This is a genomic window from Bifidobacterium hominis, assembly GCF_040095915.1.
In the GTDB taxonomy this organism is placed as follows: Bacteria; Actinomycetota; Actinomycetes; order Actinomycetales; family Bifidobacteriaceae; genus Bifidobacterium; species Bifidobacterium hominis.
Genome location: NZ_JBBMFR010000006.1, coordinates 57,672 through 115,342, shown reverse-complemented (window position 1 = coordinate 115,342; position 57,671 = coordinate 57,672). Strand labels below are relative to the sequence as shown.

General features: G+C 55.9%; 44 protein-coding genes, 1 tRNA gene, 2 pseudogenes, 1 CRISPR repeat array and 1 riboswitch (2 of these 49 cut by a window edge). Of the genes and pseudogenes, 24 read left to right on the top strand and 23 right to left on the bottom strand.

All coding sequences use genetic code 11. The features are described 5' to 3' along the window. Nucleotides 1-95, bottom strand: the 5' end (the start) of a protein-coding gene (locus tag WMO36_RS05820) for a type IV pilus modification PilV family protein (protein ID WP_259302265.1). It extends 691 nt beyond the left edge of the window; the window shows 95 of its 786 coding nt (coding positions 1-95); it begins with the start codon at nucleotides 93-95; its stop codon lies beyond the left edge, outside the window. A gap of 336 nt (nucleotides 96-431) precedes the next feature. Here WMO36_RS05820 and WMO36_RS05815 point away from each other — a divergent pair, with 336 nt between their 5' ends. The 12 genes and pseudogenes from WMO36_RS05815 to WMO36_RS05760 all read left to right on the top strand — a co-directional run bounded on the left by WMO36_RS05815 (nucleotide 432) and on the right by WMO36_RS05760 (nucleotide 16,932). After that, on the top strand, nucleotides 432-2,189 hold the full coding sequence (locus tag WMO36_RS05815) for a GspE/PulE family protein (protein ID WP_226559990.1): 1,758 nt from the start codon (nucleotides 432-434) through the stop codon (nucleotides 2,187-2,189). Nucleotides 2,190-2,235: 46 nt separating this feature from the next. After that, on the top strand, nucleotides 2,236-5,184 hold the full coding sequence (locus tag WMO36_RS05810) for a type IV pilus twitching motility protein PilT (protein ID WP_349077130.1): 2,949 nt from the start codon (nucleotides 2,236-2,238) through the stop codon (nucleotides 5,182-5,184). A 90-nt stretch (nucleotides 5,185-5,274) separates the two neighbouring features. Next, nucleotides 5,275-5,383: riboswitch (TPP riboswitch) on the top strand. Next, complete coding sequence (gene thiM, locus WMO36_RS05805; RefSeq protein WP_004220724.1) at nucleotides 5,374-6,243, top strand: hydroxyethylthiazole kinase; 870 nt, start codon at nucleotides 5,374-5,376, stop codon at nucleotides 6,241-6,243. Its footprint overlaps the riboswitch before it by 10 nt. 129 nt (nucleotides 6,244-6,372) lie before the next feature. After that, nucleotides 6,373-7,119: pseudogene (locus tag WMO36_RS05800) on the top strand (thiamine phosphate synthase); the annotation flags it as partial. Nucleotides 7,120-7,193: 74 nt separating this feature from the next. After that, entirely contained in the window at nucleotides 7,194-8,036 is an 843-nt protein-coding gene (gene thiD, locus WMO36_RS05795; protein WP_004220729.1) for a bifunctional hydroxymethylpyrimidine kinase/phosphomethylpyrimidine kinase, read from the top strand. A 67-nt stretch (nucleotides 8,037-8,103) separates the two neighbouring features. Continuing rightward, nucleotides 8,104-8,469 carry a thiamine-binding protein gene (locus WMO36_RS05790; protein ID WP_004220731.1) on the top strand — a complete coding sequence of 122 codons (366 nt, stop codon included), beginning with the start codon at nucleotides 8,104-8,106 and terminating at the stop codon, nucleotides 8,467-8,469. A gap of 100 nt (nucleotides 8,470-8,569) precedes the next feature. Continuing rightward, nucleotides 8,570-9,613, top strand: coding sequence for a LacI family DNA-binding transcriptional regulator (locus tag WMO36_RS05785; protein ID WP_349077128.1), 1,044 nt, complete (start codon nucleotides 8,570-8,572; stop codon nucleotides 9,611-9,613). 287 nt (nucleotides 9,614-9,900) lie between these two features. Next, nucleotides 9,901-11,226, top strand: a complete 1,326-nt coding sequence (locus WMO36_RS05780; protein WP_022244713.1) for an MFS transporter — start codon at nucleotides 9,901-9,903, stop codon at nucleotides 11,224-11,226. 146 nt (nucleotides 11,227-11,372) lie between these two features. Continuing rightward, on the top strand, nucleotides 11,373-12,929 hold the full coding sequence (locus WMO36_RS05775) for a glycoside hydrolase family 32 protein (protein ID WP_065440046.1): 1,557 nt from the start codon (nucleotides 11,373-11,375) through the stop codon (nucleotides 12,927-12,929). Between the two features lie 309 nt (nucleotides 12,930-13,238). Then, the gene (locus tag WMO36_RS05770; protein WP_226555711.1) at nucleotides 13,239-14,078 is read left to right on the top strand and encodes an ABC transporter permease; all 840 of its coding nucleotides are present in this window, start codon (nucleotides 13,239-13,241) and stop codon (nucleotides 14,076-14,078) included. 286 nt (nucleotides 14,079-14,364) lie between these two features. Further along, complete coding sequence (locus WMO36_RS05765) at nucleotides 14,365-15,465, top strand: ABC transporter substrate-binding protein (RefSeq protein WP_051662182.1); 1,101 nt, start codon at nucleotides 14,365-14,367, stop codon at nucleotides 15,463-15,465. Nucleotides 15,466-15,654: 189 nt separating this feature from the next. Beyond that, nucleotides 15,655-16,932, top strand: a complete 1,278-nt coding sequence (locus WMO36_RS05760) for a nucleoside hydrolase (protein ID WP_065447168.1) — start codon at nucleotides 15,655-15,657, stop codon at nucleotides 16,930-16,932. Between the two features lie 61 nt (nucleotides 16,933-16,993). On the opposite strand, the gene WMO36_RS05755 is transcribed toward WMO36_RS05760, so the two are convergent. From WMO36_RS05755 to WMO36_RS05730, 6 genes are all read right to left on the bottom strand, one after another. Further along, complete coding sequence (locus WMO36_RS05755; RefSeq protein ID WP_004220750.1) at nucleotides 16,994-17,785, bottom strand: isoprenyl transferase; 792 nt, start codon at nucleotides 17,783-17,785, stop codon at nucleotides 16,994-16,996. A gap of 5 nt (nucleotides 17,786-17,790) precedes the next feature. After that, the gene (gene recO, locus WMO36_RS05750; RefSeq protein WP_349077124.1) at nucleotides 17,791-18,519 is read right to left on the bottom strand and encodes a DNA repair protein RecO; all 729 of its coding nucleotides are present in this window, start codon (nucleotides 18,517-18,519) and stop codon (nucleotides 17,791-17,793) included. Nucleotides 18,520-18,609: 90 nt separating this feature from the next. After that, nucleotides 18,610-20,322: an alpha/beta hydrolase family protein gene (locus tag WMO36_RS05745; protein ID WP_055063538.1), complete on the bottom strand. Its 1,713-nt coding sequence runs from the start codon at nucleotides 20,320-20,322 to the stop codon at nucleotides 18,610-18,612. 93 nt (nucleotides 20,323-20,415) lie between these two features. Next, complete coding sequence (gene ispG, locus WMO36_RS05740; protein WP_055063539.1) at nucleotides 20,416-21,612, bottom strand: flavodoxin-dependent (E)-4-hydroxy-3-methylbut-2-enyl-diphosphate synthase; 1,197 nt, start codon at nucleotides 21,610-21,612, stop codon at nucleotides 20,416-20,418. An 87-nt stretch (nucleotides 21,613-21,699) separates the two neighbouring features. Continuing rightward, nucleotides 21,700-22,878: a 1-deoxy-D-xylulose-5-phosphate reductoisomerase gene (dxr, locus tag WMO36_RS05735; RefSeq protein ID WP_004220760.1), complete on the bottom strand. Its 1,179-nt coding sequence runs from the start codon at nucleotides 22,876-22,878 to the stop codon at nucleotides 21,700-21,702. Nucleotides 22,879-22,969: 91 nt separating this feature from the next. Further along, complete coding sequence (locus tag WMO36_RS05730; protein ID WP_349077122.1) at nucleotides 22,970-24,535, bottom strand: DivIVA domain-containing protein; 1,566 nt, start codon at nucleotides 24,533-24,535, stop codon at nucleotides 22,970-22,972. A gap of 206 nt (nucleotides 24,536-24,741) precedes the next feature. Here WMO36_RS05730 and WMO36_RS05725 point away from each other — a divergent pair. Continuing rightward, a tRNA-Val gene (locus tag WMO36_RS05725) sits at nucleotides 24,742-24,815 on the top strand. Between the two features lie 381 nt (nucleotides 24,816-25,196). Here WMO36_RS05725 and WMO36_RS05720 read toward each other — a convergent pair. Next, nucleotides 25,197-25,622, bottom strand: a complete 426-nt coding sequence (locus WMO36_RS05720) for a DUF3052 domain-containing protein (protein WP_004220767.1) — start codon at nucleotides 25,620-25,622, stop codon at nucleotides 25,197-25,199. A 97-nt stretch (nucleotides 25,623-25,719) separates the two neighbouring features. After that, nucleotides 25,720-26,613 carry a YlbL family protein gene (locus WMO36_RS05715; RefSeq protein ID WP_144166049.1) on the bottom strand — a complete coding sequence of 298 codons (894 nt, stop codon included), beginning with the start codon at nucleotides 26,611-26,613 and terminating at the stop codon, nucleotides 25,720-25,722. A gap of 66 nt (nucleotides 26,614-26,679) precedes the next feature. On the opposite strand from WMO36_RS05715, the gene WMO36_RS05710 reads away from it, so the two are divergent. Further along, nucleotides 26,680-28,257, top strand: coding sequence for a zinc-dependent metalloprotease (locus WMO36_RS05710; RefSeq protein ID WP_302695036.1), 1,578 nt, complete (start codon nucleotides 26,680-26,682; stop codon nucleotides 28,255-28,257). Between the two features lie 22 nt (nucleotides 28,258-28,279). Here WMO36_RS05710 and WMO36_RS05705 read toward each other — a convergent pair whose 3' ends face one another. Beyond that, on the bottom strand, nucleotides 28,280-29,779 hold the full coding sequence (locus WMO36_RS05705) for an ATP-dependent helicase (RefSeq protein ID WP_435374687.1): 1,500 nt from the start codon (nucleotides 29,777-29,779) through the stop codon (nucleotides 28,280-28,282). A 217-nt stretch (nucleotides 29,780-29,996) separates the two neighbouring features. Between WMO36_RS05705 and WMO36_RS05700 the strand changes: the two genes are divergently transcribed. Both WMO36_RS05700 and WMO36_RS05695 read left to right on the top strand, forming a co-directional pair. Beyond that, complete coding sequence (locus WMO36_RS05700) at nucleotides 29,997-31,517, top strand: phosphotransferase (protein WP_349077152.1); 1,521 nt, start codon at nucleotides 29,997-29,999, stop codon at nucleotides 31,515-31,517. Nucleotides 31,518-31,577: 60 nt separating this feature from the next. After that, nucleotides 31,578-31,802, top strand: coding sequence for a DUF3107 domain-containing protein (locus WMO36_RS05695; RefSeq protein WP_099571373.1), 225 nt, complete (start codon nucleotides 31,578-31,580; stop codon nucleotides 31,800-31,802). A 176-nt stretch (nucleotides 31,803-31,978) separates the two neighbouring features. Here WMO36_RS05695 and WMO36_RS05690 read toward each other — a convergent pair whose 3' ends face one another. Beyond that, nucleotides 31,979-32,857 carry a PHP domain-containing protein gene (locus WMO36_RS05690; RefSeq protein WP_349077116.1) on the bottom strand — a complete coding sequence of 293 codons (879 nt, stop codon included), beginning with the start codon at nucleotides 32,855-32,857 and terminating at the stop codon, nucleotides 31,979-31,981. Between the two features lie 90 nt (nucleotides 32,858-32,947). Here WMO36_RS05690 and WMO36_RS05685 point away from each other — a divergent pair, with 90 nt between their 5' ends. Beyond that, nucleotides 32,948-33,616: a vitamin K epoxide reductase family protein gene (locus WMO36_RS05685; RefSeq protein WP_180753704.1), complete on the top strand. Its 669-nt coding sequence runs from the start codon at nucleotides 32,948-32,950 to the stop codon at nucleotides 33,614-33,616. Between the two features lie 142 nt (nucleotides 33,617-33,758). On the opposite strand, the gene dapF is transcribed toward WMO36_RS05685, so the two are convergent. Beyond that, nucleotides 33,759-34,658, bottom strand: coding sequence for a diaminopimelate epimerase (dapF, locus tag WMO36_RS05680; protein WP_349077114.1), 900 nt, complete (start codon nucleotides 34,656-34,658; stop codon nucleotides 33,759-33,761). Between the two features lie 66 nt (nucleotides 34,659-34,724). Between dapF and murI the strand changes: the two genes are divergently transcribed. The 3 genes and pseudogenes from murI (at nucleotide 34,725) to WMO36_RS05665 (ending at nucleotide 37,556) form a co-directional block, all read left to right on the top strand. Then, nucleotides 34,725-35,501: a glutamate racemase gene (gene murI / locus WMO36_RS05675; protein WP_039199036.1), complete on the top strand. Its 777-nt coding sequence runs from the start codon at nucleotides 34,725-34,727 to the stop codon at nucleotides 35,499-35,501. An 11-nt stretch (nucleotides 35,502-35,512) separates the two neighbouring features. After that, nucleotides 35,513-35,737 (top strand): annotated as a pseudogene (locus tag WMO36_RS05670) (DUF6363 domain-containing protein); the annotation flags it as partial. Nucleotides 35,738-35,906: 169 nt separating this feature from the next. Next, nucleotides 35,907-37,556, top strand: coding sequence for a peptide ABC transporter substrate-binding protein (locus WMO36_RS05665; protein WP_435374683.1), 1,650 nt, complete (start codon nucleotides 35,907-35,909; stop codon nucleotides 37,554-37,556). Nucleotides 37,557-37,686: 130 nt separating this feature from the next. Here WMO36_RS05665 and WMO36_RS05660 read toward each other — a convergent pair whose 3' ends face one another. Continuing rightward, nucleotides 37,687-38,625, bottom strand: a complete 939-nt coding sequence (locus WMO36_RS05660) for an isoaspartyl peptidase/L-asparaginase family protein (RefSeq protein WP_022245330.1) — start codon at nucleotides 38,623-38,625, stop codon at nucleotides 37,687-37,689. A 155-nt stretch (nucleotides 38,626-38,780) separates the two neighbouring features. Between WMO36_RS05660 and WMO36_RS05655 the strand changes: the two genes are divergently transcribed. The 4 genes from WMO36_RS05655 (at nucleotide 38,781) to WMO36_RS05640 (ending at nucleotide 42,891) form a co-directional block, all read left to right on the top strand. After that, on the top strand, nucleotides 38,781-39,629 hold the full coding sequence (locus WMO36_RS05655) for a patatin-like phospholipase family protein (RefSeq protein WP_055063547.1): 849 nt from the start codon (nucleotides 38,781-38,783) through the stop codon (nucleotides 39,627-39,629). Between the two features lie 13 nt (nucleotides 39,630-39,642). Beyond that, complete coding sequence (locus tag WMO36_RS05650) at nucleotides 39,643-40,659, top strand: LysR family transcriptional regulator (RefSeq protein ID WP_081019095.1); 1,017 nt, start codon at nucleotides 39,643-39,645, stop codon at nucleotides 40,657-40,659. Between the two features lie 200 nt (nucleotides 40,660-40,859). Further along, nucleotides 40,860-42,086, top strand: a complete 1,227-nt coding sequence (locus WMO36_RS05645) for a MalY/PatB family protein (RefSeq protein WP_349077107.1) — start codon at nucleotides 40,860-40,862, stop codon at nucleotides 42,084-42,086. Nucleotides 42,087-42,222: 136 nt separating this feature from the next. Then, entirely contained in the window at nucleotides 42,223-42,891 is a 669-nt protein-coding gene (locus WMO36_RS05640; RefSeq protein ID WP_349077106.1) for an alpha/beta hydrolase, read from the top strand. A gap of 990 nt (nucleotides 42,892-43,881) precedes the next feature. Next, nucleotides 43,882-44,277: a CRISPR direct-repeat array (repeat unit 29 nt; unit sequence GGGATCATCCCCGCGTATGCGGGGAACAC). Nucleotides 44,278-44,332: 55 nt separating this feature from the next. Here the strand turns inward: WMO36_RS05640 and cas2e are convergent. The 10 genes from cas2e to WMO36_RS05590 form a co-directional block, all read right to left on the bottom strand. Further along, nucleotides 44,333-44,692 carry a type I-E CRISPR-associated endoribonuclease Cas2e gene (gene cas2e, locus WMO36_RS05635; RefSeq protein ID WP_117784041.1) on the bottom strand — a complete coding sequence of 120 codons (360 nt, stop codon included), beginning with the start codon at nucleotides 44,690-44,692 and terminating at the stop codon, nucleotides 44,333-44,335. Then, nucleotides 44,686-45,726 carry a type I-E CRISPR-associated endonuclease Cas1e gene (gene cas1e / locus WMO36_RS05630; RefSeq protein ID WP_302164757.1) on the bottom strand — a complete coding sequence of 347 codons (1,041 nt, stop codon included), beginning with the start codon at nucleotides 45,724-45,726 and terminating at the stop codon, nucleotides 44,686-44,688. Before cas1e ends, cas2e begins: the two co-directional genes overlap by 7 nt. Nucleotides 45,727-45,732: 6 nt before the next feature. Continuing rightward, entirely contained in the window at nucleotides 45,733-46,425 is a 693-nt protein-coding gene (gene cas6e, locus WMO36_RS05625; protein ID WP_349077103.1) for a type I-E CRISPR-associated protein Cas6/Cse3/CasE, read from the bottom strand. A 13-nt stretch (nucleotides 46,426-46,438) separates the two neighbouring features. Then, nucleotides 46,439-47,188, bottom strand: a complete 750-nt coding sequence (cas5e, locus tag WMO36_RS05620; protein WP_117659263.1) for a type I-E CRISPR-associated protein Cas5/CasD — start codon at nucleotides 47,186-47,188, stop codon at nucleotides 46,439-46,441. 18 nt (nucleotides 47,189-47,206) lie between these two features. Continuing rightward, nucleotides 47,207-48,322, bottom strand: a complete 1,116-nt coding sequence (gene cas7e / locus WMO36_RS05615) for a type I-E CRISPR-associated protein Cas7/Cse4/CasC (RefSeq protein WP_117659265.1) — start codon at nucleotides 48,320-48,322, stop codon at nucleotides 47,207-47,209. A 53-nt stretch (nucleotides 48,323-48,375) separates the two neighbouring features. Beyond that, nucleotides 48,376-49,023 (bottom strand): type I-E CRISPR-associated protein Cse2/CasB, encoded by a 648-nt coding sequence (casB, locus tag WMO36_RS05610; RefSeq protein WP_226560003.1) that lies wholly within the window; start codon nucleotides 49,021-49,023, stop codon nucleotides 48,376-48,378. Nucleotides 49,024-49,769: 746 nt separating this feature from the next. Then, on the bottom strand, nucleotides 49,770-53,081 hold the full coding sequence (gene ileS / locus WMO36_RS05605; protein WP_349077101.1) for a mupirocin-resistant isoleucine--tRNA ligase: 3,312 nt from the start codon (nucleotides 53,079-53,081) through the stop codon (nucleotides 49,770-49,772). A 353-nt stretch (nucleotides 53,082-53,434) separates the two neighbouring features. Continuing rightward, complete coding sequence (locus tag WMO36_RS05600; protein WP_349077100.1) at nucleotides 53,435-54,445, bottom strand: LacI family DNA-binding transcriptional regulator; 1,011 nt, start codon at nucleotides 54,443-54,445, stop codon at nucleotides 53,435-53,437. 353 nt (nucleotides 54,446-54,798) lie between these two features. After that, on the bottom strand, nucleotides 54,799-56,847 hold the full coding sequence (locus tag WMO36_RS05595) for an ABC transporter ATP-binding protein (protein ID WP_337516026.1): 2,049 nt from the start codon (nucleotides 56,845-56,847) through the stop codon (nucleotides 54,799-54,801). Between the two features lie 13 nt (nucleotides 56,848-56,860). After that, nucleotides 56,861-57,671, bottom strand: the final stretch of a protein-coding gene (locus WMO36_RS05590; protein ID WP_195327618.1) for an ABC transporter ATP-binding protein. The gene runs 1,001 nt beyond the window's last position; 811 of the gene's 1,812 nt are visible here — the last part of the coding sequence; its start codon lies beyond the right edge, outside the window — the gene reads right to left on this strand; the stop codon is at nucleotides 56,861-56,863.

Below are 57,671 nucleotides of genomic sequence, written 5' to 3'. Positions count from 1 at the left end.
AAGCCGGACTCGCCACGTTTTGGCAATCGATTGACGCGACTCGCCGCAACCCCTGAATCGGGGGCGTCTCCCGCTGTGCGCAAGCTGTACTCCATGAGCAGCTCCTTCACAAGATGCCACCCCATCATTGGAAGCGGCAGGAATTCGGCACGCAACCAAACGCGGTGCCATAAACATGAGTTACTGTATCACGATATTCTGCCAACGTTTTCACAGCAACATATTTCTCAAAAAACTTTGCCCCGATTAGCTTTTACCTGTTTTTGCGGCTACAATGCTGATTTAGCAGTACACAATACTGCAATCGTTGTAGCTCACATGACTTCGAACAACTGAACATCAGCCGCCCCACAAATGCTGCCGTTTGCTTGGGGTTTCATGTTATGCCGTATGACAGGCGCATAAGCGCGCATGCGGTGCAGGAGGTCATTATGAGCGACGCCGGTTCGGGAGGCCGTTTCCCCTTCCTCAGGCGAAACAAAAACAGCGACACGCCGAACGCTTTCCCGCAAAGTATGGATCCGATCGCGCCGACAACCGGCGAGATCCATCAGGTGTTCGCGCCGAGCACACCACGCCATGCGGCAACGACAAGCGACGTCACCGGAGATTTTCCCGCCATGCCAACGTCCACCGAGGGCATGGACGAACAGACCGAACGCCAATATGCCATGGCGTTGGCGCAAGGCATGAGCCTGCCGTTCGTGGACCTCAACGAATACCAGATCGACAAAGAAGTCATCAGCATGGTTCCCGACGATCTGTGCCGACGCAACCAGCTTCTGCCGCTTTCCATCGTCAACGGGCGCATCGCCGTAGCCATGGCGAATCCGAAAAACTTCGCCGCGGTAGACGATGTTTCCGCAACAACCGGCATGCCCGTCATCGCCATGGTCGCCATGCCATCGCAGGTACGCGACTGCATCAACCGGTTCCTGCGCGCCAATGCGGAGTTGACCGAACTATCGCACGAGATCGCCGCGACCGCGAAAAAAGAAGTCGACCTTGAACAAGACGACAGCGAAGACGCCTCCCCCGTGGCACGCTTCGTAAGTCTGCTCATCAACCAGGCCATCGACGACCACTGCTCCGATATCCATATCGAACCGCAGGAAGACGGTCTGCTCGTACGCTACCGCATCGACGGCGTGCTGCATATCTTCCAAAAAGCGCCACGCGCCATGACCCAAGGTGTGATCAGCCGCATTAAGGTCATGGCCGAAATGGATATCGGCGAGCGCCGCAAGCCGCAGGATGGCCGTATTACCGTACGTCACAACGGTCAGAAGGTTGATCTTCGCGTGGCGGCATTGCCTACGGTGTGGGGCGAGAAAATCGTCATGCGTATTTTGAGCACGCCTTCGGGCAATCTCAAAGTGGAGGATCTGAATTTCAGCGAACGCAATTTCGATGTGTTTTCCAAAGCGTACAACCGCCCGTACGGCATGGTGTTGGTGACTGGTCCGACCGGTTCGGGTAAGTCGACCACGTTGTATGCGACGTTGGGCGATGTGGCCCGCCCGGAAATCAACATCATCACGGTTGAAGACCCTGTGGAATTCCGCATGGAGGGCATCAATCAGGTGCAGGTGAACAATAAGGCGGGTATGACCTTTGCCGCCGCGTTGCGTTCGATTCTTCGTGCCGATCCTGATGTGGTGCTGATCGGTGAGATTCGAGACGAGGAGACGGCGACCATTGCGATCGAGGCTTCGCTGACGGGCCATTTGGTGCTGTCCACGTTGCACACCAATGATGCTCCGAGTGCGGTGACGCGTTTGACGGAAATGGGCGTGGAACCGTTTTTGGTGAGCTCGTCGCTGGCTGCGGTGATGGCGCAGCGTCTGGCGAGGCGCCTGTGCAAGAAATGCCGGAAGGCCGATACGGCCACTCCCGTGGAGTTGAAGATGATGGGTGTGCCATATACGCCCGGCTCTCCGTTGCCGACCGTGTACCGTGCGATGGGTTGCCGTGAATGTTCCAACACCGGATATCACGGGCGTGTGGCCATTCAGCAGGTAATGGGCGTGGACACGCAGATGGAGGATTTGATCGCGCGTGGCGCCACGTCGCTGGAAATCGAGCAGGCGGCCAAGTCGAAAGGCATGACGTCGCTTCGTGAGGATGGCTGGCAGAAGGTTCTGCAAGGCATTACTTCCGTGGATGAAGTGCTTCGCGTGACCGTGTAGTTGTGTAATCGTGTGACCGCGTTTTCAACATATGTAAAGGACAATGATGACCGATATTGAACAGCAACCCGAGCTGAAAACCGAAATGAACACCGCGACGGATCCCGATGCGCAGCCGACTTGGGATGCGAACACCGATTTGTCTGGTTTGAAAGGTGTGACCATTCCCAGTACCGCTCCTTCATTCAACGAGGATCCGCGTAGGGGACGCCATTGGTCGCCCGACAATGCGATTCAGGCTGACGATGACAGTTTGCGCAATATTTTCGCGTCGCTTGACGCCATGCCCGCGTTGCGGCATGGTTCCGGTACCGTTCCCGACCCCATGCCTAAGGCCGCGGTCGAGCAACAGCAGGCGGCCGAGCCTCAACAGAGCGCACAGCGGCAGTCTATGCAACAGTCAGCTGCCCCGCAAGCCGTTGCATCACAATCTGTAGCGGAACCGCAGCCCGCTCCGACACGGCCTGCGGAAACACCGCTCATTGCAGAACAACAGGAACTCTCCTACGACACCGCTTTTCCGGAAACCCCGGAAAACGAAGCCGTGGATCAGCAGAATCTGCAATTCGACGATGACGTGACGGAAGTCACCCCTGCATTCGAGTATCATGGACCGATCCAGCAAATCGACGGCGATCCGCCATCATTCATTCCAGGCGGCACGCCGTTCGCGCAACAGCCGGACGACTATGCGGCGTACGAGGAGCACACGCAGACCATGCAGCCTTCCGCCATCAACCATATTGCGCAGTCTGCGCCCGCTGCCAGACCGCAACCCAATATGAGCAACAGGCTAATCGTGGATTTCATAGTGCCCGAAACCAATGATTCCGACGAGGACGCTGTTCCCGGACAACGCAGAATCAAAGCGCAACAGGTCAAAGAAACATTGCATGCCGAACATCCCGATGCGGATCCGGAATTCGTGGCTGCCATATGCCAGCTGGTGGAATTGAACGCGTCCGATCTTCATCTGGTGGTCAACGATCCGCCAATGCTGCGCGTGGATGGCAAGCTGCGCCCCGCCAAAGGGCTGAGCGTGTGGAACAAGGACCGCACGTATGAAGCCATCAAAGTGATGACCAACGAGCTGGAGATGGAACGGTTCAAAGACGATTTGGAACTTGATATTTCATTCTCCATCGGCGATCTGCTGCGATTCCGCGCCAACGTATACCGCGACCGTTTGGGCGTGTGCGCGGCATTACGAACCATTCCCACGGAAATCAAAACCGCGCAGGAGCTTGGTCTCGACCCGCATATCGCCGATCTGGCGTTACTGCCGCGTGGACTCGTGCTCGTATGCGGTCCGACCGGCTCCGGCAAATCCACCACGCTCGCCGCGATTGTCGACAGAGCGAATGCCGAACGCGCCGACCATATCATCACCATTGAAGACCCGATCGAATTCGTGCATCAACACAAGCGTTGCGTGATGAGCCAGCGTGAAGTGGGCACCGACACCAAAAGTTTCGCGGAAGCGCTTAAACGCGCGCTTCGTGAAGATCCCGACATTATCGAAGTGGGCGAGCTTCGAGACCTCGAAACCATTTCCACCGCGTTGACCGCCGTGGAAACCGGCCACTTGGTGTTCGCCACCCTGCACACGCAGGACGCCGGTTCGACCGTGGACCGTCTGATCGACGTGTACCCGGAAAATCAGCAGCAGCAGATTCGCGTGCAGGTGGCCTCCACTCTGCGCGCGGTGGTCGTGCAAACCCTGATTCCACGTGCCAGCGGGCATGGCCGCGCTCCTGCCACCGAAGTGATGATCAACACTCCGGCCGTGGCCGCGTTGATTCGCGGAGGCAAGGCGCATCAGATTCGTACCGTGCTGCAATCCAGCGAAAAGGAAGGCATGCATACGCTTGACCAAGATCTGGCGAGACTCGTCAACAAGGGCGTCATCACCTTCGAAGACGCTCTTGCCAAGGTGCAGGTCCTCGAGGAATTCGAAAAACTCTGCGGCGCCTTCAACACCTGGCTGGTAATGCCTTCCGAGACGTTGTTCACTTCAACCCTGTCGGATGGCAATATGCAGTTCATCGCTCTCACGCCAAGCGAGCTGTTTATGCCGTGCGTAATGTCATGCCTGATGTGGTGTTTTCTTATTCAGATTTGCCTACGCCGGAAAACCGCATCATTGCTGCTCACCACATACTTGGGTATAAGCGTTGCGTTCACCGCGCATCTTTCCATGCATCATGCGGGAATCATCTTGGGATTCTTCATCGCCATTCTCGCCATCGATTGCGATATCGAAAAAAACAATTCCAACGATTGGCCTCAGTGGATCCGTAATCTCAACAACCGTGTTATGACTCTTCTTGGACCGAAGAAAACGGAACGGTATCTCCGTTTCTTCAAAATCCTCGGTCTTATCTTCATGCTTGTCAGCGTGTATTGGACGGCAAGCGCCAGTATTTGCGATATTCGGTACGACTATTCGTCTTCCCGGGCGGTAGCGTCTTTTATCAAAACCAACCATTTGGAGCAATACCGTTGGATGGCAGGCTGGACACGCGTCAGCAAGAACGACACCGCTTCCAATCCAGAAATCAACAAAATCATCGACAAAGGCGGATATTGCGGCGGCACCGACTGCATCGACTACACTTCTTGGTACGGCAGCACCCTTATCGATTCAGCCCCTTACTTCGACCATACGCTTCTTGCCAATGCATACAAGGGACGAAGCTATTCGTCGTGGGAATGGTGCGTTGACCCCTATGCGGGAAAGAAAGACATCGAAACATGGAAATCGTGGGGCGAACCCGAATTCTACGACACTCTGTATCAGCCATTTTTCTTCTCCGACCTTGGTTACGACAGAAACCATTACACGAAAATCAAAATCGCCGAAACCAAGACACCTTGGAAAAGCACATGGTCGGAAGGCGCCTGCGAAATTTACGTGCGCAACGACATTTACGAGAACGTATTGCATTCGCCCGATCCTGGAATCGACTGGCCCGACGGCGCAACGCGCAGATAACAAGTGGACCGGCATCCAACTGGAACGTGTCGATTGTTCGTTTATGCAAAACGTGCCACTGTCAGCACCTTTGTATAGGTTAGATATGTTATGTACATGCAGGGGGGCTTCCGGCGAAAGCGGAAGCTGAGATAGGCAAATGCCTGACCCTTTGAACCTGTTGGTTAGGACCAACGTAGGGAGCAGACAATGGGCGATGACTCATATGCAGCTGCATTGCGTGAACAGATTGCGCAGGCAGTAAACGACGTACGCGAAACCACACCTTTGGCACAGTCGTTCACCAATTTCGTAACGATGAATCTTGTGGCCAACGCGCAGCTGGCCGCCGGCGGCACCGCAGCCATGAGCTTCCTGCCTGACGACGTGATCGACACCGCGGAAATCGCCGGATCGAACTACATCAATGTGGGCACACTCCTGCCGTTCTTCAAGGACGCGCTACCGGAAATCGCCTACAAACTGCACAAGAACGGCAAGACGTGGGTACTTGATCCGGTCGCCGCGGGCATCGGCAAAACCCGTACCGCCATTCTCGAATCGTTCCGCACATACCCGCCGACCATTGTGCGCGGCAATGCGAGCGAAATCATCGCGCTCGATGCGATGTGGGGTCTGGCACAGCATGATTCCACCGTTCCCGGCACTCGCCCGGCAGGCGTGGAAGCCGTCGACGAAGTTGATTCCGCCGTTGACGCGGCCAAACGAGTGGCTCGTCATCTTGCGAAATACTCCCCTGTTGGAGCCGGCGCGGTGGCCGTTTCCGGAGCAGTCGATCTGGTGACTGACGGCGAGCGCGTGTTCCGTTTGCCCGGCGGCAGCGCGATGATGACGAAGATCACCGGCGCCGGCTGTTCGCTCGGCGGCGTTACCGCAACGTATCTGGCCGTGGCCGAACCGCTTGTCGCCGCGATTTCGGCATCATTGCTGTATAACAGGGCTTCCGAAATCGCCGAAGCGAAATCGTCCGGTCCCGGATCTTTCCAAGTGGCGCTGCTTGACGCGCTTTGGAACGTCACCGCCGAGGAAGTCGCCGCTTCCGAAATCATCATCGACTAGGCCTTGCCGAACCCTGCATGGTATTCGGCATATCATGCAGGGTTCGGCAATTGCGTATGTGGAAAATATGGACGATTGCCGGTTCACATTGTAGGTTTTCTGAATCACTTACCGAGAAGGGTTGATTATATGAACAATTATTCATATGCATCGATGCGCGATACATTCGATATGAGCGCCTACTTTGTGGTCGGCCCGCAGGATTGCAAGAGCCGTACTATTACCGGTGTGATTGAGGATGCGTTGCGCGGGGGTGCAACGTTCATCCAGCTGCGAGCCAAGAACACCGACGCGAAAGACATCACCAGCATGGCACGCGATATCGCGCAGGTTATCGAGAACAACGGCAAATCCGATTCCGTGGCGTTTGTGATCGACGATCGCGTGGATGTAGTTTGGCAGGCACGTCACAAGGGCATCAAAGTTGACGGCGTGCATATTGGGCAAACCGACTTGGAACCGCAGGAAGCCCGCGCGTTGCTTGGGGAAGATGCCATTGTGGGCTTGTCTGCCGAAACGGAAAGCCTGGTGAAGCTGATCAACGGGCTGCCTGCCGGCTGCATCGACTACATCGGGGCCGGCCCGTTGCACGTGTCCACCACCAAGCCGGAAGCTTCCGTTGGTGGCAACGATGGTTCCGGGCATACGCTCGACGAGGCGCAGATCAATGCGATCTGCGATGCGAGTGATTTTCCGGTTGTGGTCGGCGGTGGAGTGACCGCCGACGATATGGAGATGCTCGCACATTCGAAGGCGGCCGGCTGGTTTGTGGTGTCGGCCATTGCCGGCGCAAGCGATCCGGAAGAGGCGACCCGCAATATGGTTTCGCGATGGAAGGCAGTGCGCGGTGATGCAAAGCATGGGCACGTACTGCGCAAATAGCAATCACGGATCACGAATATTTCAGAACTTCGCATCATAAGCAAGCAAAAGCAAGTAAGGAGTCATTCATGACCAGCACTTTGGCACCGGTATTGAGCATCGCGGGATCGGATTCCTCCGGTGGTGCCGGCATTCAGGCGGATTTGAAAACCATGCTTGCCAATGGCGTGTTCGGTATGACCGCCATCGCGGCGCTGACCGCGCAGAACACCACAGGCGTGACCATGGTCACGAACACTCCTCCGGAAATGCTCGCCGCGCAAATCGACGCAGTATTTGAAGATATTCCGCCGGTCGCGGTGAAGATCGGCATGGTGTCGAGCGTGGAGCTCATCAACGTGATCGCCGACCGTCTGATTGCGCATGATGCCACGAATATTGTGCTTGATCCGGTGATGGTGGCAACATCCGGTGCGAAGCTTATCGAAGGCGACGCGATTGCGGCACTGACTTCCAAGCTGTTCCCGCTGGCCACCGTCATCACGCCGAATATGCCGGAGACCCAGGCGCTGTGCGAGCTGGCCGTCGAACAGGGTGCCGACGCGATCGACTACGAGAATGGCGAAAGCATCTCCAGTGAGAACGACATGGTGACGGCAGGCCATATGCTCGCCGGCCATTTCGGCTGCGCGGTGCTCGTCAAAGGCGGTCATGGCACGCAGGATGCCAGCGATGTGCTCGTTGAACCGAGCGGCAAAGTCACTTGGTTCCGCGCGCGTCGTATCAATAATCCGAACACGCATGGCACCGGATGCACGCTGTCTTCGGCGATCGCATCGCATCTGGCGCTTGGCGAGACATTGCCGGAAGCCGTCGATAGTGCAAAACTGTATCTGACGGGCGCCTTGGAGGCGCAGCTTGACCTCGGTCACGGATCCGGACCGATGGATCACGCTTGGAAATGGCGCTGACAGCCAAATCCGCACCAGCCAATCCAAGTCGTATCAGGCCGATAGGAACGCAACGAAAGGAACGAACATGACCCTTGATCGCAATGCGGAAAAGCAGGAAGTGCCGATCAACCCGGAAACCGGCAAACCGTATATCAACACGCTTGCCGCAGTCGCCATCTCCCCCGCCGGCGCAAGCCCTGAAAAGTCCACGTACGTGGCGCAGGCGGTCGACGTGATCCGTCAATCCGGATTGCCGAGTGAAACCAACGCCATGTTCACCAACATCGAAGGCGACATCGACGACGTGCTCAAGGTGATTCGCGACGCCACCATGAAGCTGGCTGGCCAGGGCTATCGCACCGACGTGGTGATCCGTCTCGACATTCGCCCGGGTTTCGAAGGTCAGATCCACGCCAAGCAGGCACTTGTGGACGAAATCCTGTCGGAATAAATCAGGCAATAAACTGTTAGATCGTCAGAAAAATCGAAAAGCGCGCTATTTATAAGGAATGGCGCGCTTTTCTTATTGATTTGGGTATAGTGTAGCGAATATGACTACGATGAAGGAAATTGCCGAAGCGGCAGGGGTGTCCATTTCCACTGTTTCCCTGGTGCTTAACGGCAGGGATGAAGGACGTGTGAAAGCCCCTTTGGCCGCGCTCGTACGCGAGAAGGCAGACGAACTCGGCTACACGGTCAATCCTCTGGCGCGCAGCCTACGCACTTGCCGCACGCGAATTCTCGGCTTCATCAGCGAGGAAGTTGCCACCACGCCGTACGCAGGCGGCATCATTCTGGGCGCGCAAGACGCGGCAAGCACCTACGGGTACATGATCATCACGGTCAGCACCGATGGCAGGGCGAGCGAAGAGAACGAAATCGCCACGCTGAAACGGTATGGCGTGGACGGTTTCTTCTATTCGAAGATGTCGAATCGCATTGCGAGCGTGCCAGCCTCGCTCGGCGATTATCCGGTGGTGATGGTGGATGCCACCGATGCCAACAACCAGATTCCCAGCATCGAGCCGGACGAATTCCAAATCGCCTATGATGCCACGAAACGGCTGATTCAGGCCGATTGCAAGCGTATCGCCTACATCGGATGCTCGGAAAACATGATTGCGCAGGATGGCCGTTTTTCCGGGTATCAGGCGGCATTGCAGGATTCCGGTTTCGCCTATGATCCTTCGCTGGTATGCAATGTGCTCAATAATGGTCCTGCGTTGCGTGCCGTCGACAAACTGTTTGACGAACGCAATCCCGACGGTTTCTTTTGTTTCAATGATGCGCGCGCATGGTATGTGTACGAATGTGCGGCACGCCGCGGACTGACCGTCGGCAAGGACGTTTCCATCGTCGGCGTCGACAACCACCGCGTGCTCGCCGAAACGCTGGAACCGCAGCTGACCACGGTGGAACTGCCCCACTATGAGATGGGTTATTGGGCCGCATGCAAGCTTATTTCGATGATCGAACGCAAGCCCGTCGACAGTTCGTCTTGGCCGAATACCACCGCTCCCATGCCGCCGTTGGATTCGCCGATTCCTGCGAAGATCCATTGCGCGCTGATAGAAAAGGGATCGGTTCGCAGCTAAGTTTCGCGATCTAAGACCACATGAAAGGCCTGTTGACGTGTCCGCTACGACACGCCGAGAGGCCTTCTTTTTTTATCCCCCATTTCGGCTTAATTCCAACACTTCCGAAAAGCGTTGGAATTACTTACGTCAATCGATTGACGTCAATCATTTGACGCGCTATTATTTAACCATGTTCATCCACTTGGCACGGCAGCTGGGTGAATGACGGCATAACACAACATCGGCACACAACCGAGGTGCCGCGCGGCAGCGGCACAAACAAAGAGAAACAGAGAAACAACAACATGGCAAGTACAACTCGATCTGCATGGAAGAATCCTTCCTACCTGCAGAGCTCCTTCGGCATCTTCATGTTCTTCTGCTCGTGGGGCATCTGGTGGTCCTTCTTCTCCCGCTGGCTTACCGACCCGGCCCACGGTCTGGGCATGACCTCCGCCGAGCAGGGCCAGATCTACTCCATCAACTCCCTGGCAACCCTGGTCATCATGTTCGCCTACGGCGCCATCCAGGACCAACTGGGCATCAAGCGTAAGCTCGTGATCTTCGTCTCCGCCATCGCAGCGCTCGTCGGCCCGTTCGTGCAGTTCGTGTATGCCCCGATGCTGACAGCCGGCGGCACCACCCGTTTCATCGGCGTGCTCATCGGCTCCATCGTGCTGTCCGCAGGTTTCATGGCCGGCTGCTCCCTGTTCGAGGCACTCACCGAACGCTACTCCCGCAAGTTCGGCTTCGAATACGGCCAGTCCCGAGCTTGGGGCTCATTCGGCTACGCCATCGTGGCGCTGTGTGCAGGCTTCCTGTTCAATATCAACCCGCTGCTGAACTTCTGGGTCGGCTCCATCTGCGGCCTCGGCATGCTGTGCATCTACGCTTTCTGGGTTCCGGCCGAGCAGAAGGAAGAGCTCAAGAAGGAAGCTGATCCGAACGCGGCTCCGACCAACCCGTCCTTCAAGGAAATGATTTCCGTTCTGAAGATGCCGACCCTGTGGGTGCTCATCGTTTTCATGCTGTTCACCAACACCTTCTATACCGTGTTCGATCAGCAGATGTTCCCGAACTACTACGCTTCCCTCTTCTCCACCACTGAAATCGGCAACGCCACCTACGGCACCCTGAACTCCTTCCAGGTGTTCCTCGAGTCCGCCATGATGGGTGTTGTTCCGATCATCATGAAGAAGATCGGCGTGCGCAACTCCCTGCTGCTCGGTGCAACCGTGATGTTCCTGCGCATCGGCCTGTGCGGCGTGTTCCACGATCCGGTCAGCGTCTCCATCGTCAAGCTGTTCCACTCCATCGAGGTTCCGCTGTTCTGCCTGCCGGCATTCCGCTACTTCACTCTGCACTTCGACACCAAGCTGTCGGCAACCCTGTACATGGTGGGCTTCCAGATCGCTTCCCAGATCGGCCAGGTGATCTTCTCCACCCCGATGGGCGCCCTGCATGACGCCATGGGCGATCGCCCGACCTTCTTCACCATCTCCGGCATCGTGCTGGCAGCCCTGATCTACGGCTTCTTCGTGATCAAGAAGGACGACCAGGAAGTCGGCGGTGATCCGTTCTACACCGACAAGCAGCTCAAGGCCCAGGCCGCTGCAGAAGCGAACGCCTGAACGCAATCGCAAGTCCGGCCAAGAACATAACTGAATCGTGCTGCTCGAAGCGTTTCCCCTTTTTCCGCTTCGGGCAGCATTCTTACAACTTTTACTCAAAACTCAATAAGCAGCAATTCAACAATCACAAGAAAGGCTATTCAACGATGACTGGCTTCACCCCGGACGCACCCGTCCTTCACGAAATCAAGAACCACAGCGAGGCTCTGGCACAGGCGGAGGCGGGCGTTGCAGCCATGGCCGCCGCGCGCAACAACCGTTGGTATCCGAAGTTCCACATCGCCTCCAACGGCGGCTGGATCAACGATCCGAACGGCCTGTGCTTCTACAAGGGCCGTTGGCACGTGTTCTACCAGCTGCACCCGTACGGCACCCAGTGGGGCCCGATGCACTGGGGTCACGTCTCCTCCAACGACATGCTCAACTGGAAGCGTGAGCCGATCATGTTCGCCCCGACTCTCGAAGAGGAAAAGGACGGCGTGTTCTCCGGTTCCGCAGTGATCGGCGATGACGGCGAGCTCAAGTTCTACTACACCGGCCACCGCTGGGCCAACGGCATCGACAACACCGGCGGCGACTGGCAGGTGCAGATGATCGCCGAACCAGACAACGACGAGCTGACCAGCGCCACCAAGCGCGGCATGATCATCGATTGCCCGCTCGATAAGGTCGACCACCACTACCGTGACCCGAAGGTATGGAAGACCGGAGACAAGTGGTACATGACCTTCGGTGTCTCCTCCGTAGAAAAGCGCGGCCAGATGTGGCTGTTCTCCTCCGATGACATGGTTCGTTGGACCTACGAGCGTGTGCTGTTCGAACACCCGGATCCGAACGTCTTCATGCTTGAATGCCCGGACTTCTTCCCGATCAAGGACGCCGAGGGCAATGAGAAGTGGGTCATCGGCTTCTCCGCCATGGGCGCAAAGGCCTCCGGTTTCATGAACCGCAACGTTTCCAACGCCGGCTACATGATCGGCACGTGGACCCCGGGCGAGGCGTTCCAGCCGGAAACCGAGTTTCGCCTGTGGGATTGCGGCCACAACTATTACGCTCCGCAGTCCTTCAACGATGGCGAGCGCCAGATCGTATACGGCTGGATGAGCCCGTTCGTTGAGCCGATTCCGATGCAGGATGACGGCTGGTGCGGCAACCTGACCCTTCCGCGTGAGATCACCCTGGGCGCCGACGGCGATCTGCACACCGCTCCGGTTGTCGAAATGGAGGGCTTGCGCGAAAACACCACCGATTTCGGTGCGATCTCGCTGGACGTCAATGGCGAGCAGACCATTGCCGACGATGCCGAAGCCGTTGAAATCGAAATGACCATCGATCTCAACGCCTCCACCGCGGAACGCGCCGGTCTGAAGATTCACGCGACTGAGGATGGCTCTTACACGTATGTGGCGTTCGACGATCAGATCGGCCGCGTGGTGATCGACCGTCAGGCCGCAGCTCAGGGCGATCGTGGCTACCGTACCGCGCCGCTTTCCGCCGAAGAACTGGCTTCCGGCGAGCTCAAGCTGCGCGTGTTTGTGGATCGCGGCTGCGTGGAAGTGTACGTAAACGACGGCCGTCAGGCCATGAGCTCCTTCAGCTACGCTTCCGAAGGCCCACGAGCCATCAAACTTGTTGCCGAATCCGGCACGCTTGAGGTCAAGTCCTTGAAGCTCCACACCATGAAGTCCATCGGACTGGAGTGAGGCTAATCCAAGGCAGTAGCAAGGGGTAAAGAGTAAGGCGGGTTTCGTGTCGAATGAGATACGAAACCCGCCTTTCGTTTTGGTTTGGAACGTGGTTTAGGGAGTGCTTTATACTGGCACCCCGGTAATGAACTTTTCTGACCGGAACGCGGGCAGGCTCCTCACCTTACTGATTTCTCGCCACCGGTCACGTGCGCGCCCACTATGGCGCAGAAAGCAAGGTGAACGATGGCGGTTTCGCACGTTCAACGCAGGGATTCGGCAACAGGATCCATACCCTCAAACACGAGTTCGCACATGGGTTCGGGCATGGCTGCGAACACGAATTCAAAAGCCGGCATTGTCGCAAAACTTCTCGAAGCTTTGTCCGCCTTTGCTCACGTTTGCAAACGCCGTATTCCCACGGTTATTGCAGTAGTGCTGTTGCTGGCGGTATGGGAGGCGTGGGTCCGCATCGGCAATGTGCCCAGCACCATGATCGCCGCGCCAAGCGAAATCGCACAGGCCACCGTCGAAACATGGTCGACGTTATGGCCTGCCACGCAAGTCACTTTGCTTGAAGGTACCGTCGGATTCCTGTTCGCCGTACTGTTCGGCATTCTCATCGGCATACTGCTGTACTGCTCATGCATTGCGAACGCCGCATTGTTCCCGTTGCTTTCAGCTGCGCAGACCATGCCGTTGATTTCCATCGCTCCCCTATTTTTGATCTGGTTTGGCTTTGAGATTTCCGGAAAAATCGTGATCGTAACGGTATTCGGCTTATTCCCGATTGCAGTGCAGACGATTCGTGGGCTTGAAGCGGTCCCCCAGTTTTATTCGGATGTTGCGCTGACTTGTGGCGCCACGAAAGCGTGGACACTGTGGCATGTGAAGCTGCGTGTGGCCGCTCGTCAGATTTATGGCGGCATCCGCGTTTCCGCCGCATACATTTTCGCCACCGCCGCCACCGCAGAATATTTGGGCGCGCGCAAAGGTCTTGGCATTTGGCTACAGGCCGCCTACAACTCGTTCCGCACACCGCTGATCTTCTCGGCGACGCTGGTCATCATCGCCATCACCGGCGTTCTGATGTGCCTGGTGAACCTCAGCGAACGCGTCCTGCTCGGCCCAGCTGATGCCGACGCCGATCCCGATGCAGACCAGTAAGTCAAACACGCCAAACATCATCGGCCTTCTGCAAACGCAGCATTCGCAGCATTCGCCACTCCGCATTGCATGTCGGTCACGCTGCCTACGTATAATAAAACCCGCTGTTAAGCCAATGCGTGGCAAACCGGCAATATTCCACGCCTTTCACTAGGCACCGTAAGGAATGTCGGGGGCATTGGACGAGCGGGGGCCTGAGGCCCTTCGTATCGTTTTCTGCCCGAACTCCGCTCGCAGCATATCCCTAGAAAACGATAGAGAATACAGATTCAAGGGAAATCGCTTTATGAGCATCTTCAGCAGGCATGACGCCACCGCACGTACTCACATCGCAAGCACAATAATCGCACTCTTCAGCGCAATCGCCATGTTGTTCAGCGTTACCGCATGCGGACAAAGCAACGATTCCGTAACAAGCACAGCATCTGGCAGCAGCGATCTGACCAAAGTGACCTTCATGCTGTCCTGGGCGCCCGACACCAATCATATCGGCGTATATGTGGCGAAAAACAAGGGTTATTTCAAAGAGGCAGGTCTTGACGTTGATATCGTGGCCGTGGCACAGGCCGGTGCCGAACAGGCCGTGAACAACGGCGTGGCCGACTTCGCATTGTCGAACCTCACCAACGTAAGCACGTACGCTGTTAAGGGCGCAACCATCAAGCAGGTGCTGCAGGTACAGCAGAAGCCAAGCGCCATCTGGTGTTCGCTCGCTTCCAACACTGAAATCAAATCCCCGAAGGATTTCGACGGCAAGACTTTCGCCACGTTCGGATCCAACGAATCCGATGCGGTGATCCGTCGCATGATTCAGTCGGACGGAGGTAAGGGCGAATTCGACAAGGTGACCGTCGGCACGTCCACGTTCCAAACGCTGTCCAGCAACAAGGCTGATTTCGGTGGTTTCTATGCCACTTGGGAGGGTGTGCAGGCCGACATGTACGGTCCGAAGCTCAACTGCTTTACCGAACCGGATTACGGCGTTCCCGGCAATGCCGACACCATTGGCGTGATCACCAGCGACAAGACGATTTCCAACAATCCCGAACTGGTGAAGAAGTTCGTACAAGCCACCAAGAAGGGCTACGAGTACGCATATTCGAATCCTGACGATGCAGCGAAGATCCTTGTGAAGGAAGCTCCCGACGCGAATCTCAAGCTTGATTTCGTCAAGAAAAGCATGAAAACCATTGTGGACGGTCAGTATTGGGGCGATCCCGCCAAGATCAAGGATGGTTCGTTCACGTTCGGTACGAACGACGTTGAAGGCGCCCAGCAGTATTTTGACTTCCTCGCTCAGGAAGACGCCTACACCGATTCGCATGACAAGGTGGTGCACGACGCTCCGCAAGCCAAGGATCTCGCCACCGACGAATTCCTGAAATAATCGGGTTTGAACGAGTAGGTTTGTAACCCGTTTAGGTGCGAATAATCGAAAATATTGGAATACGGCATCCTGCATTTTTATTTCATGCCCAACACTGCTTGCTCAGTTCGGGTTGAACATGGTTTGTGGGATGCCGCACCATTATGCGTTGCATTTGGCTTCATTGCACGAGTTTGATTAAATACAAATATGACACGACTGATTCTTGATGTGGACACCGGTATCGACGATGCACTGGCGTTGGCATACCTTGCGACGTTCGACACTGTTGACGTGCTTGGCGTGATCGGCACGTACGGCAATGTTTCCGTCGACACTGCGGTTCGCAATACTTCGTATGTGCTGGAACGGTTGGGGCTTCGGCACATTCCGGTGATACGTGGATCGTCGCATCCTTCATGGGCTCGGTGTTTCATTCCGGATGCAGGTTGTGCGCAGTTTCACGGCACGGACGGATTGGGAGGATTCGGCCCGGCTTGCGATAGTTCGTCTTCGGATACTGCTTTTTCAGATATTTTTTCGGATAATTCCGGTTCTGATACTGTTTTTTCTCGTGATTATCGTAGTCTGATTTCCGTTGGCGGATATGCGTTGGATGATGTTCATGCGAATCCTGCGGTTGATTCGTTTGAATTGTCGCTTACTACGGATTCGGCTTCTTTTATTCATGTTGATGATTCTTCCGCCGACTCGGTTTCCGAAGGCGTGCAGTTCATTATTGATCAGGTTCGCGCTTATGGTTTCGACGTCACTGTGGTTGCGACCGGTCCGCTGACCGATATTGATGCTGCGATCGCGGCCGCACCGGATATTGCCGGCAAACTCAAACTGGTGATGATGGGCGGCACGTTGACGCAGGAAGGCAACTGTTGGGATCTGACTGCGGAAACGAACATCATTCAGGATCCGGAAGCCGCAGATCGCGTGTTCCATTCCGGTGCCGACATCACCATGGTCGGCTTGGACGTAACGCATCAATGCCTGATGGGTTCCGATGCGACCCGTGCTTGGCGTGAAGCGGCGAATGCTGACACACTTACCAGCTCGACCGCATCCCAAGTCGCTGATTCACTTGATGGTTCAGCTGGTAGTTCAAATGCAGCTTCAGCTCGAACCTCGAGTGTGGCTGCAAGCCCATCTGCTTCCGATGTGCGCGTATTCCTCGCCGACATGGCTGATTTTTCCATTGCCGCAAACCTCAAGGCCGACGCGCGACTGTTTTCACAGGGCATGCCATTACATGATCCGCTGGCCGCCGCCGTTGCCGTGGACCCGTCGCTGGTGACCTGTATCGACCTACCAATGAAAGTCGAACTCGAAACCGGCGATTTCCACGGCACCCGAGGCCGAACCATCGGCGATCCCGCCGGACTGATCGACTCCAACGCACCCCGCATCCACGTAGCCTTCCAAGTCGACTCCTCCCGTTTCGTCCCCACCTTCACCACCCGAATCAGCACGTTGTAACAAACAAAACGGGGAGAACATTATGTTCTCCCCGCAGTTAACCTAATCAACTCAGCAAAAACTACTTTTTGACGCCGCCGAAACGACGGTCGCGGTGAATGTAGTGGTCGATCGAACGCCATAGCACGTCTCGACCGCAATCGGGGAACAGTTCCGGCACGAAATCAAGTTCGGCATATGCCGCTTCCCACGGCAGGAAGTTCGACGTGCGCTGTTCGCCGGAAGTACGAATCACCAAATCGCAATCAGGAATATCAGGATTGTACAGGTGTTCGGAAATCATTTTTTCCGTTACGCGATCGCCGGAGATCTTGCCGTCACGCACTTCCTTTGCGATTGCCGCGCAAGCATCCGCGATTTCGGCACGTCCGCCGTAATTCAGGCAGAACACCACGTCGATGGTCGTGTTGTTTTTGGTACGTTCCTGTGCTTTTTCCAATTCGTCGATAACGGATTTCCATAGTTTCGGACGTCGGCCGGACCAGCGCACGCGCACGCCCCACGCGTTCATCTGCTCCACACGACGGTGGATGATATCACGCGAGAAGCCCATCAGGAAGCGCACTTCCTGCGGGGAACGCTTCCAGTTCTCCGTGGAGAACGTATACAGCGACAGGTAACGCACACCGGCTTCGATGGCACCTGCGATGGTGTCGAACACCACCGGTTCGGCAGCCTGATGCCCGTCGGTGCGAATCAGCCCACGCTGCTGCGCCCAACGACCATTACCGTCCATGATCACGCCGATATGGCGCGGAACCTTGTTCTTCGGAAAATCAGGAATAATCGACGGGTCAGAAAATGGTGCCGCCGGAATGTCAAGGGACTTGTAATCCACGTTCTCAAAAGCCATACCCGCTAATCTAGCAAGCGCATGGAACGAATCGGACGTTCCAAATAGTATTCACCCCATTTTTCCACCATTTGTCGGGTTTCCGGAAGCAACGCCGTGCCGTCCAGCTCTCCCCAATCGCCGTCTACAAGCGCCTGCAACTGGCAGATCGCATTCCACGAAACGTCAAACGATTCACGAATATGATCGGTCAAACACATCAGGCCACCCGCGGAAATCGAAAAGAACCATGGACGATCAGCAGAAATCGGCTCCCCGCACACCACGCAGGCACGCAAACGCGGCGTCCAGCCAGCGATCGCAAGAGCACGCATCACGTAGGAATCGCCAATCGCAGCAGCCTCATGCGTATGCTTGGAAAGGGCATTCAACGCTCCCAACACCAGCCGATACTGTGCCACGGAACGCTCCTGCTCCGTCACCACCAGCTTGTCAGCGGTTTCGCAAATCACATTCGCTGCGGTATACGCCTTGAAATCGGTGCAGATGCCTCTCGCATACGCCGACACCGACTCGGCTTGGGAAATCACATCAAGCGAACGCCCTTCCGCAATAAGCAACGAGACGCGCATGAAAGGCTCCAAACGACCTCCGAAACGCGATTTGGTTCGACGCACACCTTTGGCGACGGCTCGGATTTTGCCATGGTCACGTGTCAGCAAAGTGACGATACGATCAGCTTCGCCAAGTTTGACGGTACGCAAGACCACGCCCTCGTCCTGATACAACGGCATTCACACACCTCCTTCGCCTCGACTCGTTTTCTTAACTGAACTATCTATACTTTCCGCACGTTCTCGCGCCAGCCGCACTCTCCCGCGATATCAGTAAATAAACAATCCCCAGAACGCGAACACCAACAGCACATACAGCATGGTGACCGCCGTGATCCAAAACATCACACGGCCGAACCTCGTCGACGCGAGCACCGGCTGGCGGCCACTCACAATCGCGCCTATAGCCCCCTTACGCGGTGGCCATTGTGCAAGACCACGATTCGTCGCCTCCTCGATAAGACGCACGAACACGCGGGACCACGCCCACACCACAACAACACACACCATTTGAATAACCGGCCAACTCCAATACATCATGCCCGGATCCTCGGCGGGAGCGCCACCCCACGCTAGCTTGACCACGCCCATAACCACTTCGCCCAATCCTGCACCAAACAGCACAAAAGTGGCCATGGTGGCAACGGCAAGCGTAATCAACGCATTTTTGAACACAGGTCTCAGCCCCAACACATATCGGCGTCGATGCGCATGCGCCCAAATCTTACGTACGAGCACAATCAGCCACAGCACGGCGATCACCAGCAGCAACAGCACCATGCTGGCATGCAGCACCACGAGATAAATGGTCAGCCCGCTGTTCGCCTGCAATTCCAACGGCACCGCAATCGACTGATACAAGTTGGTACCGGCCACACGCTCGCTGGTCTGCTGCAGTCCCCGCGTGATGCCGACAGCCCAACTGATCACATCATCCACGTAGGCGTCGGCGAACGGAGTGCCGCTGTTGGATTCGTCGCCGAGTCGGAGCACATGGTTGGCGATGGGGTATGTGCGCACGGTCACGTCCCAATTGCCCGCCTTATGCGCCATGTCGATGATTTTCTCCGTACCTTCCACCTGCGCGGTCATCACGTCTTTGGTGCCGTATGCCACAAGCGTGGGAATGGAATAGGCTTGGGGATTCAACGTGTCGAGGTCGAGATTGGTCAGGCCGAACAATTCCGCATCGATGTTGAACGCGCGGCGCACAATGGACTGGTATCCATCATGCGCTCCGACCAGCGCGAAATCCTGTGCGGCAAGGAATCCCAACGAATGTCGTGGCGAATACACCATTGGGCTCAGCAACACCTGGAATGCCACGTCGGGGTCTTGATCAAGCAGATATGAGGAAATCCAGGTGCTTTCGGAAGTCGCGTAAATGCCGACATTCGAAGCGTCAACGTTGTCGAGATCACGCAACATGGTGATGACCTGATCGTAAATGGCCGCGGAGCCCGGGTAATCACGGGTCGCATCGTTGGTGGACCATACCGGCTTGTCGGGCACGGCCGTCACGAAGCCTGCGGATGAGAGATCGGTGGCCATGTCTCCAAATGAGTTGTCACAGGTACCATATCCGGCACCATGCATGAACACCACGCCGGGCCGATTGTTTCCCGCGTCTTTCGGCTCTCGAATCAACACTTTGACCTGTTGTATTTCACCGGTTGACGGCTGTTTCGCCTCAATGGTGACATATCGTTGCGTCACTTCGTAATCGCCTCGTTTGGCAAGGGTTTTGCCGGAAGGATTATCGAAGGTCACTGCCGTGTCGGATGATAACGTTTCGATGGTTTGACCGGTTGGCTCGTACTTCCATGACGATGCCGTCAAATTGGATACCGACACCAGAATGCCCAGCAGGATGATGAAGATAGGCAGACTGACCATCAGCCGTCTGCCCCTCGTCCACTGACTGGATTGGCTCTCCGCGCTGGACATGACTGACTGACGTTCCTGATCTGACACGCCGTTCATTGTACCGACTCCAGCTGAAATGGCAATCGACAACCAGCAAAACCAGCGGGCGGCCGATCACAATCTGCAATCGACCGCCCGCGGTCAGCGAAATCAACAATTACCTTGCGCCACCGGCACCACCACCGGTCCTGTGGCGTTGACGGGCACCTGTCCGTCCGCTTCCATCTGCGCGGCGATCTCCTGCGCTTTGACCAGCAGCGTTTCCACAATCTGGTCTTCCGGCACGGTTTGAATGACTTTGCCCTTGATGAAAATCTGTCCCTTGCCGTTGCCGGATGCCACACCCAAATCGGCTTCACGGGCCTCGCCCGGACCGTTGACGATGCAGCCCATAACAGCCACGCGAATCGGCGCGGTCACATCCTTTAAACCTTCGGTCACCGCATTGGCCAACTGAATCACATCAACCTGGGAACGACCGCAGCTCGGGCAGGAGATAATGTCGAACTTGCGCGGACGCAATCCCATGTATTCCAGCAGCTTGCACCCGACTTTCACTTCTTCGACGGGCGGTGCCGACAGCGAAACGCGAATCGTGTCTCCAATGCCTTCAGCCAGCAGCGCACCGAATGCCAAACAGCTTTTGATGGTGCCCTGCCATGCCGGTCCAGCTTCGGTGACACCAAGATGCAACGGCCAATCACCCTTGGAAGCGAGCAGACGATACGTTTCCACCATGGTGATCACATCATGATGCTTGACGGAAATCTTGAAATCATGGAAGCCGACGTCTTCGAACATGCGCGCTTCCTTCATGGCGGACGCAACCAGTGCCTCCGGCGTCGGACCGCCATATTTCGCATACAGTTCCTTATCGAGCGAGCCCGCGTTCACGCCGATGCGCAACGAAATGCCCGCGTCCGTGGCGGCTTTGCAAATGGAAGGGCCAACCTCGTCGAATTTGCGGATGTTGCCGGGGTTCACACGCACCGCAGCGCAGCCCGCGTCAATGGCCTGGAACACGTATTTGCTTTGGAAATGAATATCGGCGATGACCGGAATCGGTGATTTCCTTACGATTTCCGGCAATGCGTCGGCATCATCCTGGCTTGGTACGGCCACGCGCACGATATCGCAGCCGGCTGCGGTCAGTTCCGCGATCTGCTGCAATGTCGCGGGAACATTGGCTGTCAGCGTATTGGTCATGGATTGCACCGAGATTGGCGCTCCCCCGCCGACTGGAACGGGACCGACCATAATACGGTGCGATTTGCGGCGCGGATGCAGCGGGCTTTCGCTAATGGCTGCCTCACCGGTTTTACGGAACGGCTTTTCGATTTCTGGCATACGTCAAATCCTTGCAATAACAAGGCTCCCGACTTAGGGAGCCTTGCGTCACTTACGTTTCGTCTGTTTGTTTTGTTTCGTTTTCCGTTACTTGTTTATCAGGTCGTCGGCTCGACGACGGGCTTCCAGCTCGAGTTGGCTCATTTCCTCCACGGAAGCGAATAGCGGATTGCCGCGCAGTTCCGCATCCATTTCGTCCAACACTTCCTTGACGGTATCGACGATGCCGAGATATGGCAAGCGATGTTCGAGGAAGGCGTGAACGGCCTGTTCGTTGGCAGCATTCAGCACGGCCGTATGCTTTTCGGAAGCTTCCAAGCAATGTCGAGCCAAGCTCACTGCGGGGAATGCCTCATCGTCAAGCGGTTCGAACGTCCACATGGCGGCTTTCGTCCAATCACAGGCCGCTGCGATGTTGCCAAGTCGTTCGGGAGCCGATAGGCCAAGCGCGATCGGCAGACGCATATCAGGCGGTGAAGCCTGTGCGATGGTGGCGCCATCGCGGAATTCCACCATGGAATGCACGATGGATTGCGGGTGCACGGTCACGTCGATACGGCTCGGGGGCACGTCGAACAGACGGCTCGCTTCGATGACTTCAAGCCCCTTGTTCATCAACGTGGACGAGTTGATGGTCACCACCGGACCCATATTCCAAGTAGGGTGGTTCAACGCCTGTTCAGGCGTGATGTCGGTCATCTGCTCGCGTTTCCAACCGCGGAACGGACCTCCGGAAGCGGTGACCACGAGTTTCGACACTTCACCGTGCGTGCCCGAACGCAACGATTGCCAGATGGCGGAATGTTCGGAATCAACCGGATTGATCTGCTGCGCACGAACCTGTGCGTCGAACAGCAGATGACCGCCGGCCACAACGGATTCCTTGTTGGCGAGCGCCAGCTGCGATCCTGCCTGCAGTGCCGCAATCGAAGGTTCAAGGCCGATGGATCCGGTAATGCCGTTCAACACCACGTCGGCACCGGATCCGGCCATGGCGATTACCGCTTCCGGCCCGGCCATGATTTCCACATGGCTTGCGCCGGCTTGGTTTAGCGCATCTTGGAGCGCATGGACCGCGTTTGTGTTGAAGATGGCGACTTTCGAAACGTGAAATTGGACCGCCTGTTGGGCCAGAAGTTCCACGTGGGAGCCGCCTGCCGCAAGTCCGACCACGTTGAAACGGTCGAGATGGCGGGAGATGACGTCAAGTCCTTGGGTGCCGATGGATCCGGTGGATCCCAGAATGACTACGGTTGAGGTTTGCATGGGTTATGCGTGTGCTCCGTATTTGTTTTGGATTATTCGTGTGAACGCGAAAACAGGCTGACGGTCACGTCAGCCTGTTCAGTGCGATTGCCTATTCAAAAGAGGGGAACGACAGGTCGGGAATATCGACATCCAGATTGCTGTTGGATGCTTCGAACATCGGATTGGTTGCCGGCTTGGTTTCGTTCTTCTTCTCTTCCTCTGCCGGTTTCGCCGGTTCAACGGGAGTTGCCGTTGCCGAGTGATCTGCGGAGGTTGCTGGTTCCAGCGTGAAGGAGGGTGGGACGGTCGGCAAGGTTCCGAGATTAATCGAGTCGGTATTGACCTGCGGAAGGTTCGGCGTCGACAGGCTTGGCATGCGCGGGGTGAACGTGTCTTCGACCGGATCGGGAGCGTCGATGTTCTGGGCCATCTGCGCCAAGGCAGCCAACGAAGAATCGGGAGCGATGTTGATGCCGTGAGATTCTTCCGGCTGATGTGCGACCGAAGTGTCTGGAATCACAGGAGCCGCAGGCGCGGCCGGAGCGTCATAGCTCGGCGCGCCATCATCAGAAAGCGGATTGAACGCTTCGGTTTCCGTTCCTGCGGAAGATGGCTCCTCGTCAACCGCATTGGACGCTTTGAACAGGTGTGCCAACGACTGTTCCGGAGCCGCTGGAGCAACCGGAGCGGCCTGAGGTTCCGGCGTTACAGGAGCTGCCGGAGTTACCGGAGCCGACGGGGTGCTGATGGTTGGCTGGAACACAGGCGGAACCACGGGAGCATACGTCGGCGCAGCGGTTTGAGTGGCCGGAATGTTCACCGGGGACGTTGCAGGCGTGGTGAAAATCTCACGTTCCGCCTTATTCAAAGCGTCGAAGGAGTCAGTGCTGTTTTGAACCTGAGCGGGCTGCGCAATAGGTTCTGCGGAAACGGCTGGAACGGCGAATAACGGCGAGACCACCTGCGTCTCTTGGGATGCCAGACTGGTTGCGGGCGGATTGGCTGCGGCCATCGCGCTTTCGGAGGGCTCGCCCACGAAGTCGGCCACACGAGCATAGGATTCGAGTCTGGTCAGCAGCTGCACGCATTCGTTCAGGTAATAATCCACCTGACGCTCGTCATAGCCACGCTTGCCCTTGCGCTGGGTGAAGATCACATTCGCCACGGTCTGGGAGTTCAGATCGACAAGTTTCTTGGCATCGTCTTCCGACACTTCCTCAACGCCGAGCTCGCCAGCGGCCTTCGTCAGGCACTGATCGACGATGCGATCCACTTGCTTGCGGTCATAGCTCGGCTCCTTGCCTTCTCCTGGCTTGAAACGTTCGCCGTGCTCACGTTTGGAATGGGCGTCAAGCTGGCGGAACAGACTTTCGGTCTGCGCTTTCCACGCCACACGACCATGCTGCGAAATCTCCCATGTGGTCTGCTTGTCCACCACGGCGCGCTCCAAACGAGCAAGGGCCGCGTCCACTTGGGCGATCACATAGCCGCCTTTGACCAAATCGAAAGAAACATTCTGAATATCATGCTGGGTGAGTTGCGCTCCCTCACCTTCGTACAGCATGTGCGCACGCTCAAGAAAAGCGTCCACCTGTTCGGAATCATACCCCCACTTGCGCTTTGAAGTACGAGCGATCCCCGATGCGTTCCTCTCGGATTCAGGTTCCTGCGCCATTGGCTATCGACCTCCTACTGCACTACTCAACGTCCTTACTCTACGTGATTGATTCGACGCTTTTGGCTTTCTTGTGGAAAATTCAGCGAATCGACACTCAAATCACACCATTTTTCACGCATTTACTATGGAAGGAACCCCTATTGGGCAGCGCGACACACGTTGAAGCTGTCGCAGGCAACGAATACTGTACAGTAGAGCTTTGCGGGCGATTAGCTCAGTTGGTTAGAGCGCCACCTTTACACGGTGGATGTCGGGGGTTCGAGTCCCTCATCGCCCACCTTTTGTTTCCGCGGAAAATAAGCCATTCCGGCTCTTCTGATATTTCCAACTATCTCACGTGCATGTCAGCAAAGTCATGACTTTTGTCAACGCTTTGTCAAAGTCTCCGTCAATGCTTACCGATTCATCCTTCGATGATGTTGCCTTCGGCGTCGATGCGAGGCGCGGTAACCGCAGCATAACCAAAAAGCAGCAATATGTAACGGCAGAATCCAACGCGATATACACGGTTATTACATTCGCTCAAATATGGAATTTCATGGAAACATCTTCTTCGACCGCTTCCGTAAGCAAAAAGGCTTGGAATAGTGTGATTCCAAGCCTTTATATGAGCGTCCGACCTTGGCCATGCGTGCCGAGGCGGGCAAAACGAATACGATCAGCGGCCTTTACCGAATGCACGCAGACGGATGCCATTCCAGTCACCGCTGACGGTCAGCGGCGTGGCTGCATTCATGCCGGCGGTCTTCGCGGCGGACTGCACGGTGCTTGAACTTGCCGCGCCCGGGCGCCCCGGCTTCGGGGTGAGCACCCACAATGGACCATCGTCTCCAAGGACCGCATACGCATCGACGATGGTGTCAGACAGTTCGTCTTCGTCATCGCCGTCGCGCCACCAAATAATCACGCCATCAACGGCGGAATCATAGTCCTCGTCGACCAGCTCTTCACCGGTCAGCTCCTCGATCTTGGCGCGGATCGAGTCGTCCACATCATCGTCCCACAGCCATTCCTGTACCAGGTCGCCGGCGTGGAAACCGAATTCTTCAGCGTTATCAGATGCCGTTTGATTCACGTTCGTCAATATACCAACACTGCTCGAACATATACGTTACGAACCGTGGAATTGCTCACTTTGCGAGATTGTTTTTTCTTATATCTCGGAATGCGTCAAGAATGCGTCACTCTTCTGCAGAGCATTGCGGCAGTGATGCACCCTTGCCGTCTCGGATGGCGATCAGCGCATCGTATGCCTCCTGCAAAGTAGACACTTTCACCACGTTCAAGCCTTCCGGAATATGGCCTACAACGCTGGAACAATTGGATTCCGGGGCGAGAAACCAGGTTGCGCCGTCGCGTTTCGCTCCGAGCATCTTCAAACGGATGCCTCCGATTTCGCCGACTTCACCTTTGTCGTTCATCGTGCCCGTTCCCGCGATGATCTTACCCCCGGAAAGTTTTTCACCGGTTACCTTGTCGATCAGACCAAGCGTGTACATCATGCCCGCCGAGGGCCCTCCGATGTCGTCCACATGCATGGACACCTTCATGCCGGACACGTCATAGCCATGCTCTTTCAGAAACTTTTTCGCCGCCGCGGTGGCGGAATCCTGCGATGACGCCATCTCCTTGTCGCTGGACTGCTTGTATTCCTCTACGGTTTGTCCAACAGGAACCACCGCCTCCTGAGGCATCACCGTGGATTTCGAATCGGCCCACGCCACCAATGCCTGAGCGTTCGACACCGGGTACCCTGGTACACCTGAAGCATTGACCGTGACTAACAGCAGTTGGCCCGAATCCTTATACGTTTTCACACCGGAAACGGCGATGACCTGCTTGCCGGAAACCTCCCCGAGCACATTCTGCGTCGGACCGGGCATCTGCACCACATACGCGCTGGGCATAATCAACACCAATACGCACAGTACCGCCACCAACGGTCCTGCAAGATAACGCCATGAACGCGCGGACAGCCAACCTTCCGCGCCTATCAGCCATCGTTTGACACGTCCCGGAGCACCGTTACGTGTGTCTTTGCCGTGAATTCGTCGTGTTTCCTTCATCTTGGGCATACCTCCCATAGCATAGTATGGAACCAACCAAACTTGAACAAACGCTTAGGAAAAGGCAGGGCCGGCATGGACGAGAACGCGATCCGCCAATGGTTTATCGATTGTTTCGGACCAATTCAAGGCGAGATGGCATGGAACCAGTTTTCCAACATGCCGGAGGAGTTGCGCGACCAGCTGATGAGTCAGGATGTAAGCAAACTTCCCAAGCCGGCTGAGGTCAGGTCGATGATGCAGGCGTTCACCGCGGGCGGGCTCAACACTTTCGGAGACATCCAGCACATCACCGAAGAAGGTCCTATCAACGTCAAATTGGCAAAATCATTGGCACTGCAGCAGGCCAATGGCGAAGAATCTGAAACCAGCGTGAGCGCGGAATACGGAGAGATGGCCCGCCGTGCCATCAGCGAGGCGAATCTGTGGCTCGATACCGCCTGCGAGTTCAATCCAGCACAGGGCGAGACGCAGGTGCTCACCCGCGCTGGATGGGTGGAAGGCTGCATTGATTCCTGGGCGCAGTTCGCGTCTCCCATAGCCGAGTCGATGAGCGACGCGCTGGCTTCGATTTTGTCTCAGCGTTTTGGAGATTCGGAGTTTCATACGGAAGTTTCCGGCATTTTCGCCGGTCCGGTGCAGATTCCGATTCCTGATGACATGAAGGATCCGGCAAAGTTGATGCGTTTCGTCGGCAATACGTCGTTCGCCATGCAGCTGGGACGCGCCGCCGGCGATCTGTCACATGAGGTGCGCGGCAGTTTCGACCAGGGCATTTCGCTGCTGAAGAATCCGGCTGGAGGCCTGATTGTACAGAACGTCGTTGAATACGCCAAATCCTTGGAAATCGATGTGACCGAGGTGATGGGCTATCTTGCGTTGCAGGAGCTCGCCCATTCACGCCTGTACGCTTCCGTGCCGTGGCTGATGCCACGCTTCGAGGCGCTGTTGGGCAAATATGCCCGTGGCACCAGCATCGATTTGGACGCCATGGAGGAGCAGATCCGCGATGCGCAGTCCGTCGACCCGGATTCCATGGCCGACGCGGTGAACATCACCAAGGTGGCGTTCCCCGACACGCCTGAACAACAGCAGGCCATGAAATCGCTGGAGAATCTGCTCGCCTTGGTCGAAGGTTGGGTAGACACCGTAGTGTGGCGCGCCGGCATGGCCCATATTCCGCATATCGAACAGCTTCGTGAGATGCTCCGCCGCGAGCGCGCCATCGGAGGTCCTGCGGAACGAACCTTCGAAAGCCTGATCGGCTTGCAATTGCGTCCGAAGCGCATGCGTGAAGCGGCCGCATTGTGGGATAACATCTGCGCCACGGAAGGCGCGCAGGCACGAGACGCGAAATGGTCGCATCCCGATCTGCTGCCGCAACTGCCGAATGATGACGATGGCAACGCCTCGCAATCGCAGAACATCGGATCGACGGCAAGCACGGAAAATACGACGCCCGCTGATTCCAACGTAACCGACACGGCATCGCAGTCCCTTGGCGACGCCGATGGCATGACCATCGATTGGGATGCCGAACTCAGCAAGCTGCTTGACGAGGAAGAGCACAAGGGCGGCGAATCCGATACCAATGGCGACGGCTCTGACGATTCCGCAGAATCCGGCAGCAACAACGAAACCGACGCCGAGTAATCGCGCTATTCCGTTAGCAGTATCAGCGGAAGAAGCGCGACACCCGTCGTGCCCTTTCGCCCTCATTGCCTTCACGGGTGCGCGCATATGAGACGTCCAACGTGTCCTCGGCGCGCGTCACGGCCACATACATGAGTCTGCGCTCCTCTTCAAGCACGTCGCCCTCCTGCGGCGCCCCATACGGTATGAGCCCTTCCGAGCAGCCGATGAGGAATACGTGTTTGAATTCCAGACCCTTGGATGCATGGATGGTGGAAATGGTCACGCCGCTAAGATCCGCACCGACGCCCAATGCCTCCAACATGGCCAATCTGGTTTGTACATCGTCGGAAAGCGCAGAATTCTGCCACCCGCTATCCCTGCGCACGCGATATCTCAGATGCTGTTCGCCCAATGCCTTGCACAGGATTTTCTGCTGTGCGTTGACTCTGGTGAGGATCGCGCAATCGGCCGTCGACTCCCCCGCATCCACCAGTTTGCGAATACGTGCTGCTACGCCTTGCGCTTCTTCCCAATCATTGCCGTATATGGTTTCCACAACCCTCCGCCCTTTGCTCCTTTCAGAGCTAAGCTTCAGATAATCGGCCCGTTGCGGCGATGCGGCAAGTATACGATTGGCATAGTTGACGATCTGCGGCGTGGAACGGTAGTCATTGTTGAGGTTGATATCTGCGGTGAGCGGACCGAATTCCGAAGCGAAATTGAGCAGACTGTAACTGCTTGCGCCCGCGAACGAGTAAATGGTCTGCGCGGGATCTCCTACCACGCAGATGTTGCGGTTTGAGCCAAGCCATCGGGTGAGCAAGCGGTGTTGCAATGGCGAAACGTCCTGATATTCGTCGACGGTGAGCCATGCGATATTGGAACGGATGGCCGAGGCCACGTCATCATCGCTTTCCATCAAATGGCATACGATCAGCAAAATATCGTCGAAATCGATTTCGTTGCGATTTGTTTTTTCCGCTTCATACGCTTTGTATACATCTACGAATTGGCTTGGTTCAAGACCTGAAGGCGGCTGACGATGCGTTGCCGCGCAAACGCGCACGTAATCTTCCGGCGCGATTAGTGAGATTTTGCACCAGTTGATTTCCGTCTGCAAGTTGCGTATGGTGTCGTCATCCATCTGGAAGGTGGTGACGCGGCGTAGCGAACGCTCCACCAGTTCCCGTGGATTTCGACAGATGAATGGCATCGGCCCTTCGCACACGTCCGGCCAAACCTGACGAAGCTGGTGGAGGGCCGCGGAGTGGAAGGTCGCGGCTTTGACGTCGGCTGCGACATCAAGCTTCGACAGTCGGCTACGCATTTCCGCCGCTGCTTTGACGGAGAACGTGACCGCCATCGTGCTTCGCGGATTCCATGCTTTGGTGGCGCACGCATAGGCGATTCTACGGGTTACGGTTCGCGTTTTGCCAGCGCCAGCGCCAGCGATAATGCGCACCGGACCGTCCACTGTCGTGGCGGCAGCCCGTTGCGCGTCATCTAATCCGTCGAGAATCTCTTCCACTGTTGCACTCATGCGTTCCATTGTGGCAGATTGCCGTCATCGGCGCATGCGTTTTCACGAGATGTCATTGCATGTCTTGCCTGACTGCACCCAATATGCCCGTCATGACTGCGCAATATGATGCAACGTCGATTTACGGGCGGTTTGCCGGCAGTTTTACGGGCAAGTCGGCGCATCTTCGCCCCTACTGTGTATTAAGGTTGGAATTGTGACCGAACGAAGCAAATTTATGATGGCTGCCCTGACCAGCGCGACAATGCCCAATGCCGCCATTGCCGGCACGCGAGCCAGCGAACAGACCAACTCGACCGACAAGGGGTATGGCGTCGACCACGCCGTGGTTCAGGATACGGCAGGCAAACTGTATGACGTGTTCGCATCCAATACGCCTGAAGGCCGCAAGCGTCTTGCCGGCCGTGTGCGTGCGGCTCAAACGTTGGCGCAAGCCCGCGAATTGGGTGGATTGGGGTTTGCTATCGATCACGTAGTGGCTTTTTCCAACGGAGATTTAAAGCATTCCGCCACTGGAGACACGTCCGTGCTCGTGTCCACCCACCATGTGGGCCAGGCACGACCGCTGGAACTGCTGACGTTGGATGATTGTTCCAGTGTGGGCACCGCTCTGGGTGCGATCCATCGACTTCGTCCTGATTTTCTTCAGGAAGCGGGTTATCCGGTGTTCGTCACTGACCAGATTCGCGCTCAGCTGACCGCTTGGATCAAACGGTTGCGCCAAGCCGGGCATGTTCCGCAGGAGATCACCACTAGCTGGACGAATATTCTTGAGACCGACGGGCTATGGTCGTTCTCCACTTGCCCGGTGCATGGCGGGTTGCGCGACGGCGATCTGCTGTTTTCCGGTTCGTCCATCACCGCGGTCACGAATTGGCAGGACATGCAGGTAAACGATCCTGCTCGCGATTTGTCTTGGATTTTCGCCAAACTTGATGAGAATCACCGTAACGCCATGCTTTCCGCATATGGTCGCATGTTGGGTAACCGTTTGGATGATCTGATTATGCTGCGCGCGAATCTGTGGCTGCAGATGGAACAGGTCGGCGATTTCATTTCCGCTTTGAACAAGGCGGACAACGCCAAGATCATGCAATTCAAGGCACAGGTGGAACGTTTGGCGCACCAGTTGGGTGTTGTCACGGCAAAGAATCGCGCACAAACCGAACCGAGGCAGGAATCCAAGGATCGTCCCCAGCGCCCGCCGAGCACGATCACCGTAGGCACGTTACTGAACGAATCGGAGCGTCGCCGTAACGCGGCCGCACAGCAGAATAGTTCCGACACGACCGGCGAACGTCACATCGACGCCGTAGACATGGATGATTCCACTGGAGATTTCGACGTGACCGGCTCCCAGCCGGTCCGCAAGACGAAGGAAATCGTCAACGACGCGACGGAAGCGTTCGCACCGGCCGGAACCCAGCAATCACAAGCACCGTCCGACAATACGAATGAGCGTGAGGCGACCCCGGTCAGTACCTTCATCCCGGAACATTCCGCAAAAGAACGGCACGAATCCATGCCGTCAAGTTCCACCATGGTAATCAGCAGGCTGGGAACGGCCGACGACAACGACGATACGAACGAAGAATCGATTCCCGCATCGCATAGCGAGGCCGCAACAGTACTCATTCCACTGTTGGAACGAGACGAGGCGACCATGCAGAAAGCACAGGCGCAGATCAATCAGTGGGAGGCGGAAGACGCCACCGAGGAGAAGCCACGCGTAGAATAGGCGCACATAACCCGTACATACATGTGCGCATGCATTGCGCATTATCACGAAGGAGCATCCATGGATATTGAACTCGGCATTCAGAATGTGGCCCGCACCGTCACCTTCAGCACCGAACAGAGCGCCGATGAGGTCAACACGGCCATCGCCGACGCCGTGGAGAACGGCAAGACCATCAATCTGACGGACGCCAAGGGCCGTCGCATTGTGGTGCCGGCAGGCTCGCTCGGCTACGCCATCATCGGTTCCGAAACCAAGCACGCCGTCGGTTTCGGCAACCTCTGATCCGTTCGCATCACCAGATTTCAGCTTCGAGCTGAAACACACGTTTTCGACGTAACAAGAAAAGCCAGACGCTCACGTCTGGCTTTTCCATTTTGGGCGATCAACTCGTTCCTGGTTTCATATCGCGATTACGCATCGATGATTGCGTTTCGGTCTTTTATTTTCGCCTTCGACGATTATTTGCTCAAGTAAACGCCTCGATTGATGATTTCCTGAACCGTTTCATCATCGGTGAGGTTCTCCCCCAGCACGTTCGGCTTGCCTTTGCCGTGCCAGTCGGATCCACCGGTTACCAGCAGATCATGCTTGCCGGCAATGGCAAGCAGCCGCTCACGCTGCTCGGGTGGATTGCCGCGATGCCACACTTCCAAACCGTCCAACCCTTCGGTGATGAGAGATTCGATTTGCCGGTCAGTCAGCAGGGTCCGGTTACGCCGGGGGTCTCCGGCGTGGGCGATAACCGTCACCCCGCCCGCACCCTTGACCGCGGCCACCACGTCATGTGTGGTCGGCGATGGCGTGGGAATGTAATATTTCGACGTTGCGCTCACCGCGTCGGCGAACGCGTCGGATCGCGTTTCATACACGCCGGCAGCCACCAATGCGTCGGCGATATGCGGCCGACCGATCGTGGTGCGTTTGCCTTCACGCACCTGCGCGAGCACATCATCCCACGTAATCGGAAAATCCTGCGCCATCAGTTCGACCATGCGCTTGGTTCTACGCAGTCGCGCCTCGCGGGTGGACGCGAACATCTCGCTGATATTGGCGTTCAACGGATCATATTGGAACGCAAGCATATGCACGGACACATTGCCGTCGACGGCGGTGATTTCCGTGCCGCGCAACAACGGCAATCCAATCTCCTGCGAAGCGGCCAACGCATCCTGCCAACCGGAGGTCGTGTCATGATCGGCAATCGCAACACCATGCAATCGCAATGATCGTGCCTCTTTCAGCAACACACGCGGCGTTTCCGTACCGTCGGAAAAAACGGTATGACAGTGAATGTCCCAACCTTCAGCGGGCGGTGCCGCAGTGCCTACGCGAATCATGTATCCATCGTAAGCTGTTCTTCGTCGCAACGCGGCACAATACCGCGTAAACTAGGCGATGACAACGTTTGTATTTTGATTCAAGGATGCATGATGAGCGATTTCCCCGGCGGACTGGTTGCCGAAGCCACTCTCGACGATGATTATACGAAACCGCGCGGCTGGCGTCACGGCGCCACTTGGACGTATCTGATTATGCTGGTCGCTTCGGCAGTCGCGCTGGTCGTATCGTTCGTGCTTTCCGCTGAGACACTGAAATTGGCTCGCAATCCCGGTCAAAAGCTCAGCTGTGACGTGAATGCCGTGATGTCGTGTTCCACGGTTGCGGAATCGTGGCAGGCTGAGATTGTGAAGTTCGCCGGTTTGAGTTTCCCGAATGCGTTCTTCGGTATCGCCGCGGAATCAGTGTTTGTAACGATTGCGGTGATTGGATTGATGAAGGTTGCCGTGCCTCGCTGGTTTGCGTTGTGCACATGGCTGGGCGGACTGGCCGCGCTGGCTTATTCGTATTGGCTGACCTCGCAGTCGTTGTTTGTGATCAACGCGCTATGTCCGTGGTGTCTGTGCCTGATGTTCTCCACCACCGTACAGTTCATGGCGTTGTCTCATGCCACGGCGGTGGTTCAGGAGATTCCGGCCAAAGGCGAGGGCGTGCGCACCTACTACCGTCTTAATTACGATCTGATGGTCGATGCCTTATGGATTGTGGCATTGATTGTGATCATTCTCGTCAAGGATGGTCCGATGCTGTTCAGCTGACGTCAGCCAACAATCTACGCAATATCAAATATTTGCCTGAATACAAGAGAAGCCGACTGGAAACAGCCGGCTTCTCTTGTATTTATTTGCGGATTTCGGTTTCTCATATGAGATTCGCGCGAAAAACCGTCTTACAGCAGTCTTACAGCAGTTCGATTTTGCCGACGATGGTGGCCGATCCGGTGAGTTTCACATCATCGTCGGTCACGTCGACGCGCAAGGTGCCACCACGTACGGTGATCGTCCAATGGTCGATACCTGTTTTGGCGCACAGGGTGATGGCGGTGGCGCACAGGCCCGTACCGCACGACAGCGTTTCGCCGCAGCCGCGCTCGTTGACGCGCATGGTGGCGCTACCCTCGTTGTCGCCTTCGCTTTGTTCGTCGATACGCACGAATTCAACGTTCTGGTCGCTTTCGATCTGGGGCGAGACGACCGGCTTGGTCACCAGATCAAGCTGTTCCACGGTCGGCAGGCTGGAGAACGCGTCTTCGATGACAGCGACCACATGCGGATTGCCCATGTCCACGAACGTGCCTCGCGCGGAACCCTTGGTTCCCGGAATCGTTACCTCGTAGAAGTCGAGGTCACCACGCTTCCACGCGCCCATTTCCACCTGGAACACGTCGTTGCCGAGGCCGGGCACATTGCCGAGCGACGTCAGCACTTTCACGCCGGCGCGCGTGCCAAGGCGGAATGGTTTGCCACCCGGCTGGTCGGCGATACCCTGGCGTTGCGCGAACAGGGTGATGGCTCGTGTGCCGTTGCCGCACATTTCGGCCAATGATCCGTCGGCGTTACGGTAGTCCATGAACCATTGCGCGTCCCCGGCAGCGCATTCGTCCACTTGGGCATCATTCAGGTCGGAAACGTCTTTCGGGTGGACGAGACGAATCAGTCCGTCGCCGCCAATGCCGAAATGACGGTCGCACAGCATTCGCACTTCGTCGGCGGTCGGCTCATACGCTCCTTCGGGGTCAACATACACCACGAAATCGTTGCCTGTGGCGTGCGCTTTGTAAACAATGTTCGGAATGCTCATACCAATTCACTCTACACGCGGTAGGCTATTGGAGGCAGGCTAAGTCTGGCAATCGCAGGAGGAATCATGACTTCAACGGCACCAATCGGCGTATTCGACTCCGGTTTGGGAGGTATTTCCGTGGTCCGTGAGATCCGCCATAACATGCCGAATGAGCGTGTGCTCTATTTCGGCGACTCCGCAAACGCCCCATATGGCACGAAATCTCCGGAACAGGTGCGCGACCTGTCGAACACCATCGTGGAACGCTTCGTGAAACAAGGTGTGAAAGCGGTGGTGATCGCCTGCAATACCGCAACTTCCGCAGCAGCCAACGAACTGCGCGACCGCTACGACATTCCGATCATCGGCATGGAACCGGCATTGAAAGTGGCATGCGACCGTGGTGAGGGCCATCGTCAGCGCGTGATCGTGGCCGCCACTCCCCTTACGTTGCGCGAGAAAAAATTCGCCGTGTTGATGGACCGGTTCAAAGCCGATCATACGATTTTTCCGGAACCATGCCCCGGTTTGGTGGAGATCGTCGAACATGGCCTGCTTGACGATCATGACACGGTGATGCGCACGTTGCATGAGTATTTCGACCAGTATGATTTGTCGACGATTGATTCGGTAGTGCTTGGCTGCACGCATTTCGTGTTCTATCGTGACTATTTCCGCGAATTGCTGCCGAGTTCAGCTGCGATCATCGACGGTAACGCCGGTACCGTGCGCCATCTTGGCGTGGTGCTCGAATCGTTGGGCAAACTTGCGCCGGACCATGCCGACGGCGGTATTGAACTTGCGAATTCAGACACTTGCGAACGAATTGCACGGTTAGCGCAGTCGCTGCTCGATCGCTGATCGCGAATGCGCGCAAATGTCCTCAATACGCGCGTAGAGTCAAGAAAACAGCAGCTTCAGAGAACGATGAAGTGGTGTTGGCCAAGGAATACGAGAAAGACGGCCGCGTGCTTATTCTCGCACCGGAAAGCCTGTATGGTTTAAGCACGTTGAGCAAGTCGTTCGAAGGTTTGGAACGCATGTACCGCGCGGGCTATGCGGCGGCCGAGGCCATTCCCTCATTCCTGGAAAGCTGAGGATGGCGTCCGCACACGCATTGGATGCGGACACGCCGTATTCATCGCCTGCGAGCTGTTCATTTCCAAATTGAGACATAACGCGAAAATTTCACAAAACTCCTATATTGTGTCCTATTGTTTTTCGCCGACATAATCGGCGGAAATGCCGACATTAAAGGAGAATGAAATGAAGAACAACGTGTTCCGTCGACTGCTGGCCATGGCCGCAGCGGGCGCCATGCTGACGTCGATCGCCGCATGCGGCTCGTCGTCCAGCGATGACACAGCCTCCAACGGCTCCGATAGCACATCGCTGATTTCAGTGAACAACAGCGAACCGCAGAACGGTCTAATTCCAAGCGACACCAACGAAATGGGCGGCGGCAGAGTTATTCGATACCTGTTCGAAGGTCTGGTGAGCTTCGACGCAAAGGGCAAGCAACATCTCGAAGTCGCCGAGAGTATCACCCCGAACGAGGATGCCACCAAGTACACAATCAAGTTGAAGAAAGGCTGGAAGTTCACCAACGGCGAGGCGGTAACCGCCCATTCCTTCGCCGACACCTGGAGTTTCGCCGCCAACGTGAAGAACGCGCAGAAGACCGCAAGCCGATTCTCCACCATCAAGGGCTATGACGAACTGCAGGATCCGAACGTCGATCCGAAGGCCACACTTTCCGGTCTTTCCACCCCGGACGACTACACGCTGGTCGTCGAGCTGAACAAGCCTGATTCCGTATTCCCGACCAAGCTCGCGCACCAATCCATGTTCCCGCTGCCAAGCGTGGCATTTAAGGACATCAAGAAGTTCGGCCAGGCTCCGATTGGCAATGGTCCGTACAAGTTCAAGTCCTGGTCCCACGACAAGAACATCATCGTCGTACCAAACAAGGATTATAAGGGCAGCCGCAAGGTGTCCAACAAAGGCATCGAATACCGCGTCTACACGAATGAGGATTCCGCTTACTCCGACGTGCTGTCTGGCAACCTCGACGTGATGGATCAGATTCCACAGTCCGCGGTGAAGACCTTCCGTCAGGATTCCAGCGTGATCGCCTACAGCCAGGCAGGATCCTCGTTCCAGTCCTTCGTCATTCCGGAACGTCTTGAGCATTTCGGCAACGACGAAGAAGGCCAGTTGCGTCGTCAGGCCATTTCCATGGCCATCGACCGCGACCAGATCGTCAAGAAGGTTTACAACAACACGAAGACCCCGGCCACCGATTTCACTTCACCGCTCGTCCCCGAATATGTGAAGAAACTGGAACAGAACGGCAGCAACCTGAAATACAACGCTTCCAAGGCCAAGGAACTCTGGAGGAAAGCCAATGCCATCAAGCCGTGGTCCGGCAACTTCCGAATCGCCTATAACGCCGATGGCGGCCATAAGGAATGGGTCGATGCCGTGTGCAATCAGATCAAGAACACGCTCGACATCGACGCCGCTGGCGAGCCGTACGCCACGTTCAGCGACGTGCGTAACCAGGTGACCAACCGCACCATCAAAACCGCGTTCCGTGCCGGCTGGATGCTGGATTACCCGTCCGCTGAGGATTATCTCAATCCGCTATATGCCTCCAGCTCCGCTGACGGTCATGGTTCGAACGATGGTGATTACAAGAGTGCGGAATTCGACAAGCTCCTGAATGCCGCACTTGCCCAGACCGACGTAAAGAAGCGGACCGAGGACTTCACCAAGGCGCAGGAAGTGCTGGCCAAGGATCTTCCGGTGATTCCGCTGTGGAACGACAACGTCGCCGCCGCGTCCGCGACGAACGTGAAGAACGTATCGTTCGATTACACCAATCTGCCTACCTACAACACCATCACTAAGTGATGTTTCTGGCCGGCGGACGAACGATTCGCCGGCCATATAGGGAGCTCAAGTACAGTGGGGTTCGAATCCTTCATGGATTCGAACCCCACTGTACTTTTGTGGCTTGTTTTGCCGGTTTGCCACTACAGCATCAACTCTGCACGTAGCTGCCCTTCGGAGACTTCCAACCGCAGTTCATCATCTCGCTATTGAACACCATTGCGCCTTCACCATGAGCCGGAACGACGATCATACCGCCATCGCCATGATGACGGGCGACACCATCCAGCGCCGCCTTCGCAGCCTCGATCGGCTCCTCCTTGGCGTACAGAACACGATCGGAAACCTGATGCGCAGCGACTTCCTTGACGAACGCTTCACCGATGCCGGTGCAGGAGATCGCGACGGAATCGTTGTTGGCATAGGTACCACAGCCCGGCAGAGGCGAATCGCCGACGCGTCCCGGCATCTGGTTGGTGATGCCACCGGTGGAGGTGCCGGCAGCGATGTTGCCGGACGAGTCACGGGCGACAGCGCCGATGGTGCCATGCTTCTCCCATTCATCGCCGTTGGATTGCGCCTCGCGCAAGGATTCCTGACGTGCTGGAGTGATGAAATATTCACTGTCGCACAGTTCGATTCCCCACTCCTTAAGCAAATCATTACCGGGCTTGGCAAACATGACATGCTTGGTCTTTTCCTTGATGGCACGCGCTACGTTGATCGGATTCTTAGACGTGGTCAGACCGCACGCGGAACCGACCTCGCCATCGACACCGGTCATCAGGCAGGAATCCATGGATACGATGCCTTCGCTCGTCAATGCAGCGCCACGACCAGCGTTGAACTCCGGAGCATCCTCCATAACACGGATAGCCGCGCACACGGCATCCTCCGCCGGCGCCCCCTGCTCCAGCAGCGCATAGCCAGCTTCAAGAGCCCTGTTCAAATCCTGCTCCACCTGGGCACGACGTTCCGGCGTATCCTTTTTGCCACGATTGCCGGCACCCGCGTGAATCACCAGCAGAATCCCGTCCGGATCAGCTTGGGCGATGTGGACCGTCGACTGAGGCAGTGCAGCTTCGTTCATTGATATCTTCTCCACTCCATTTTTATTGATTATTCGCAGATATCTTACGTCGTCCTTCGATAAGAAATGACCGAACACGCAGAAATACGTCAATTAGACCGCGTAAAGTCAATTGAACCCGCAAAAGGGACGGACGGCGAAAGGACGGGGCGCATATGGCTCACAGGACGGCAATGATCGACGTCGGCGGCGGTTTCCGCGCGATCTACGGTGCGGGCGTGATGGACCGCATGCTTGAGGACGGCATCAGCGTCGACCACTGCTATGGTGTTTCCGCCGGCAGCGCCAACATGGTTTCGTTCATCGCGAAGCAGCATGGGCGCAACCACACGTTCTACACGCAGTACGCGTTCCGCAAGGAATACGCGAGCTTCGACAGCTATGTCAAGAACCATAATTTCGCCAACCTCGATTACGTGTATAGCACGCTCAGCAATCATGATGGCGAAAATCCGGTTGACTACGCGGCTTTCGAAGCCAACCCGACCGGTTTCACCGTGGTTGCGTGCAACGCCGAAGACGGCTCCACGAAGTATTTCGGCAAATCCGACGTGGGCTACGACAATTTCGACATCCTGAAGGCGTCATCAGCGGTGCCGGTAGCTTGCGAACCGTATGCGATCGATGGCGTCCCCTATTACGACGGCGGCATCGCCGATCCGATTCCGGTGCAGAAGGCCATCGATGACGGCTACGACCGTATCGTGGTGATACTCACCCGCCCGAAAGACACCGTACGCGAACAGAAGAGGGACATCGGCCCGGCCAGGATTTTGAAGCGCAGCCACCCCGAAGCCGCGGAAAAACTGCTCAACCGTTATCAGACGTACAACGACGAAGTGGCGCTGGCCAAGGAATACGAGCAGGACGGCCGCGTGCTCATCCTCGCGCCGGAAAGCCTGTACGGCCTGAACACGTTGAGCAAGTCGTTCGAAGGTTTGGAACGCATGTACCGCGCGGGCTATGCGGCAGCCGAGGCCATCCCCGCATTCCTAAAAAGTTGAGCACTACCCTCATATGAACACTCCAGCCGATAGCAACACGCGCGAAAACGCCAACACGAACACCGACATCAGCATCACCGCGAATGCCACGGGATTCAGCACGAAAACACTGAACCCGCAGATTCTCGTGACCTTGTGGAATGTGGAACGTTTGGGTTCGTTCTCCGCGGTCGCGCGCGAAACCGGCTGGTCGCAACCGGCCATCAGCCAACAGATCCGCAAGGTCGAACGCGAACTTGACGCAAAACTCGTGCAGCGCACGTCGCATGGCGTGGAATTGACTCCGATCGGCCGTATTCTGGCACGCCACGGGCAGCTCATCGACAATCGCGTCACCCAAGCCGTCAAAGATGTGGAAGAGTACCAGCGCAACGGATCGACGCATATTCGTTTGGTCGCTCCTCCATCGGTATGTTCGTCGTTCGTGGCACGCGTGCTCGTGCATATCAGCAAAACGTCCGACATTCGCGTGAGCCTCATGCAGATGGAGCCGCCTGAGGCCATGGAGGCGTTGGAACAGGGGCTTGCCGATTGCGCGATCATCTTCCAATACAATTCACTCCCCGCTTTGGCCGGACCGGACGATTTGGAAGTCGCTCCTTTCGGTGTCGATCCGCTGATGCTGCTGATCGGCGCGAACAATGCGATCGCGCGCCAGTACGAAAGCTCGCACCTGCCGGTCCAATTGGTTTCGGCACGCGGCGAACAGTGGATCGCCGGCTGCGAAACCTGCCAGGCGAATCTGGTGTCGTTGGCGCGTGCCGCCGGCTTCACACCGGAAATCACACATTCGACCGACGATTTTTGGGCCACGCAGAATCTGGTGGAAGTTGGCATGGGCGTCTCGATCATATCTCGCTTAGCCACAACCGCTGGAATCCAACCCGATTTGGCCGCACTGCCAATCGCCGACAACAACGCATTCCGCACAGTCTGTTTCGTCACAAGAAAAGCGGACGACCGACCGGCAGTGACCCGCGTCAAAGACGAAATCGAAAGGGCATCACACCAGTATTTGGAAAACATTTGATTCATCGTTTGATATCCGTGCTTATTCGCAATCGCGGAATACTGCAGCAAACAATTGTTTCCAGTATTTTGCTATATCATCATAATCAGATTAATAATTGAATAGCAAAAGCATCTGATATAAGAAAACTTCATAACAGTCTTTGCTTTCAGTACAAGAACACACTGTTCGTGCAAGCATCGGTACGTCATGCTGGAACCATGGAAGAAATCATGGAAATGAAGCATCGTACCGGTTCCGGCTTTGACGCCGACGCCATCGACCACACCACCGCAGCCGATCTTGCCGCAGTCGGCTCCGACAAGTGGACACGCTACCCCGGCTGCATCGGCGCGTTCATCGCCGAAATGGACTACGGCCTGGCTCCCTGCATCCAAGAAGCCATCGACAACGCCTGCGACCATTGCAAACTCGGCTACATTCCCGAACCCTGGAAACAGCGCGTGGCAGCAGCATGCGCAGGATGGCAACGCTCGCATTACGGATGGGATGTCGATCCGAGCATTATTCGCGTGGTTCCCGACGTACTCGAAGCTTATGAGCTTTTCCTGCGTGAACTGGTCGGTGCGGGCAACAGCGTGATCGTGCCGACGCCTGCCTACATGCCGTTTTTGAGCGTTCCGAAACTGTACGACGTTGACGTGATCGAAATCGAAATGCTGCAAAGCGGCGACGCCGAAACCGGAGAGGCGCAATGGGTGTTCGACTTCGACGCCATCGAACGCGCGTTTGCGGCCGGATGCCATGCGTTCGTGCTCTGCAACCCGCACAACCCGATCGGCAAAGTGCTCACCTTGGAGGAGGAGCTGCGTCTGAGCGATCTTGCGACACAGTATGACGTGCGTATTTTCAATGATGAGATTCATGCGCCGTTCGTGTTTGAGGGCAAGCACATTCCGTTCCCCACCATCAGCGAGCAGGCCGCATTACAGTCGATGACCGCTACCAGCGCGTCGAAATCGTTCAATATTCCGGGCACGAAGTGCGCGCAGGTGCTGCTTACCAATCCTGCGGATCGTGACATGTGGGCGGTCAAGGCGGAGTGGAGCGAACATCAGACCGCCACCATCGGCGCAATCGCCACCACCACCGCATATAACGAAGGCGACCTGTGGTTCCAGGATGCGTTTGCCTATGTGCGCAGGAATTTGGCGTTGTTCGACGAGCAGATACGTGAAAGGTTCGCCGGCGTCGGCTATATCAAACCGCAGGGCACATATATCGCATGGCTTGATTTCTCGCCGCTTGGCATCGACGATCCGGCCTCATACTTCCTTGAGAAGGCGCAAGTGGCGTTGACCGACGGGCGTTCATGCGGCGAGACCGGTGCCGGATGCGTGCGCGTGAACATAGCAATGCCGTATCCGCTGCTGGTCGAATGCCTGGACCGCATGTATGGCGCGTTGCATGCGGATGGATTGCTGTAAACTTCGCCACATATTCAGTGTTTTCCTCAACCAACGGCAGCATAACGGTGAACGTCGTGCCCTTCCCCACTTCGCTGTCCACCGTTATGGTGCCGTTGGAAATCTGCATACTATCGACATGCGATGGGAGGTTGATATGCGTTTGAACGTGAGTACCAGCATTGAGACGTCCGCCTGCGAAATAGTCGGCGATGATCTGCTGTTCTTGGGATTTCATGGATTCAGCAATGATGAAAATGAGATGATCCGCATTATTGATGCGATTTATGATGTTCCGAAGCGAGACGCATCTTCAACGGACAACTCCATTGCTCCTGCCCAGCATCCGAATTATCTGTCGTTCCAAGGCACGTACGAACGTCCTTACATCGGAAGCTACTACTGGTATCCGGATGGATGTTCCGTAGGAGAGCGTCGACGTGAGTGCAGTGCCGTGGGCGACGCCGTCGTACGATTGCTGGATTCGCCCGCATACGCGCATTTCCGCAAGGTACTGATCGGGTTTTCGCAGGGCGGATACCTGTCGTATCGCATGGTTGCGGAACATCCCGATGCGTTCGACATGGCGATTCTGATGAGCCCATCATTCAAAGGCGAAACCGCTGAGCCTTTGCCCGCGACCGGACGCACGCGATTCGCACTCTGCTACGGCAGCGAAGACCGCACAATTCCTTTAGCCGACCAACAGTGCGCGCACAACAAACTTGCGCAAACCGGCAATCTCACCTACTTTGAATATCCGGGAATGGGCCACGGCATCTGCAATCAGGAAATTCGTGACCTACGTGCCTGGCTGGGATTGTGATATGCGCTGCGTGAGGAGTCCTGCGCATCTGAGACTCCGCTCGCGTGCCCATGAACTCGTTTTCACCCCCTCGGATTGTCATTGAAACCAACTCGGAACTCTCGATACACCCCAATCGTCGAAATTTATGGACATATACCCAGTTCATCTGAACTGAACCGCGATATCTGGCTTATATATGGCACATGTCATTCGAGAAAAGCCACTTAGAGGGCATGTTTTTGGCGCTTTTCGCACGAACACCTGCCATATATAAGCGAGGTACACTATCCAATAGACATAATCGCCAGTCAAGAGCTGGGGAACTGGCTCGATCTTTGACTCCAGGACGGACCCCTCCCGTCGTGCGCCGTCGGCATGCTGACCGCGCACGAATTAATGTCGTAGGTTTTCTTGTCGTTCGGCATTTCATCGACCGCCATCCGCTTATGCTTTCTGAATCCAACCGTGGACTCGTCATCAACGCTCCGAACACCAGGAATCCGGATCACCGAAGCGAGATACAACCGGTAATCGCAAGCGCGCCCCTCATTATGCTCGACAGAAAGCTATATGCAGGTCGAAGTTTTAATTAAAATCATCCCCACGTATGCGGGGAACACTTACAGGCGGCTCCGCTGGTCTGCTTCGGTATCCAGCCATGTTGCCTTGCTTTTCTCGGTTGTGGGGTATGATTTTGCATTGCCGGAAGTCCCCGTGCAGACTTGAGATAACAGCCGATTCGCGCGGGCTTGCTTCCGGTTTTTCATGCCTCGGGGATCATCCCCGCGTATGCGGGGAACACTTCGTGCCGACGATCATGGGCAGCGTATCCTTGGGATCATCCCCGCGTATGCGGGGAACACTGCTGGATCGCATGGTGGCTCATCGGCATGCCGGGATCATACCCGCGTATGCGGGGAACACAGCCTTGGCTGTGTTATGATTGATGCTGATAAAGGTCTCATTGACACCATTTGGTGACATTGAGGCCTTTATCGTGCTCTGGTGAGGGATCATCCCCGCGTATGCGGGGAACACTTGCTAGAGACACTTTTTGCCTTTCTAACGTGGGGATCATCCCCGCGTATGCGGGGAACACGGGCGTGTGGAGCCGACGAGCAACGATGTCACGGGATCATCCCCGCGTATGCGGGGAACACGAGGTGCTGTAGAGTTGCGGGACGTTGGTCATGGGATCATCCCCGCGTATGCGGGGAACACCGACCCATTGCACTGACCTTTTGACGGTCACGGGGATCATCCCCGCGTATGCGGGGAACACCGTCATGCCGTAAGGCCCATGCCAGATCTGCCGGGATCATCCCCGCGTATGCGGGGAACACTTGTGCAGGAGCTGCTGCTCGACGTTCTTGCGGGGATCATCCCCGCGTATGCGGGGAACACACTAAGAGATTATAGCAATTTCGTGGTTTCTAAATTCATGTCATTCGTTTTTCATTTAGTTTGAATACTTCTTCGCCTGCCGATACTTACTGGCATTACTCCATCCACGGTGAAGAGCACTACCAAACGACACTTCCTTTGGACCAGAAGGACGTTTTACAAGCTCCAAGCCTTCACAGTCTGTCGGAGACCACTCAGCTCCATGCACTTTAAAAGCAAGATGCTGCTCATTTCGAGCCGAATAAACCATAATGGCACGACCGTTCTTTGAGAGTTCAACGATTCGCTCCCACAGTTTTTCACGAACACGTGCATCCAAATGCCCCACAAACACGCCTGGCGATATTTCCAATAGCCATCGAGTAAGGTCACCGCGTAAACCCACCGGGCATGCCGTTAATACAATAACTACCATTCCTCATATCCCCACTCATCATCGGCATAGGATTTTCCTGCAGATACTTCTCCCAGCCGTTCATCCCACAGTCCGACATGATCCCCAGCGCTCTGAACATCATCGGAGGAAGATTCTCCCAATAACGTGCGAATGTCTTTCACCATTCGTTTCAGCAAACTAAGATCGTATATTGCATCGCGAACGTTATGCCGTACTGCCGATCCAACATCCTCTGGTTGAGTTGCCGCCGTTTCGAACGCAACCGGAATCGACAATTCAGCCTTATAAAGATCGGCTATATCGTAGACGAACGACCGCTCATGACCTACATGTACGAAACCTAACCCCGGAGAGCAACCTAGCGCCACTATTGCGGCATGCGCCAGACCATACAGACATGTATGGGCAGCAGACAAGGCTTTGTTAATCTCCGAGCCAGCCATGAAATCATCATGATCATACGTTCTTTTGTCCCACTCCACTCCGGTACGAGCGGAACACTCACGGTACACCCGCCGTATACGCGCTCCCTCGCGGCCCCGAAGCTGTTGCATGGTCAGACCACTCACATCTTCGCCGGGGAAACGCATTTGGTACATCTGGCGCGCAACATTCAATCTCTTCCTCGTGTTAGACACGAGAGCCGCCTGTCTTTGCAGCAGTACAGAAGAATGCGTCAATGGTTTGCCGAAGGCATACATACGAACGCCACGCTCCCCTACCCAAATCACAGTCGCGCCGTTCTCCCCTATGACCGTCATCGCCTGATGTGTCACGCGCGTTCCAGGCCCCAGCATCAACACGCTCAGCGTCGCTGCAGGAATGTGGGTAACGCCGGCACTATCCGTTGCGGTAATGGCATTGTCATCACGCCCGATGGTGCAATGTTCGAAATACGCAAACGACAGACGGTCTTCCGCACGGACAAGTTCACTAATCTCCGGTGGTGGAGTACCCATGTGAGAGTGCCCGTTTTTCTTCGGCTGACGCTCCGCCGCCTCAACATAATCGTCTGTAAGATTGTCGCCGTCTGTCGTTTGCACATTCATCATTCGCCCTTAATTGTTCAGATCCGGAGCAATTGTCAACAATCCACATCCGAAACCTTTCGCCCTTCCTATGCCTTGGCAAAGAGTCTTGCAGAACAGTTCCGCATCGGTGACCTCCAAGCATCCTTCAAAAACCACTGTGACCAAAGTAACGGTTGCATCAGCACGTTTGAAGTTCTCCTTATGACGTTCCCTCACCACCACGTCAGGTCGATCATTCTGGTCGCACAGAATGGCGAAACCATGGGACGCCGAACGATCGATCAGCCACTGCAACTGCTGACCAACGGTAACGTGGCCTTGCACCTTGCCAACGATTCCGCCGTTCCTGCGCCTCCGCCCCCTATCTTCTTTTGCCTTTCGGACTGGATTCGCGCGAAGTTTGAAATGCCACCGTTGTCCTTTAGCGATACGCTCAAGCAACGGCTCATAATTCTTCGTTTCCCACTCCGCATGCATCGGCCAACCAGCCTGTTCGACGATATGCATGAAGTCAGGTTTCTCCGGACTCACCACATAGAGCCAAACACCGTTATCGGCCACAGACGTGTCCAGCCTCCACAGGATACGTCCTTCATCGTTGTTTCGAACTGCATTGGGAGGGAATGCGCATTCCACTGCCGCATGCAGCTTATATGGCGAACTAATAAGCTGCCGAGCCCCGTAACGCGCCTTGTTCAAGGCTATTCTCGAGATAAACATCGTTCTTTCCTACCTAGATGAAGTTCATCGGATCCGATTCACCGGTAGATTCAAAGGAAGGAGGCCGAGTATCGTCCTTCTCGCCTTCATCCACGGGCTTATCCGGGTTAGGAATGCGGTAATGATGCACCGCACGATTCGCATAGCGTCGCCCCTCCCGGCTGAAACTTAGCGGCAAATCCGATTGCGTCGTTACGTTTTCGACTTCTTCAGCATCGCAGACGATTTCCAAATCCGGATACTTGTAACGTCTCCGATACCATTCCGAAGCGTGCCACACCTCGGAATTCAGAGCCTGGCGAATATCTTCATACTCATCGTGGATGCCCAACGACAACGGATAATTCGGCGGGCACGAACGCCTACCTAGATAAAGCGGCCATTTCGGCGAATGAATCGCATTATCCAACGTTTCCAACACCGAATGATCAGCACCCAGCGCGACCAGAAAACAGGCGTCCGCCAGATAATACCGATAAGTCGGCGACATCTCCTTATCGAACTTCCTGGAATTACGTTTCCTTGTCAGGGATTTTTCGGTCTGAAAATCACGGATTACCCTACCGCGTTGCTCGACACGCACACCAAACGATATACCTAGTAAATCCTCGATGGAATCCTCCCGGGTACGTCCCTGCGCCGAAGCCAGCATGCCGATCACACCGCTTTTGGTTGGCTCGTTACGAGTCTCACGCCGAACGAATCGCGAAGAATCGCCCCATGACTGCAATGGTCCGGCCAATTGCAATAATAGAACGCTCATTTCAACTCCTTCCGAGCATCACGCGGAATACGCGGCGCTCAGCGTTTCTCGCAAGCTCTGCTCAAGCTCCGGCAGCGTAACCTGTTCACTCCATTCATCCAGACTGGGCACAGAACCACCGGACACAACATGCCAAGCCTTCACCGGTTCCTCGCCGTAGTTGATACGAATCTCGTTCAACCTGTCGCCCAGTCGTTCGATGCCTTGTCTGGAGACCGAAATCCCATCCTTCCTCTTGATGGGATTCTCAAAGGCGTCAGCTGCGCTAATCGGCTGTGAATCGCGAAGCACGATCACAATATCCTCAGGAAGTGTGTGGTTGGCGAACGTATTCTGCTTGCCGGAGGGCATAGACTTGACAAAGGCTTCCACGAAGGCGGAAACTCCTTCCACCATTGCATCAGCATCCTGCAGCTGATCCCTCAACGCATCAACGTTCAACGTCGCGTACCGATACAAAGTCGAGGAGTTGAAACCAACAGTATCGATCATGGCAGCACCGGCATTGTCGTCCGATGCACAATCATCAACAGCAGTGAAGTAATCATATTCAGGCGTAATCTGATCGATGGAGAACGCATGGGCAACCTGAGCCGAGGCATCCGTATTCAAATCTGGAGCATCAGCCAGCATGCGGCCAAAGCAAGCGATATCGATAGCCTGCTTACCATGGAACACTGCAGCCACCTCCTTCTTCAACTTCGAGGGATCCTTCCCCTCATCGAATGCGGCAATCGCGATATCAGCCAGCTGTTCAACTTCACGGTTAGCGATGAAAATCAAATACTCTGTAGCAGCTGACCCCTTGTCTGCTCCAGCGCGATCGGATGCCTTAACCTTGACACCCGTAGCAGTCAGCACTTTCTCTGCCAAATTATTGGCTTCTTCAGCCAAATCCAGCCTTTTCTCAGCAATAGCATTACTGATCAGCGCCACCGCGCTCTTAGTACGCTTCCCCATCTTGCTGCTGTCCAGCTTGCTACCGAACATCTCGCGCATGGCACGCTTCCAAGACTGACTGGACACACGAGCTCTCAGCGCTCCACCAACGTATGCGGTTTTCGGGCTACCGGTATCATCTCGGTTGATATTGCTCGGCGGCACCTGCTGAAGGCAATGGATATCTACGAACATGATTTTTCTCCTAATCGGTTTATTGTGAAGATGTTTTTGAAAATGAATGATGATTACTTGTCGGCCTTTTGACCACTTTGCGCTGACGGGAACTTGGAGTAGTAATCCCTGCCCCATCGTTGGAACACGGACCCACGGCTATCAGAGAACTGCAACAAATACAGATCGCTAGCCAAGGAACCATAATCAACCTGAATATCAGTGTTGCGCATCAGCATGATAAGAGCGCGCATACTGCGAACGATTCCGTTGAAATCGGGTGCATTCTCCGCGACTCTCAATCGTCGCAGAATACCTTTCGCACTGTCCGTATCAGGTTCAATCCTTCTGCACGCACGCCCAAAAGTCATACGTAGGCTTGGATCGCTCTGAAACTTTTGCGCGACTCCCTGTTTTTTCGAACGCTGATGCACTGCATATAACCCCAGCGCAGCTCTGATTGCGTTGCTCTGGCGCTCGAATTCAGGTGAATTATCCGCTGGCTCATCAAGCTCGGTCGGCCAATTCGAAAACAGTTCGTCGCCAATCAGCATCCAAGACGGGGATGCCCCATCCAGGTCCCTGTGCAATCTCGAGAGTCTAGCCCTACCCCTCGCGTTGCTGCCGCTGCCTGAGACATAATCACGCTGCACGTCATAAACCAGACTGGCAGCATATTTCCCAACAGCTTTCACCTTATCGTATCTTGATAACGACGCCATAGTCATTTCCTCCTTTGGTCAAGTGCGGTCGAAACCCTAGTCTGAGATACGACCAAGTTCCTTGTTCAGCGATCCGCGGAACAACAATTGTGCAAGAGGGGCGCTCATTACGCCGAACCTTCCGGATTCGTGTTCTTCGAAAACCGGCACTGGCGACTGACTCAGGTAATCCCGTCCCATCATCAGCAACATCCGATGGACTTCATCCAACCACGCATTGGAGTACGCCACGGGATTTTGAGACTCATCGAAGTTTGCCAATCTGTCACGGAAAAGCATGTCAAATCACAAAAAGAAACACGCGTATGCATATTGCGGTGAGGAAAACGAGCGAAAAACGGGAACCGCGCGAGCGCGATTCCCGGTGTGCGACTGCTTCTCAAATGTGTGCTTGACTCACATGGATGGTACTGAGAACCATTCGCGTAACGATCTGTTTCCACATGCGAGTCGTACGCGCAATGCGATCACATATGTAAAGTGCGCGCCGACATAAATTACATGCTTACGGATACAGATCAAGTCTGCAAGGCTTGAAGCCACGGGTTCACTGTAGCTTCATGTTTGAACATTTCATGGTCGATTGTTCAGTTCCGCCAAAAGACAGACAAAAATACCGATAGAAGACCACCAAAAGACCATTTAAAAAGGTCCCGAACCTTCCGAAATAATCCATCGAATTCGGGACCTATTATGCTAGCGACCGTTCAGCTGTCAGCCATCAGCCAGGCCACCTGTCAGACCATTCAGGCCTTGGCAACCTCAACGTTCAGCTCATCGCCGGCAGTCACTTCAAAAGAGGTGGCGAGCGTTTCGGAGGAGACAAGTTCCTTGAACTGTTCGACCTTGGCCACGTCTTCGGCAGGCACAACGAGCTTCAGTGCGATGCGGTCGGAGATCTGCAGATCGGCGGCTTTACGGGCATCCTGCACAGCGCGAATCACGTCGCGCGCATAGCCTTCGGCGATCAGATCATCGTTCAGCTCGGTGTCGAGGATCACGAAGCCACCGGTCGGCAACGCGGAGGAAACGGAGTTGGCAGCCTCTTCGGCGTTCTTCTCCTCCACGCTGTTAATCAGCTCATATTCGCCTTCCTCAAGCACGATTTCACCGTTCGGAGTCTCACATACCGGAGCGCCTTCGGCGTTCACATGCCATGCGCCGGACTTGGAAGCCTTGATGGCGAACTGCACGTCCTTGCGAAGACGCTTGCCTGCCACGCGAGCGTTCACGCGCAGCTCGTTGATGATCTTCAAGCCTTGGGTTTCGGCATCTTCAAGCGTGCACAGTTCAACGTTCTTCACGTTCAGTTCGGACTTCAGGATCTCGTCGTATGCGGCCACGGCGGCAGTGTTCTCCACCACCACGGTCAGCTTGGACAGCGGCTGGCGCACACGGATCTGCTTTGTCTTACGCATAGACAGAGTGCCGGACACGACCTCGCGCACCTTCTCCATCGCGTCAACCAGAGCCGAATCGTCAACAAGCACGCGGCCCAGTTCTGTTGCCTCTCCGGTCTGCTCGTCGGCAAGGAACGGCCAGTCGGCCAAGTGCACGGATTCGCCACCGGTCAGACCACGCCACACTGCTTCCGCTTCCATCGGAGCAAGCGGTGCGATCACGCGCATGAATGCTTCAAGCACGGTGTACAGCGTATTGAACGCGTTCTCATCCTCGTTCCAGAAACGGTCACGATTGTTGCGGATGTACCAGTTGGTGAGCATGTCAATGAAATCAGACACTGCTTCGCATGCGTCGGAAATCAGGAAGTCATCCAGCGAGCTTTGCGTCTTCTCGATCAGTCGGCGGGTACGTGCCAGCAGATAACGGTCCATTTCCGGCAGTGCGGCAACCTCATCGGCATGCAGTGCACGAGCATCGAACCCGGCACCATTATTAGCAGCGTTCGCATACAGGGTGAAGAAGTAGTACGAGCTCCACACCGGCAGCATGACCTGGCGAACGGTGTCGCGAATGCCATCGGCGGTCACAATCAGGTTGCCGCCGCGCAGAATCGGCGAGCTCATGAGGAACCAGCGCATGGCGTCGGAACCGAAATCGTTGAACACGCCGTTCACATCCGGGTAGTTGCGCAGATGCTTCGACATCTTCTGGCCGTCGGAGCCAAGCACGATGCCATGGCAGATCACGTTCTTGAACGCCGGCTTGTCGAACAGGGCGGTCGCCATGATGTGCTGCACGTAGAACCAGCCACGGGTCTGGCCGATGTATTCCACAATGTAATCACACGGGAAATGCTGTTCGAAGGTTTCCTTGTTTTCGAACGGGTAATGGTACTGGGCGAAGCTCATGGAACCGGATTCGAACCAGCAGTCCATCACGTCGCTGATGCGGTGCATATGGCTCTTGCCGGTCGGATCGTCCGGGTTGACGCGCGTCAGCTCATCAATGTACGGGCGGTGCATGTTGACATTGCCCTCATGGTCGCGCGGATAGTCACCGAAGTCGGCCTTCAGCTCCTCCAACGAACCGTACACGTCCACGCGCGGATACTTAGGATCATCGGACACCCACACCGGAATCGGGGAACCCCAGAAACGGTTACGGGAAATGGACCAGTCACGTGCGTTGGCGAGCCATTTACCGAACTGGCCGTCCTTCACATTGCCCGGAATCCAGTTGATCTGCTGATTCAGTTCGAGCAGACGGTCCTTGATCTTGGTGACAGACACGAACCAGGAGCTCACCGGCTTGTAGATCAGCGGAGTGGCGCAACGCCAGCAGTGCGGGTAGGAGTGCACGTAGCTCTTCTCCTGGAAAAGGATCGCGCGCTGATCTTCCGGAATGCGCTCCAACGGGCCGTCGCCGGCACGCAGGTTACGCAGGATCGGCTTGTTCGCATCGAACACATACATGCCCTCGTAATCCGGGCACAGCGAAGTGAACTTGCAGCCCGCGTCGAGCACATCAACGCTCTTGATGCCCTTGGCGTTGAGCGTATTCATATCGTCTTCACCGTACGGAGCCTGATGCACGAGGCCGGTACCTTCAACGGTATCGACATAGTCGGCGGTGAAGATCTGATAGCCTTCCGGACCCGGAACCTTGCCTTCGACGGCGTTCTCGTCGCCTGCAAAGTACGGGAACACCGGGTAGTAGCGCCAGCCTTCCATCTCGGCACCCTTGAGCTCGCGCACGATCTCATAGTTTTCGCCGAGTTCCTTGGCGTAGGAGCCGAGCAGTGGCTTGCCCAGGTAGAACTTCTTGCCCGCGAACTTGCCTTCGGTCGGACGCACTTCCACATAGTCGATGTCGGCACCGACCACGATGGCGAAGTTGGTGGGAACGGTCCACGGCGTAGTGGTCCAGAACACCGCGTAGGCGTCTTCCTCGTCGCGCAGCTTCACGGCCACGGACACGGTGGTGTCTTGACGATCCTGATACACGTCGGCATCCATGCGCAGCTCATGCGCGGAAAGCGGCGTCTGATCCTTCGGGCAGTACGGCAGCACGCGGTAGCCCTGATACGCGAGGCCCTTGTCGTACAGCTGCTTGAACGCCCACATCACGGATTCCATGTATGGAATGTTCAGCGTCTTATAGCCATGCTCGAAATCGACCCAACGTGCCTGACGGTGCACGTAGTCCTTCCACTCGTTGGTGTACTTGAGCACGGAGGCACGGCAGGCATCATTGAACTTGTCGATGCCCATTTCCTTGACCTGATCGACCGAATCGATGCCCAGTTCCTTCTGGGCTTCAAGTTCGGCCGGCAGACCGTGCGTATCCCAACCGAACACACGATTGACCTTGTGACCCTTCATGGTCTGGTAGCGCGGAATCACATCCTTGGCGTAACCGGTCAGCAGGTGGCCGTAGTGCGGCAGACCGTTGGCGAACGGCGGACCGTCGAAGAACACGAATTCGTTCTGGCTGTGATCGCCGGAAGGACGGCGTTCAATGGACTTCTGGAAGGTGTCGTCCTTCTCCCAATAATCAAGGACGGATTCTTCCAGCTTTGGGAAACTGGGGTTCGGCGCTACATTGGCGCTCTGCTCACCCGCAGCTGCCTTCGGATACACGTTGTTTTTGCTCACCGTATCTCCTCGTAGGTTCTTACTATTTGTCTCCTACGAGGACGATGGCATCGCGCCCATCCGGACGCCGCCACCGCGGTACCACCTCGTTTGCCATGCTTTCGATTGGCGCACGACCGCTTGTATGTTCGGCTATTCGGGCCTTCCCGCCGGTTCTAATAAGTCGCATGATACGACCGTTCTTCCGGAAGCTCCCCGCTGATAACGGATCATCGCTCTCATTTCGGTTGCAACTATAGCATGCAGCGCGAACTATTTCGCTTGTTTTTCATGATTATGGACGATTCTTTAGTAGGATTCACAAGAATGAAAAAGTAAAAAGAAACACCAGACGCGTAACGTCTTAAGCATCACTATTTCGCAGGCACAAAACTGTCACGCGCCACCAATGACGTCGACAGATACACATGCTGACGAATCGTACGCTTGCCAGAAATGGCGTCGCCCAATGTCAAGGTCGCAACGCGCGCAAGCTCGTTCAGATCAATGGAGAAGGTGCTCAATGGTGGCGAAGTCAACTGCGAAATCGTCTGATTATTGATGCTGATCACGCTGATGTCACGCGGCACCAGCACGCCAACCGCATTGAATGCCTGTAGCATGCCCACCGCGATCACATCGGCGGCGACAATCACGGCATCCGGTAGCACACCATTATGATCGCGCACGAACCGCTCCCCCAAAGCACGTCCGTTGCTCACCGTGAACAGGCCGTCGGAATACACGAGCCCGTCGGACTGAATGCCGAAACGCTTCGTTTCACGGCGGAAATACGTGGCACGGTTCTCCTCGTCGGCCTCATAAAAGTTCATAAGGGAGCCCTTGCCACCAATAAATCCAACACGTTTCATGCCCTTGGCCGCACACGCCGCAACCGCATCATGTATGGTCTGCTGCAAATCAGGTTGCACGGAATCGAACAGATTCGGCGCCGGATTCACATCAATGAACACGCCATACGGCATGACCCTGTGCAGCCGTTCCAATTCCTTCTCGCCAATCTGGTCGGCGCCGATTACCATGAAACCGTCGAACTTGGAACCGGACGCAATCATGTCATTGAGGTTGTGGAACACCGTCATTTCCATGCGCTGCTGCTCAGCATTGCGATCGAGCGCCGAACGCAAATCAGTGAAATAGGAGTCACGCAACGCTTCTTCGGACTTCTCATTATCAAGCAGCGCGACCTCATGAGGAATGACGATGCGTTTGGTCTGCATGCTGTAGCCGAGATCTTCACTCGCCTGAATGATCTTACGACGCGTCTCCTCACGCACGGAAAGAGTGGGATCCCCATTCAGAAGTCGAGACACCGTAGCCTGAGAAAACCCGGTACGCTGCGCAATTTCTTTAATCGTCGCCATGTCTCGCTCTCCAATTTAGTAAATCGTTTACTTCATGAAAGGATATCCTATTATTGACTTCCTGCCAAACCAAGTGAGATTCGTGAACGGTCATGCGAAAGGCACGTAAAATCGTTGCTCATGCAGCAATCCCATGAACAAGCAGCCAATCAGCCTGTGCAGAAAACCGGCTGGCCGCAGCCAAATAGCATGCGTTTCACAAGCAAAGCAAAATCCCTTGCTTCGAAACCGCAATTTCAAAGCAAGGGATTTTCCAGAGGATCCATGCCGTTTAAAGCCACTGGTCACAAAGGTGGCATCAGCAGGCAGGGGTCAAAGCGCGGCTAGCCGCGCAGTAATAGCGCAGGATTGCACTATTCGAGCTCTACGGCACCTGTGTAGAGCTGGTAGTACTCGCCCTTCTGTGCGATGAGCTCGTCATGCGAGCCGCGTTCGATGATGCGGCCATGGTCGAGCACCATGATCACGTCGGAATTGCGCACGGTGGACAGGCGGTGTGCGATCACGAACACGGTACGCCCCTTCATGAGGTTATCCATACCGGCCTGCACCACTTCCTCGGTACGGGTGTCGATGGACGAAGTGGCCTCGTCGAGGATCATGGCCGGCGGATCGGCCACGGCCGCACGAGCGATGGAGATCAGCTGACGCTGGCCCTGAGACAGACCAGAACCATCACCTTCAAGCACGGTCTGATAGCCGTTGGGCAGCATGCGAATGAAGCCGTCGGCATTCGTAAGCTTCGCAGCGGCAATGCATTCCTCGTCGGTGGCGTCGAGCCGACCGTAACGGATGTTGTCCATCACCGTGCCTGTGAACAGATTCACGTCCTGCAGCACCACACCCAGCGAACGACGCAGATCCGGCTTACGGATGCCCTTGACGGAAATGCCGTCGTACAGAATCATGCCGTCTTGAATGTCATAGAAACGGTTGATCAGGTTGGTCACCGTGGTCTTACCGGCACCCGTGGCACCGACCAATGCGATCTTCTGCCCGGGCTTGGCGAACCAAGTGATGTCATGCAGCACCGGCTTGTTGGGGTTGTAGCCGAAGGTCACGTCGGTGAAGCGCACATCGCCCTGCAGCAGGGTAAGGCGTCCATCCGGCGAAGTGACAGCGGTTTCACGGGCCTTCATCGCTACTTCTGCAGCACGCGGGCTCAAGGACTGCGCGGCCTTGAGTGAACGGGTGCCATCGTCGCCCTCCTCGCGCTTCCACGCCCAGTGACCGGTTTCATGGTCGACTTCGGTCATGGTGCGGCCGTCTTCGCCGAGTTCCACATTCACCAAGGTCACGGAGCCGTCGTCATCTTCCGGCTGTTCGTCCATGAGCGCGAAGATACGGGATGCGCCGGCGAGCGCCATCATCACCATGTTGAACTGCATGGACACCTGACCGAGCGGGTTCACGAAGGAACGAGACAGCGTCAGCAGAGAGACGAGCGTGCCCAAGGTGAGCTGTCCGGCTCCGGACAGGCCGAAGTTGCCGAGTCCGGAAATCGCCGCGAATCCGCCAAAGATTGCAAGCAGAATGTAGAGCAGATAGCCCATGTTGCCGACGATCGGCATGGTCACATTGCCCCACGTGTTCGCTTCGGCGGAAGCTTCGAAGAGTTCTTCGTTCTTCTTGTCGAAAGTGGTTTGGGTGGCGTCCTCATGGTTGAAGACCTTGATGACCTTCTGGCCGTTGACCGCTTCTTCCACGAATGCGTTCACATCGCCGATGGCGATCTGCTGCTTGACAAAGTAACGTCCGGAACGGGAAACGACCTTGCGCACCACCACGAACAGGATCACAGTGAATGCGAGCACAAAAATGGTGACGGGCACCGACAGCCACAGCATCGACACGAGCGCCGCAAGCGCGGACACCGCGGACGAGAACATTTGCGGGAACGATTGGCTGATGGCCTGGCGCAATGTGTCGGTATCGTTGGTGTAACGGCTCATGATGTCACCGTGTTCGGTGGTATCAAAGTAACGGATCGGCAAGGTCTGCTGGTGAGCGAACATGTCGTCGCGGATCTTCTTCAACGTGCCCTGTTCCACGGCGACGATGATCCACTGCCATAGCCAGCTGCAGAAAATGCCGGCCGCATACAGGCATGCCATGAGTGTCAGCGCACGCAACAGCGGCATCCAGTCAGGGTTGGTGGCACCAACCATGGGCAGAATGTAGGCGTCGATCAGCGACTGCAGGAACAGTGACGATCCGGCCTGCGCTGCGGCTCCGACAAGAATGCACACTACTACGAGCGCCACGCGCCACTTGTACTGGAAGATGTAGCCGAAAATACGCTTGGTGGTGCCCGGTGCGGCTTTCTGCATCGGTGGCTTCGGCTGTTTGCTGGCCACGTTGTTGTTTTCCTTGGATTTCAATGCGGAAGTTTGTTCAGTCATCTGTTGCCTCCTTTCACTGCAGTTCCTCAGGTTGAGCCTGATTCTTGGTTTGCGATTCGTAGATGGAACGGTATTCGTCGCAGTTTTCGAGCAGTTGTTCATGCGTGCCGGCTGCCATGATGCGGCCGTGATCCATGACGAGAATCATGTCGGATTCCTGCACAGAGGCCACACGCTGGGCGATGATGATCTTCGTGGTGTCGGGAATCTCATGATGGAATGCGGTACGAATCAGCTGATCGGTTTTGGTGTCGACCGCGGATGTGGAATCGTCGAGGATCAGGATCTTCGGCTTTTTCAGCAACGCACGCGCAATGCACAGACGCTGGCGCTGGCCGCCGGAAACGTTGGTACCGCCCTGTTCGATGTACGTATCGTACTTGTCGGGGAATTCCTGAATGAAGCCGTCAGCCTGCGCAAGCTGGCACGCGTGGCGAATCTCTTCATCAGTGGCGTTTGGATTGCCCCAACGCAGGTTTTCGGCAATGGTTCCGGAGAAGAGCACGTTCTTTTGCAACACCATGGCAACCTGATCACGCAATACTTCCAAATCGTAATCACGCACATCCACGCCGCCGACCTTCAGCGAGCCTTCGGTCACGTCATACAAACGTGGCACAAGCTGCACCAGACTGGACTTTGCGGAACCGGTGCCGCCGACGATGCCGACGGTCATGCCGGAACGAATCTTCAAATCAATATCGTCAAGCACTGGCTTTTCGGAAGTGGCGGAATAACGGAAGGTGACATGGTCGAAATCGATCTCGCCATTCTTCACTTCCTTGACTGGATTAGCCGGATTCGTAACCGTGCTTTCCTCGTTC

What these genes read in the sequence shown, in the direction of transcription:
- WMO36_RS05815 (WP_226559990.1), top strand. Translation starts at nt 432, where the DNA reads ATGAGCGACGCCGGTTCGGGAGGCCGTTTCCCCTTCCTCAGGCGAAAC.
- WMO36_RS05810 (WP_349077130.1), top strand. Translation starts at nt 2,236, where the DNA reads ATGACCGATATTGAACAGCAACCCGAGCTGAAAACCGAAATGAACACC.
- thiM (WP_004220724.1), top strand. Translation starts at nt 5,374, where the DNA reads ATGGGCGATGACTCATATGCAGCTGCATTGCGTGAACAGATTGCGCAG.
- thiD (WP_004220729.1), top strand. Translation starts at nt 7,194, where the DNA reads ATGACCAGCACTTTGGCACCGGTATTGAGCATCGCGGGATCGGATTCC.
- WMO36_RS05790 (WP_004220731.1), top strand. Translation starts at nt 8,104, where the DNA reads ATGACCCTTGATCGCAATGCGGAAAAGCAGGAAGTGCCGATCAACCCG.
- WMO36_RS05785 (WP_349077128.1), top strand. Translation starts at nt 8,570, where the DNA reads ATGACTACGATGAAGGAAATTGCCGAAGCGGCAGGGGTGTCCATTTCC.
- WMO36_RS05780 (WP_022244713.1), top strand. Translation starts at nt 9,901, where the DNA reads ATGGCAAGTACAACTCGATCTGCATGGAAGAATCCTTCCTACCTGCAG.
- WMO36_RS05775 (WP_065440046.1), top strand. Translation starts at nt 11,373, where the DNA reads ATGACTGGCTTCACCCCGGACGCACCCGTCCTTCACGAAATCAAGAAC.
- WMO36_RS05770 (WP_226555711.1), top strand. Translation starts at nt 13,239, where the DNA reads ATGGCTGCGAACACGAATTCAAAAGCCGGCATTGTCGCAAAACTTCTC.
- WMO36_RS05765 (WP_051662182.1), top strand. Translation starts at nt 14,365, where the DNA reads ATGAGCATCTTCAGCAGGCATGACGCCACCGCACGTACTCACATCGCA.
- WMO36_RS05760 (WP_065447168.1), top strand. Translation starts at nt 15,655, where the DNA reads ATGACACGACTGATTCTTGATGTGGACACCGGTATCGACGATGCACTG.
- WMO36_RS05755 (WP_004220750.1), bottom strand. Translation starts at nt 17,785, where the DNA reads ATGGCTTTTGAGAACGTGGATTACAAGTCCCTTGACATTCCGGCGGCA.
- recO (WP_349077124.1), bottom strand. Translation starts at nt 18,519, where the DNA reads ATGCCGTTGTATCAGGACGAGGGCGTGGTCTTGCGTACCGTCAAACTT.
- WMO36_RS05745 (WP_055063538.1), bottom strand. Translation starts at nt 20,322, where the DNA reads ATGAACGGCGTGTCAGATCAGGAACGTCAGTCAGTCATGTCCAGCGCG.
- ispG (WP_055063539.1), bottom strand. Translation starts at nt 21,612, where the DNA reads ATGCCAGAAATCGAAAAGCCGTTCCGTAAAACCGGTGAGGCAGCCATT.
- dxr (WP_004220760.1), bottom strand. Translation starts at nt 22,878, where the DNA reads ATGCAAACCTCAACCGTAGTCATTCTGGGATCCACCGGATCCATCGGC.
- WMO36_RS05730 (WP_349077122.1), bottom strand. Translation starts at nt 24,535, where the DNA reads ATGGCGCAGGAACCTGAATCCGAGAGGAACGCATCGGGGATCGCTCGT.
- WMO36_RS05715 (WP_144166049.1), bottom strand. Translation starts at nt 26,613, where the DNA reads ATGCCCAAGATGAAGGAAACACGACGAATTCACGGCAAAGACACACGT.
- WMO36_RS05710 (WP_302695036.1), top strand. Translation starts at nt 26,680, where the DNA reads ATGGACGAGAACGCGATCCGCCAATGGTTTATCGATTGTTTCGGACCA.
- WMO36_RS05705 (WP_435374687.1), bottom strand. Translation starts at nt 29,779, where the DNA reads ATGAGTGCAACAGTGGAAGAGATTCTCGACGGATTAGATGACGCGCAA.
- WMO36_RS05700 (WP_349077152.1), top strand. Translation starts at nt 29,997, where the DNA reads ATGATGGCTGCCCTGACCAGCGCGACAATGCCCAATGCCGCCATTGCC.
- WMO36_RS05695 (WP_099571373.1), top strand. Translation starts at nt 31,578, where the DNA reads ATGGATATTGAACTCGGCATTCAGAATGTGGCCCGCACCGTCACCTTC.
- WMO36_RS05690 (WP_349077116.1), bottom strand. Translation starts at nt 32,857, where the DNA reads ATGATTCGCGTAGGCACTGCGGCACCGCCCGCTGAAGGTTGGGACATT.
- WMO36_RS05685 (WP_180753704.1), top strand. Translation starts at nt 32,948, where the DNA reads ATGATGAGCGATTTCCCCGGCGGACTGGTTGCCGAAGCCACTCTCGAC.
- dapF (WP_349077114.1), bottom strand. Translation starts at nt 34,658, where the DNA reads ATGAGCATTCCGAACATTGTTTACAAAGCGCACGCCACAGGCAACGAT.
- murI (WP_039199036.1), top strand. Translation starts at nt 34,725, where the DNA reads ATGACTTCAACGGCACCAATCGGCGTATTCGACTCCGGTTTGGGAGGT.
- WMO36_RS05665 (WP_435374683.1), top strand. Translation starts at nt 35,907, where the DNA reads ATGAAGAACAACGTGTTCCGTCGACTGCTGGCCATGGCCGCAGCGGGC.
- WMO36_RS05660 (WP_022245330.1), bottom strand. Translation starts at nt 38,625, where the DNA reads ATGAACGAAGCTGCACTGCCTCAGTCGACGGTCCACATCGCCCAAGCT.
- WMO36_RS05655 (WP_055063547.1), top strand. Translation starts at nt 38,781, where the DNA reads ATGGCTCACAGGACGGCAATGATCGACGTCGGCGGCGGTTTCCGCGCG.
- WMO36_RS05650 (WP_081019095.1), top strand. Translation starts at nt 39,643, where the DNA reads ATGAACACTCCAGCCGATAGCAACACGCGCGAAAACGCCAACACGAAC.
- WMO36_RS05645 (WP_349077107.1), top strand. Translation starts at nt 40,860, where the DNA reads ATGGAAGAAATCATGGAAATGAAGCATCGTACCGGTTCCGGCTTTGAC.
- WMO36_RS05640 (WP_349077106.1), top strand. Translation starts at nt 42,223, where the DNA reads ATGCGTTTGAACGTGAGTACCAGCATTGAGACGTCCGCCTGCGAAATA.
- cas2e (WP_117784041.1), bottom strand. Translation starts at nt 44,692, where the DNA reads ATGGTAGTTATTGTATTAACGGCATGCCCGGTGGGTTTACGCGGTGAC.
- cas1e (WP_302164757.1), bottom strand. Translation starts at nt 45,726, where the DNA reads ATGATGAATGTGCAAACGACAGACGGCGACAATCTTACAGACGATTAT.
- cas6e (WP_349077103.1), bottom strand. Translation starts at nt 46,425, where the DNA reads ATGTTTATCTCGAGAATAGCCTTGAACAAGGCGCGTTACGGGGCTCGG.
- cas5e (WP_117659263.1), bottom strand. Translation starts at nt 47,188, where the DNA reads ATGAGCGTTCTATTATTGCAATTGGCCGGACCATTGCAGTCATGGGGC.
- cas7e (WP_117659265.1), bottom strand. Translation starts at nt 48,322, where the DNA reads ATGTTCGTAGATATCCATTGCCTTCAGCAGGTGCCGCCGAGCAATATC.
- casB (WP_226560003.1), bottom strand. Translation starts at nt 49,023, where the DNA reads ATGGCGTCGTTATCAAGATACGATAAGGTGAAAGCTGTTGGGAAATAT.
- WMO36_RS05600 (WP_349077100.1), bottom strand. Translation starts at nt 54,445, where the DNA reads ATGGCGACGATTAAAGAAATTGCGCAGCGTACCGGGTTTTCTCAGGCT.
- WMO36_RS05595 (WP_337516026.1), bottom strand. Translation starts at nt 56,847, where the DNA reads ATGACTGAACAAACTTCCGCATTGAAATCCAAGGAAAACAACAACGTG.